This window comes from Variovorax palleresanus (assembly GCF_051144945.1).
Lineage (GTDB): Bacteria > Pseudomonadota > Gammaproteobacteria > Burkholderiales > Burkholderiaceae_C > Variovorax > Variovorax paradoxus_S.
The window spans coordinates 1-55,163 of record NZ_JBJNVP010000001.1; the positions used below are offsets into that span (position 1 = coordinate 1).

Here is a 55,163-nt window from a genome sequence, read left to right on the forward strand (position 1 = left end):
GCGGCAAACCAGCAGCGCGGATCACGGACAGCGTGTCCGGAAGCAAGATCGTCAGCGGCTCGCGCACGGTGCTGATCGGCAGCCAGGGCGGCGTTGCATGCTCGGAATGCCCGGGCGGAGTCACGGTGGGCAATCCGGTCAGTCCGTCGCAGGGCGCCAAGGTGTTGATGGGGGAGCCGGAGCTCGATTTCGCCTTGCCCGGGGCAATGCCGCTGGTCTGGCAGCGCCAGTACAGCAGCTACGTGAACCTGGAGCACGGTGCGCCGTGCAGCCTGCTGGGCTATGGCTGGAGCCTGCCTGCCGAGATGCGCATCGAACTGAGGGACGAGGCCTGCATCCTGTTCACAGCCATGGGGCGGGCCATCACCTTCGACCCGCTGCCCGAAGGCGGCTCGATCTACAGCCCGAGCGAGGACATCTGGCTGCTGCGCGGCGGGCCGGATGCAACTTGGGGCCAATTGGAACGCTTTCGCCACATCCCACGCAATCTGGCCGGCGACCCGCAATGCATCATGGCCACCGATGGAGCGGCCGGAACGTTCTGGGTGCTGGGGCCGGGAGCAACGCCTTCCGAACAGACGCGGGACCCAGCAGCCCCCCCCGGCATGCCTTACGCGCTGCAGTGCATGTTCGATCGGTTCGGCCGGCGCCAGCGCTATGAGCGCGACGCTTGGGGCCGGGTCGTGGGCATCGTCGACGGCGTGGGCCGCCGCTACCGGCTGAACCTGCGGCAGCTGCACGCCGCCCGGGCCGCGCAGGGCCTCTGGCAGGCCGACAGCGGCTGGCGGCTGACGGGCGTCGACCTCGTCAGCGATCCCTGGGCGCCGGGCGCCAGCGAGCCGATCGCGCTCGTGCGCTACGGTTACTCGGACACGGGAGACCTTGTCACCGTGCACGACCGCGCCGGCCGGCTCGTGCGCGAATTCGCCTGGCAGGCCCACCTGATGACGGCGCACCGCCACCTGGGCGGGCCGCGCCACAGCTATCGCTACGAGAGCCTGGCGCCCGGTGCGCGGGTGGTCGAGCACGCCAACGAGGAAGGGCTGACCTACCGGTTCGAGTACGGCGTGTCGCCCAAAGACAAGACGACCCAGGTGACCGACAGTCTGCAGCGTGTCGACATCTACCGCTTCGAAGGCGAGGCGGGGCTGTCGCGCCTGGTCGAACACGTGCGCGCGGACGGCACCAGGGTGCGCTACGCCTACGACACGGCAGGTCGCATGGCGGAGGCCGTCGACCCCCTCGGACGCACCACTCGGCTGCGCTACGACGGCGAGGGCCGCCTGCTGGGCAAACAACAGCCGGACGGCACGCTGTGGAGCTACAGCCACGACCTCGCCACAGGGCGGTTGATCTCGGTGAGCGATGCTGCCGGCGGAGTCACGCGTTTTGCCTACGATGCCTTCGGCCGCATGACGGGCATTGTCCTGGCCGATGGCAGCACCGAGCGCAACGAGTACCCGGCGCCCGAAGATGCGCCGATGAGCTGCGACCTCCCCGTGCGCGTCGTCGATGCCAGGGGAGGTGTCCAGCAACTGGCATGGAACCATGCCGGCCAGTTGGTGCGCCACACCGATTGCTCGGGTCACGCCAGCGAAGCGCAATACGACCGCTGGGGACAGCGGATCAGGCACACGGATGCGCTGGGGCAAAGCGTGCGCTACGACTACGACATGGCCGGCAAGCTCAGCGCCCTGCATCAGCCTGACGGCAGCGTGACACGCTATCGCCGCGACACGGCCGGGCGCGTGGTGCAAGTGCTGGCGCCGGGCGATGCGGGCCCCACTCCCGGCATCGGCTTCGCCTACGACCTCTGGGGCCGTATCACCCAGCGCTGGAACCGGGGGCTTGCGCTGCACTTTGTCTACGACCTGGCCGGACGCATGGTTCGCTTGACCAACGAGAACGGCGCCCATGCGCACTTCGCCTGGGATGCGATGGACAGGCAGGTCAGCGAAGAAGGCTTCGACGGCCGGCTGCAGACCTACCGCTACGACGCCGCCGGCCAGCTCATCGAGGCCACGGACGGCACGGCCTCGGGCAGCCTGAGTACCCGCTATGCCTGGGATGCCATGAGCCGGCTGGCCGAAATCCACGTGCCGGCCACGGAGCACAGTCCGGCGCGCGTCGAGCGGCTGCAATGGAACCCGGCCGGCCAACTGATCGCTGCACGAAGCTACCTGCTCGGTCCGGGGCAACTGCAGCAACTGCACACTGAAGCCCTGACCGAGCGCGACGCGCTGGGACGCCCGACCGCCGAAACCCAACGCCTCTACAAGCTCGGCGAGCCTGGCGGCGCTGCCTCTCCAACCCCGCCCGATATCGAGTTCGAGCACACCATCTCCCACCGACTCGATGCCCTGGGCAATCGCCAGGCCAGCGAGCTGCAGGACCTGGGGCAGGTGGACTACCTGATGTACGGCTCCGGCCACCTGCACGGGCTGCTCTACAACGGCCAGGGCTTGCTGGACATCGAACGCGATGCACTGCACCGCGAGGTCCGGCGGCAACAGATCCTCCCCGCGAGCGCAGAGGTGCTCGTCACCCGGCGCCGATGGGACGCGCTGGGACGCCTGGAGGACGTGGACGTTGCGGGGCTGGACCGGTGGAATGCTTTGGAGGGCGGCGCACCGTCACACTTGGTCGAACAGCTTGCCCAGTCCCACTACCGCTACGACGCCGGAGGACAGCTCGCCGCCGTCGAGACCCATGGAGGCGGCAGGCACTATCGCTATGACACTCCGGGGCGCCTGATCGGCGCTCGAACGGCCGACGGTGAGCAGCGCTGGCATTTCGACCCAGCGGGCAACCGCCTGCCATCCTCTCCCGGACGCATCTCGCAGTTCTCGTCGTCGGTCCCCGAACAGGACGGTGACCACTGGGCCGCACAGGTTCGCAGCCAATGGCACGGAAGAGATTTTGATGTGCTGGGTCCACGCGAAGCGCCGCAACCGCTGTCGCCATCGTTGAAAGGAGTGACATGCTGGCACGACAACCGTATCGGTAGCAGCGACGACACGCTGTATCGTTACGACAGCCGAGGCAACCGAACAGAGGCCAGCCGCAGGGACGGGCACAGGTTGCTCATGCATTACGACGGCGCCAATCAACTCGTCGAAGTGCAGGTGTTCGACCAAACCGCAAGCCTCGTGTGCAACTATGCCTACGACGCCCATGGCCGGCGAGTGAGCAAGATCGTGAAAGAACAGGCCCACCCTCTGGCGGAGATCCGGGAAAGCCGTACCTGCCATGGATGGGATGGAGATCGGCTGGTGCGCACCGAGCACTGGCGCTCGGGCCGGCAGAAGCAGGTTACGCACACGGTGTACGAGCCAGGCAGCTTCACGCCTCTGGTGCAACTGAGTATCGAGGGCACCGCGCAGAAGAACGCACTGTCCGCGCTCGCGGCACAGGCCGCGAATCCGCAGGTGCAGCAAGCGTTGGAAGACGCATTCAGAGGCCTGCAACCGAACATCCGCCAGGACATGGCAAACCGCTTGCAGGCACTGTCTGGGGGCGCCCTCTCCTCGTCGATCACCGTGCGCCACTACCACTGCGATCCGCTGGGTACGCCACAGGCACTGACCAACGAGCGCGCAGAGCCTGTGTGGATGGCGCGATGCGACCCCTGGGGCAACCTGCAAGAGGAATACAACCCTCACGGCATCGACCAGTCGATCAGATTGCCCGGACAGCATCACGACGTGGAAACGGGGCTGCACTACAACCGCCATCGCTACTACGACCCGGGCTTGGGGACCTATGTCACCCAGGACCCGATCGGGCTGCAGGGTGGCCTCAATCTGCACCAGTACGCGGCCAACCCGCTGGAATGGATCGATCCCCTCGGATTGAATCCCGCGGGCTGCGCCATCGGGGCTGGCGCAGGCGTCTGGTTCGGCGGGGTGGGGGCCGCACCGGGATGCGCCATTGGCGCAGGTGTCGGAACGGTGCTTGTGCTCGGGGCGGTCGCGCTGGGCCTCTCGGGGGACACGCCACCGCAAAGCAACACGGCGGCGAAAACAGACCCCTGGGGCGTGCCGATCGACCCCAAGGCAGATACCCTGAGTCAGGCACACAAGAACGCCATCAGCCGGACAAGCCCCGGCTATGGTGGAAACTGCTCACCCGACAACTATGACAAGTTGCATGATGACTACAAGCAGAAATGCGGGCAGGCCGATGCGCTGGGCGCCTGCAAGTCGGGCATGAGTCCGTCCCAGCTTTCAGCACGAAGGCAGGCTTTCGGGCAGTGCGCCCGTGCGCGCGAGGAAATGATGAACCAGTGCTTCTCGGGCGGCGATTACAACCACAGAGAGCAAGCCGGCAATGTCTGGAATGCATACAAGAACTGCGCAGGCACTCCATGACCTACAAAGACTTGGATGAGCCGTACCTGCGCGGCAGGATATTGGAAGCCTTTCCCGAGGATAGACTTCCTCCCGATTGTTTTGCCGAAAGCGCCTCGATCGGCTTCGACGGCGAGGGGATCGCGCATATCAACGACCACCTGGGCGGCAAGCTCTGGACAGAGATCGATTGGCCGGCCCTGCTCAAAGTGCATATTGACGCTTGGCAGAGCATTTCCCAGCTGAAGAGCGAAGCGTACCAGTGCGTGTTCCCTTCGTTGCTGTTGTACATCGCGGGGGGCAACGAGGATTTCCTCTCTGAGCATTTCATTGAGATGCACCTGAACCTCGGCAATGTGTTCAAGGAGGAAGAGTCCAGGCTCCTAGAGTCTCTGGATGACAGGCAGGCAGAATGCGTTGCGCTTGTTCTCGTCGGTCGCATCAGGAAAAAAAGGCAGCGGCGTCTGTGCCAAGACGCGTTGGACTCCTATTGGGGACTATTCGTGCCCGAAGGCTATTAATTTGGACTAATGGGATGGACGCCCCCTTTTTCTACGAGGGCGTCGTGACCATCGACGTTCAAAGCTCAGAAATTATGCTGCCGTTCAGTGACTAGCTAAATCGTTTGCCGGTGTTCGCTTTGGGCCATTTGCCCGGCCGTCAACCGGCTACAGTCGGCCAAGAACAGACCTTCGCAACAACCTCAGGGTGCTCCAGCATCCGAACCAAGGTCGAGCACCCGTTCCGTGTGATCAAGCAGCAGTTCGGCTTCACCAAACTGCGCTATCGGGGCTGGCGAAGAACACGGCGCAAATGGTCCCGCTGTTCGCGCAGTCGAACCTGTGGATGGCGCGGCGGCGATTGATCGGGAATGAACACTTAGGAGATCAGAAAATCTGAATCGTCATTCACCATGGAGACGATATAACCCCAGCAGACGGCGGCAAGAATCTCTACGAGACCGAGAGGCTGCCAAACAATACCTCGTCTGCCGCGCAGGTCTTGAAGACCCAGTTCTCGCAATGCAAAGGCGTGACCGTGCATCGCAGCCTCTGTCAAGACCGCGTAGGAGCGACGCAGGTCGACTGAAACACCTTTGCCATGGGCTAATGAATAGCCAACACGAAACATCGATGGCAGATGTCGCCTTTCTGCACCCATCGCGTAGAAGCGATAGGCCTTCGCATGGTCGCCTGCTCTCGTCAACCAGCGACCGAAATAAAAGCAGCCCAATGGATGCCCATTAGCTGCCGCTCGTTCGTAGTAAACAGCGGCTCGACTTTCATCTTTCTGACAGCCGATCCCTTGCGTCAGCATCCAAGCAACATACACTTGGCTTTCAACATGCCCTTCATCAGCCAGCGCTTGATAGAGATCAAAGGCCAGATAAAGCAGACCGTCCGTGTATGCCTTTCGGGCGAGTACCAGTTTCTCCGCGCGATCTGCGTGCATGCGTTCAGGGCTTTGGATAGATTCCGGGAGGCGGCGCCGGGGGGTTGAATCCGCCAGGCCGGATTATTCCAGGAGGATTTCTGATCGGCAGCGGAGGGGCCGTAGGAGGAGCCACTCCATCATCCAACGCCCTCAACAGGCTGATGGCCCTCTTGCCTGCCCAACTGGCTTCCCGCCGAATGTGACTTGGCGTCAAGGTGGGACTTCGCCGCACGCTTACATTGATCGGGATCAAGGGATGAGTGCGTCTGCAGGGTTGGGCCTCCACACCCACTTGCGGCAGCCTCTTGCGATATACGGAGGCCTCAATCCAATCTCACCGAAATTCGGGAGCCCTTCGTGGGTAGAATGCTGTGCCGGGGCGGTAAGGTCGCCCTACTCGCGAAAGCGCAAGCACCTGAATCGCAAGCTCTTCGCTTGCATACCCCTCCGTGGCCAAAAGCGAGAATGGCCACTTGCTACCGGAGCTGGTATGTATTTATCCGTGCCCACTAAGGGCGCTCGCGTCGCGCAAACACGCTCAGTTGATCTTGTTTTACGGGAGGCTCGGCGTCTGCATCGCGCCGCGCAGTCCAATTCCCTTTCTACATCTTTGCCGGTTCTTCGTCGCGTAATTGCCGCAGCCGTCGTTCCAATCAACAATCTGCCTGAGCTGTTCCGCAACCGCACCACACTGCGTCGAAAGCACCTTCTCAGAACGCTTGCTCTTGAAGCTGGCTATTCCAGTTGGGAGATCTACAGGCCCGCTCTTGATCTCGTGCATTCGTCAGAATTGGAACACTTTGCAGTCATAGAGAAGGGCTGGGCGAACCTTAATCTATGGTTCTCCACCGAGTCCGATGCACAGGCGTACGCATCCGAGCACGGAGGGCGTGCGATGTGCGTCGGAAGCCAAGGTGTGGTTGTCTCGGACTTGGTGTGCAGGAGCGTCGCTAATGTCTGAAGTGGCTTTTTCATTGGCCGGGATTGCCAGTATCAGCGCATGGCTTGGATTGGGTGTAGCGGCTGCAGTAGCACCTGGGTTGGCCAGGACGCGGCTTTTGCTCATTTCAGGTCGCGTTGTGCCCGTGGGTCTATGCATCCTCTACGTTTATCTGCTTGTTGCGCACTGGGGGCCTGTGCCGGACGGCGGATTCTCGTCCCTCGCTGCAGTGCTGAAGTTGTTCTCTGTGCCCGGAAAGATGCTCACCGGTTGGATCCATTTCTTGGCCTTTGATCTGATGGTGGGAAGATGGCTCGTGGACCACGCCCTCTCGCATCAGCACGCTCGCTGGCCCCTATTGTTGGGCCTTCCCGTCACGTTCATGTACGGGCCTCTCGGCGTGCTGTCGTACTGCGCTGGTCAGTTTGTCGCCTCGCGCTTCGCCGAGCGCAGCGGCGTTGAGGCCTAACCCTTCAATCTAGGCGGGGCCCAACGGCAGCACACCAGGCCCGGGCTGGTGGTACGTGTTAGCTCTCAACGACGTCACACATATGTACGCGCTCAAACAAAAGATGCTCGCTGCTTTGGCGGCCGCACTTGGTCTTGCTATCGCAACGATCCTATATGTCGCCTATACCTTCCCTAGCGAGGTAACGTGTCTGTTCATTAAATCGATGGCGCTTGAACCTCTTGCTGATGGAACACTCGTCGAACCGGGCAGTTCTGAGTTGGAACGTGCCATCTTTCTCGATCTCCAATCGCAAGCCAGAGTACGAATAGAAAAGACCTTTGGCACTCCGCGCTCGAGGCCTGTCGTCGCGTTCTTTCGAGATTCGCAAACCTTTTGGCCTTTGAAAGTAAACAATTACGGCAGCGCAGGCTCAATCGGAAACGCCTGCGTCATCATTGGCCCGAAAGGTCAAACTGTCGATGTTGTGGCACACGAACTCATGCATCAAGAACTACGCGAACGGGTCGGCTCTTGGGGTCTGTTCGCTGAGATTCCAATCTGGTTCAACGAAGGCGTCGCCATGCAAGTTGATTTTCGGCCACAGTACACGCTTCCGAAGGAAGCGCGGATACGGCAAGAAATAGCTGCAGTTCGAGGCCTCAAGTCGGTTAGTCAGTTCAATCATGGCAGCGACGAACAACTAACGCAGCACTACGCGTTCGCCAAGGCTGAGGTTGAGCAATGGCTGGGCAATGTAGGGCACCATGATCTATACCCCCGTTTAGAGCGCGTTCGTGCTGGAGATAGTTTCGATGCGGTTCTGGTCAAGTGAGCTGAGAGCTAACCCTGCATTCGAGAGAGACGCCGTAAAAGTGCGGCGTAAGCGCGCGGTGATCCCGTCTTGACGACGGTCGATCAGCGCACTGCGGTTGGCTGGGCAGCGCTGCGGCAGCAACTCTCCGACTCGACCGGCCGGGTGAGTAGGCAGCCGCTCAAGAATGTCGCTGAGGTACGCGTGCGGCTCGTGCCCCGTTGAGCTTGGCCGACTCGACTTAATTGCTCTGAAAACCGCAGGCCAGACTACGCCAGTCGGCGAACAGTCGTACGGCTAGTGGGAGTGTTTTTCAATGAGGCGCTGGGTTGAGGCGGAGGTAGTCGACCATCGCCAGAAACCACTCATTGAAGCCAGGACAGGTTCAATGAGCCCCCCTGCGAACCACAGCACTTAGCCGGGTGTCTCGGTGTGGGAACGGGCAACAAGCATCGCGATGTCGTTGGTGGACACGATGTAGTTCTTGAAGGCGCGCCATCCTCAGCGTGAAGCAAAAACTCTCGGAGCTGCGGGTCGAGACCATAGCCCATTGGTCCTCGGACGCTGCCACTTCGGGCAGTGTGTGCTCCCAGACGCCATCAACGTCCTCCTCGGAAATCTTCTGCTTGGCGAGGTGGGCTGTCGCCAGTTCGCGCTTCTAGTCCAATTGAGGCTCCTTCTACAGACGACATGTCGGCAAGCACCCGATGCCATTTTGCGCGACTATGCGGGGGTTGAACGGTTGAACGGCGGCTATCGAGCGCTGCCAACTTCTGCTTCGGGCCCATTGCCGTCCTCGAGTCAGCAAGGCACTGATGCCAAACTTGTGCTCGACGGAGCGTCGTAGACCACAGCGATGCGCACACTACGTGTCGCAATTCGCTCTTTAGGCGGCCCCCACGAACTTGCAAATCTCGCTCGAATACTCTCGCAGAAACGCTTGCTTGTTGGGAAGTGGCTCCGTGGTGTGCGGCGGTGGAACGTCCATGAACGAGAAATGGCCAGCCCCTTCGGTGATGCGGACATCCACAACATTCCAATCGTGCATGGCACGTGCAAGCCATTCTGTTTGGGCCGGCGGGGTGATGCTGTCGGCCGACCCCACCCACGCCAAAACCGGAATTCGCACGGCATCGAGTGCGGCCGGAGCTTGAAAAAAACCGGTTGGTGGTGCCAAAAGGGCGAGACGAGCCAAGCGACGGTCCGGTGCGATGCTGACGCGCCGACCTGGCCCCAACCACATTTGTCCCCCGGCCATAGCGACAAGGGTAGCCGCACCAATCGAATGCCCCACGCCTATTGCTCTTGCGGAGGGCTCAACGAATGCGTCCAGTGCAAGGGTGAGTCGTCTTGCCCGGAGGGTCAGTTCCTCCTCTGTGGGGGTAGTCGAAGCAAGGCGCTCGAAATGTGGTGCAACAACCGTGCAACCAGATTCAGTCAAGGCGTCCAGAAGCGTAGAGAGTCGCTCCGGCTGACCGCCCGATCCAACTGAAAAAAGAACGACCGAAGAACCTGTGGCGGTTTTGCGCACTGAGACCTCAAATGAATCATTCCCGTCTTTCAGTGTCTGCGTCAGCATTGGAAATTGCTCCTCGTGGCAAGTGATTTGGATATGGGTTTGTGCATGTATTTTGCCCAGCCAGTCTGCTGTCGCTACATGGCGCGGAACAGATGCCCGAACGCACGGCTGACGTTGAGCGATCGCTGGAGGCCCCGCACGGACAGGCTGTAGCGCCCGTTCTCTTCGCGGGTGGCGCTCACGATGCAGTGGGTGTTGACGAGCACGCCGCGATGCACCTGCGTGAAGTCGGCGGCGTCGATCCGCGACACCAGATCACGCAGGCTCATGCGTACCAGCGCCTCGCCATGGGCCGTGACGACATTGACGTACTTCTCGGCGGCTTCCAGACAGATCACCTCCGAGACCGGGATCATCCGCACGGTATTGCCAACGCCGGCGCGGATGACCTTGATCTTCTCAGGCGCGTCGGCCGCATCCGTGATCGACTGAACGCGCTGCATCAGGGCCGCCATGCCACCGGCAGCCGGTGTCCGGGCGCGCTCGTGCAGCCTTTGCTTCAGGCGTTGCACGCAGACCTGCAAGCGTTCGAGCGTCGCCGGCTTGAGCATGTAGTCCATCGCCGCATGCTCGAATGCCGAGATCGCGAAATTGTCGTACGCGGTGATGAAGACGAAGAGCGGCTCGGCCTGATCGTCGGGCCACTCGTCAGCGACGGCCTCGGCGACCTCCAGGCCTGTTTTGCCCGGCATCTTGATGTCCAGGAACATCACATCGGGCGCCAGGGTCTGGGCCAGTTCGATCGCCCTCAGACCGTCGTCGGCGACGCCCGCGATCTTCAGCTCGGGCCAGGCTTCGAGCAACAACCGCTGCAGTGTTCTCGACAGCACCGGTTCATCTTCGGCAATCACGGCGCGCAACGCGTTCACGATGGAATCCTCACGACCGCGCGAACGCCGCACGGGGATCGAGCTTGCAGAGTCAGGGACGCACGCAGGCCATAGAGGGTCTGGAGGCGATCACGCACATTCTCCAGTCCGGAGCCGCAAACCTCGCCGGCATCGTCGCCACTCGAAGCGGGCTGGTGCGGCGACAATCCCAGACCGGAATCGTCTACCGCGACTTCAATGCCCCCTTCGATCGACCGTGCCAGCACTTCGATGCTTCCTGCGCCCAACTTCGGTTCCAGGCCGTGCTTGATGGCATTCTCGACCAGCGGCTGCAGCAGCATCGGCGGGACGGCGATTCGCTCCAGTTCGGCGGGCAATTCGAGCCGGTAGGCCAGCCTGGGACCCATGCGCAAGGACATGATGTCGAGGTACGCCCTCAGCTGGGAGAACTCCGACTGCAGCGTCGTCACTTCGTCGCGTGACGCTGCATGCGTGCTGCGCAGGTAGACGATCAGCTGGTCGATCATGCGCTCGGCCTGTCGCGGGTCTTCGTCGACGAGCGAGCGCAGATTCGCCAGCGTGTTGAACAACATGTGGGGCTCGAGTTGCGCGCGCAGCAGCCGCAATTCCGATTCGGTGGCGAGGCGCTGGGCTTCGGATCGAGCCATCGCCTCTTTGGCAAGCTGGTCACGCGTCGCAGCGGCGTAAAGGACGAACGCGGCCAGCACCAGACCGAATGCGAACGCCACCATGTAGTCGCTTCCATGACCCACAACGCGGCTGATCGGTTCGTCCAGGATCAGGAGCGCGACCAGGTGACCGCCGAAGTACCCCGTCGGGATGGCGATCGCGCCGGTGAGAAGCCAACGGGGCAGCGGCCGCATTCGCAGCAGCGGTCTTGAGCGGCCAAGCACCGCGATACACGCGATGAACACCATGCCGACACATTCGATGAAGACGAACAGGCGAGCCAGCGTCCCGAGCCCAGGAGCGGCCCAGAAGAGCAGCCCGGCCGCGAGTGCGCACAGCAGGAACGAGCCGGCTGTCAGCCGCGCTGCGCCAAGCCAGCGGGCCGGAATGGATGAATCAACGCTGATCACTGGCGGAAGTTGGCTGCATCGCGGAACTGTAGAGGTTGGCACGCCATGCCGCTACTGATCAAGGGCCCTTGGGGGCGAATTTGTCCTCAAGCCGTCGGTTTGGTTGACCGAACGGCAACCGCTCGATGCCGCCTCACGACCGTTGGCACCCTCGGCCGGGCGTTTGGGCGCCAAACCAGATGCGCTCCTGGCAGCGGCCGCCGAAAGTGCGGACCTCACCACCCAGGAGTCCCCGTGCAACGATCTTCTCTTTCAAACACGCTGCTTTGCGCCGCGGCCGCCGTCTGTGCAGCCATGGTCACGACGAACGCACAGGCCTTCGACGGCATCGTGGAAAAGCAGGTGTTCACCCTGCCCGCCTACACGACCGTGAACGGCCAGGTCGTCAAGGGAGTGCGCATCGGCTATGAAACCTATGGCCGTCTGAATGCTGCGCGAGACAACGTGATCCTCATCAATCACTTCATCACCGGCACCTCGCACGCCGCCGGCCGGTATGCGGCGAGCGACGCCGCGCCGGGTTACTGGGACACGATCATCGGCGCCGGCCTGCCGATCGACACCGAGCGGTTCTTCGTCATCGCGACCGACGCGTTGGCCAACCCCAATCGCGCATCGGCCACCGTCGTCAGCACCGGCCCAGCCAGCATCGACGCCGCCACCGGCAAACCGTATGGCATGCGCTTCCCGGTGCTGGCTGCGCGGGACACGGTGGAGGTGCAGAAGGCCCTGCTCGATTCGTTGGGCATTCGAACCATCTACGCCGTGGCTGGCGCTTCGGCTGGCGCCTGGATGTCGGTGGAATGGGCCTCGGCCTACCCGGACCGCGTGCAGCGCCTGTTGTCCGTCGTGGGACCTGGCGTCGACAGCCCGGCCTACGCCATCGCCAAGATGAGCTCGTGGGGCGCGGCCGTGAGGCTGGACCCGAACTGGGCCAACGGCGACTACCACGGCAAGGCCGAGCCGCTGGCAGGCATGACGCAGGCCATGCGGCAGGTCACACTCGACGCGCTCAGCTTCGCTTGGGCCGACAAGGCTTTCGGTCAGAAGTGGGCCGACCCGGGCAAAAACCCCGGCGAAGCGACTGCGAATCAATTTGCAGTCGATGCCACCCTCGAGAAGATCGGCGAAGCGCGTGCCAAGGGCATGGACGCCAACAGTTGGCTGTACACGCTGAAGGCCTTGCAGTTGCCCAGCGCCAAACCAGACCGCATCAAGGCCAAGTCGCTGTTCGTGGGTATCAGCTCGGATCAGATCTTTCCGCCGCTCTTGTCAAAACGCGCAGTAGAGGTCCTCAAGGCGCAAGGCACCCCGGCAGAGTATGTCGAGTTGAACAGTCCCAATGGTCATGCCGATGCACTGGGTGCCACAGTCGGTCAAGCCGGGCCGGCGATTGCGTCACTCCTGGCAAAGTAGGCACGCGCGAACATCATTGCGTCTGCGCGGCGGCCGATACCGCGGCACGCAGACCGAGCAGGTAGCTGTCGACGCCAAATCCGCAAATCTGTCCTTTCACAATCTCCGCGAACACCGAGTGGTGGCGGAATTTCTCGCGCGCATGGATGTTCGACATGTGCAGTTCGACGACCGGTACCGTAAGGATCGCCAGCGCGTCGCGGATGCCGTAGCTGTAGTGCGTCCATGCGCCGGCGTTGATGAGCACCGCGTCCACCCCCTCGGCGAAGCCGCGGTGGATGCGCTCGCACATCTCGCCTTCGTTGTTGGTCTGGAAGCTCTGGATCTCCGTGCCCAGTTCCTTGCCGAGTGCTTGCAATCGGGCATCGATCTCGGCCAGCGTCACCGTGCCGTATTGCTTCGGGTCGCGCTTGCCGAACATGTTGTGGTTGATGCCGTGCAGCATGAGGATCTTCATGGGGGTGCCTGCGTTGCGTCAGACCAAGGGGATGGTCATTCGGTCGATGACGCCGCACGTATCGGGCCGCACGCCGCGCCACCACAAGAAAGCTTCCGCGGCCTGTTCCACGAGCATGCCGACGCCGTCGGCCAGCTTCGGCACGCCGGCGTGCTGCGCCAGGCGCAGGAAGGGCGTAAGACCCTTGCCATAGGCGAGCTCGTAGGCCAGCTTCGCACCCTGAAGCGTCTCGGCGGGCAGGGGTGGCAGTTCGCCCTTGAGGCTGGCCGAGGTGCCGTTGATGACGATGTCGAATCGCTCTCCTGCCAGATCGCCGTAGCCGCAGCCTTGCACGTGGCCGTGCCCGGCGAACTGCTTTGCAAGGTCGATGGCCTTTGCCTCTGTGCGGTTCGCCAATACGACTACGTTCGGTTGTTGCGCGAGAAAGGGCAGCAGCGCACCACGCACCGCACCGCCAGCGCCGATCACCAGCATGCGCGCACCCTTGAGCGGGAAGCCCAGGTTGCGCTGGATGTCATTGGTCAGGCCCACGCCGTCGAAGTTGTCGGCAATGATGCGGTCGCCCTCGAACTTGAGCGCATTGGTGGCGCCGGCGAGTTCGGCGCGTTCGAGCCGTTCGGTGGCCAGCGCGTAGGCCTGCAGCTTGAAGGGAGCGGTGACGTTCATTCCTCGCCCGCCTGCCTTGCGAAATGCGTGCACGTCGTCGGCGAAGCGGTCGAGCGAGCCCTCGATCGCCCGGTAGTCGATGTCCTGGCCGGTCGCTTCGGCGAAGCTGCCGTGGATCATCGGCGACTTGGTGTGGCCTATCGGATTGCCGATCACGGCGTACTTGTCGGTCATCACTGTCTCCTTACTTGCTGTAGAGCACGCCATCGGCCTGCATGTCGGCAATCTGTGCCGCGTCGAAACCGAGGCTGGCTGCAATTTCCGCGTTGTGCTCGCCCAGTTCGGGCGCTACCTGCGTGATCGAGGTGTCGCACCCCGACATGCGGAAGGGGAGGTTCGGCAGGCGGATCTTGCCGAGCACCGGGTGGTCCTGCTCGACCACCATGCCGCGCGCACGGATCTGCGGATCGGCCAGCACTTCGTCAATGCGTTGAACCTTGGCCGCAGGCACATCAATGCCGTCCAGCAGCTTCAGCACCTGGGCGACCGGCTGCGCCGCAACCCACGGCTTCACCACTTCGAGGATCTCCGCGCGATGGGCATTGCGCCCGGCGGAAGCGTGCAGCCGCGTGTCGTTGCCGAACCCCGCAGGGCCGCCATTCTTTTCGACCAGCGCAGCAAAGCGCTTCCATGCGTCGTCCACCTGCGCGGCGATCACGAGGTCACCATCCTGCGCGCGGAACACGCCGTAGAGCGTGGAATTGGGCATGTCGTGCCCGGTCTGCACCGGCACTTCCTGTCCGTTGGAAAGCGTGTAGCACTGCACCGCGTACTCGTGCATCGACACCAGCGTGTCGTACAGCGCCATGTCGATGTGCTGCCCGCGGCCGGATTTCACGCGTCCCAGCAGCGCGGCATTGATCGCGGCGACCGCATGGATGCCGGTGTACATGTCGCCAAGCGAGATGCGCAGCAGCGGCGGCGCCTCGCCAGGGTTGCCGACCATCTGCATGATGCCGCTCTTGGCTTCGGCGATGAGGCCGAAGCCGGCGCGGTGCGAGTCGGGGCCGGTGTGGCCGTAGGCCGAGATCGAGCAGTAGACCAGGCCGGGATTGGTTTCGGCGAGTTCGGCATAGCCCAGGCCGAGCTTGTCGAGCGCGCCGGGGCGGTAGTTCTCGACGAACACGTCGGCACTGTCGACCAGCTTCTTCATCAACGCCCGCCCGCGCGGATCTTTCGTGTTCACGCTGAGCCCTTTCTTGCCCATGTTCTGCTGCAGGAAGTAGCCGCTGTGGTCGCCGACGAACCACGCATGCTGACGCCCGGCATCGCCCGTGCCGGGGCGCTCGACCTTGATGACCTCCGCACCGAGCGCGGCGAGGCAGCGCCCGACATAGGGCCCGGCCAGAAAGTGGCTGTAGTCGATGACGCGAAAGCCGGCCAGCGGCAGCGCTTGTTGTGGCGCGGCGCTCATCCCGGCTTCCTCGGCACCATCACGCGGTGCTCGCCCTTTTGCACGACCTCGTCGCGCTGGTTGATGAGTTCGGACGGCAACACGAGGATGCCCCAGCCCGGCTTGCTCTTCGATTCGCGCTTGCTGCCGACGTGGAATTTCACGCGCACCGTATCGCCGAGCTTGATGGGGCCGACGAAGCTCCATTCCCAGCCGAGGGACATGCCCGGCATGAAGCGCATGTCGCTCTTCGTCTTGAGCCCGTCGGCCACCGAGAGGCCGAACAGTCCGTGCGCCACGCGGGTGCCGAACGGCGTGGTGCGCGCATAGGCTTCGTCGGTGTGAACGGGGGTGTGGTCGCCGGTGAGGTCGGCATACGCCATCACGCGGGCCTCTGTCACCTCGTAGGGCGGGCTGATGCATTCCTGGCCGACGACGGCGTCGTCCCAGTACTTGTCTTCGATGGTCAAGGTGGTCATGGTGCGTGTCTCTCTCTATGTATGTCGGGTGACGGTTCTTCAGGCGCGTGGATCGATGGCGAGAGCGCGCGCCACGGCGCCAGCGCTGGCCTGGATGAATTCGACGGCCAGGCCGTCCGGCAGGCGCAGCCAGTTGCGGCCCTGCGGCATTTCGGTCACGCCGAAGGCCTGTGCGGCGGCGAGTGCGGCCTCGAGGTCTTCGCACATCACGCCAAGATGGCCGAGGCGGCCTTCAGGCCCTGCGTAGTCCGGCTTGGCCATGAACTGCATGCCGCCGAGGGTCCAGTACTGGACCGGCTCTTCGAGCGTGCCCTGTACTTCGCGCATCGTCATGCCGCAGACGTCGTGGAAGAACTTGATGTGCCAATGGATGTCTTTCACCCAGATGGCGACGTGTTCCACATAGGCGCGCGGCGTGCTCATTTCGCCTCCAGCCGGCGTTCGATGCCCTTGATGGCGGCAACCAGCGTCTGGTTCACCGGCGTCGGCACGTTGTGCTTGAGCCCGGCGCGCACCACCGAGCCGTTGATGAAATCGATCTCGGTGATGGAGCCTTTTTCCAGGCTCTGCAGCATGGAGGTCTTGAATTCGTAGGGCAGGCCTTCGGCGGCCATCACCCATGCATCGCGCGGGGCCTTGATCGACAGCTTCACGCCGATGGCCTGCGCGACGGTCATCGCCTCGGTCACGGCCGCGATGGCCGTCGCCTCGATCTCGGGCACCGCGTAGAGGCTGCCGTACACCTGGCCCGTGATGCCGCTCAGAGCGCCGGTCGAGACGTTGATGAGCAGCTTGTCCCACATCACGCCCATGATGTTGTCGCTGACCTCGCAAGGCAGCCCGGCGCGCTCGAACTCGGCCGCGATGGCCTTGGCGCGTTCGCTCACGTTGCCGGCGAGCTCGCCGATCACCGTGCGCTTGCCACGCGTGCCGGCAATGATGTGGCCCGGGCCGAGCAGAACGCCGCCGACGTAGGTCTTGCCGGCCAGCACATGCGCGCGGCCGGCAACGTCGGCCAGGATCTCTTCATGGCCCATGCCGTTCTGCAGCGACATCAGCGCGGTGTCGGGCCCGATGATCGACAGCGCACCTTCGATGGCGGAGCGCGTGTGGAAGGACTTGACCAGCACGATCACCAGGTCGGCTGGCGCCAAGCCCTCGACGCTTGTCGATGCGCGCACCTTGACGCGGCGTTCCGAGTCGCCCTCCTTCATGAGGAGACCGTCGCGATGGATGGCGTCGACGTGCGCCTGGAACGGATCGATGAGCGTGACGTCCGACCCGCCGGCCGCAAGCGTGCCGCCGATGGCACAGCCGAGGGCGCCTGCGCCGAGGAAGTAGATTTTCATACGTGTCTCTCGAAGGAATGTCTCGAAGGGTGTCTCGAAGGAATGCCTTGAAGATAGGTTTGTATGAACATTTCGTCCATGACATGGGATGAATGGTCTACATTCCGTTTTGAAATGAACGCGGACGACGACAACCTCGATGCGAGCACGGGCTTGCTCAGCCTCAAGCTGCTGCGCCTGTTCGACCTGATCTACACCACGCAGAGCGTGACGCGCGCGGCCGACCAGCTCGGCCAAAGCCAGCCGACGGTGAGCAACTGGCTGGGCCGGCTGCGCAGGCATCTGGGCGATGAACTGTTCGTGCGCACCGCGGCAGGCATGCAGCCGACGCCACGCGCAGAAGAGCTGATCGTTCCGGCGCGCGAAGCACTGGCGGCGCTGCGCCGTGTGGCCGCGCCACCGGAAGCGTTCGATCCGTCGAGCTCAAGGCGGCGCTTCCGTATCTGCATGACGGATGCCAGCCACATCACGCTGCTGCCGCAACTGCTGGCGCACGTCCGCGCCGTGGGCCCCGGCATCCGCCTGGAGGCTGCGCGCATCGATGAAGAAACCGGACAGGCGCTGCAGTCCGGCCAGGCCGACCTTGCGATCGGACTGGTGCCATGGCTCGAATCAGGCTTCTATCAACAGGTGCTGTATCCGCAAGACTGGGTGTGCCTGGTCAATGCCCGACACCCGCGGATCACCGCAAAAGGCATGGGCTTGCGCGACTTCAAGGCCGAAGCACACATCGGCATCGTCGGCGGTACAGGCGTTCAACTGCTGGAGGCAGCGCTATTGCGGCATCGGGTCGAACGACGCATCTTGCTGGAGCTACCCGGCTTCCTGGGACTGGCCGCCATGGTGTCGACCACCGACCTCGTGGCCACCGTGCCCCGCCAGATCGGCGAGACACTGGCCCGCACCAACGGGCTCGCTGTCTTTGATTGCCCGGTGCCCGTGCCACCCTTCACCGTCAAGCAGCACTGGCATGCGCGCTACAACCAGGACCCGGCGAATCGCTGGTTGCGCGGCTTGTGCGAGCGGCTTTTTGCCAGGAAATCGAACGCGCGCAAATAGAGGATCGAGCCTTTCGACGACGACCAGGTGGATGGGTGCGGCAATTCACGACATGTCAACATGCTTTCTTGACACGATAACGTGACATGATTATTCTGCCGTCATGAGCACGACCACGTCCACGTACGAGAGCCCGCTCCGCGCAGAACAGATGGAGCAGACGCGCCTTCGGATACTGGAGGCGACGGCAGATGTGTTGGCGGACGAGGAGGTCAACGAGGTCACCGTTCCGCTTGTCGCCGTGCGCGCCCGCGTGTCGGTCCGTACCGTCTACCGGCACTTCCCGACCAAGGAGGCGCTCTTCGATGCGTTCGGTGAGTGGGCGGAGGAGCACCTCCGGGTCGTCCTCCTTTCCTACCCGGACACGCTCGAGGGCGTCCGCGAGATGGCGCCTGCGCTCTATCGCATGTACGACGAGCGAGCGCCGCTGATCCGCGCCCTCCTGTCCAAGCGCGGACAGGAGATTCGGGCGCGCACGCGGCGCCGGCGACTGGCGACGTTCGAGAAGGCGATGCGGGAGGTCACCGGCGGTCTCGGCCCGGCCGAGCGCCAACGCGCCCTTGCGGTGATCTACCTGCTCGTGAGCGCGCCCGCCTGGCAGGCGATGCGCGACCAGTGGGACCTCAAGGGCGAGGAGGCCGGCAAGGCCGCCGCCTGGGCCGTGCGCGTGCTGACGGACGAGCTTCGCCGCAATCCGGCAAGCATGAAGGAGATTGATCATGATGACACTCGTCGCTGAGCAGACCTTCGCCCCACCCGGTCCGGGATCGTGGTTCCTCGACCCGACTCACTGGACGCGGCCAGTGACCCGCTTCCACGCGGAGATCTTTCCCGACGCGTTCCAGCGCGGCTTCGGCGAGAGCCTCCGCCGCTACGGATCGTTGCTCGAGTACCTGGAGGCGGGCTTCGTCAACGGTTTTCCGTACTACTGCGCACGCGTCGTCGGCGCGCCGAGGGAGGCGGTCGGTCACCCGCCGAAAGAGGCGTGGGACGAGCTCGCGCGCAGTCACCCAATGATTCAGCGCCGGCTCGAGACGAGCGCGACCGTGTTCGAGCGCAAGCTCTGGCGTGAGGACCTCGAGCGCTGGGACCGGGAGGTGAAGCCCGCGGCAATCCGGGCCCACCTCGCGCTGCTCGCGGTTGACCCGGCAATGCTCGACACGCCTGCGCTCCTCGTATACATCGATCGCTGCCGAGAGAACCAGATCCATGGCGGGTACATCCATCACCTCTTCAACGTGCCGGCGCTCCTGCCGGTGGGCGACTTCCTCGTGCACGCGCAAGAGTGGACAGGCCGCTCGCCGGCCCAGTTACTCGGTCTCCTCCAGGGCGCGAACCCGGACCCGCTCGGTGCAGACGAGGAGCTCGAGCGACTGATCGGCGCGCTCCGACTGGATACGACGGCCACGGCCTTGCTCACGTCGGCCGGAGAGCCGGGCGAGGTGATCGCCGCGCTTCGCTCGCTGTCCGGCGACACGGGCCGGCACGCTTGCGCATACGTCGATCGTGTCGCCTGGCGGCCGGTCAACGGCGAGGACGTGGGCGACCCGTCGGTGCACGAGCTTCCCGAGCTGATCGTCGGAGCGATCCGCACAGCATTCGACCGCCTCGAGACTCCACCGGCGAACGACCTGGACCGGAAGACCTCTGACTTGCGCGACGCAGTGCCCGCTCGGCATCGCGATGCCTTCGACGCGCTGCTCGAGGAGGCTCGGGCGACCTACCGGCTACGCGACGAGCGGGGCATTTACGCCGACCTCTGGGCGATCGGGATCATGCGGCGCGCGATCCTCGCGGCCGGCCGCCGGCTTACGACGGCCGGGCGGCTCGCCGATCCCGGCCATCTCGTCGAGGCTGGCTACGCGGAGCTGCGAAGCCTCGTCGAGTCCGGCGACGGCCCATCGGGCGATGAACTGGCCGAGCGCGCCCGCTACCGGATCAAGGCGCGCTACGCGGATGCGCCGGCGTTTCTCGGCGGCGAACCGGGCGATCCGCTGCCGCCCGAGTGGCTGCCGCCCGCGGCGGCAAGGCTGGAGCGCGCGATCGGTGCAGCCGTGCAGGCGATCTTCGCCGCGCCGAAGCCACGCACCGAGGACAGAAAGGTTCACGGTCTCGGCGTCAGCCCGGGCCTGTACGAGGGCACCGCACGGGTGATTCGCGGCACCGAGGAGTTTGGTCGCATCGAGCGGGGCGACATCCTCGTCACGAACTCCACGACGACGGCATTCAACATCGTGCTGCCGCTCCTCGGCGCGATCGTGACCGACCGGGGCGGGCTGCTCTCGCACGCCGCGATCGTCGCGCGCGAGTACGGGCTGCCAGCCGTCGTCGGGTGCACCGATGCAACCTCGGTGCTTCTGGACGGCGCGAGAGTCATCGTCGATGGCACCGCGGGCGAGGTCGAGCTCGTCGCATGACGGAAGCAGGCGACCATGAAACCGGCAGCGCTTACCGAGGAGCTCGAGGAGAGCCTGTTCGGCGGCAAGGCCGCGCAGCTGGCCGCCGCCACGCGTGCGGGCCTGCCCGTTCCCGCGGGTGTCGCGCTTCCGTACGGGTTCGTGGATGCAGTCGCTGCTGACGAAGGCGACGCGAAGCAGCGGCTGGCTGCAGTCTTTCGCACGCTCGGCGCCCCGCTCGTGGCGCGCTCGTCCGCAGTGGGTGAGGACTCCGAGCAAGCGAGCTTCGCAGGACAGCACCTGACGCAGCTGAACCTGCGCTCCGAGTCCGAGCTTGTTGACGCCGTGTCCGCCATCTGGCGCTCGGCGCACTCGCCTTCAGCGTTCGCGTACCGCGAGCGCCTCCGGCTGCCCCGCGAGCCGAGAATGGGCGTCGTCGTACAGGAGCTCGTCGATGCGGACTGCGCCGGTGTGCTCTTCAGCCGCAACCCCGTCAACGGGTCGGACGAGATCGTGATCGAGGCGGCCTGGGGGCTCGGGGAGTCGGTCGTGGCCGGTCTCGTCATCCCGGATCGGTTCCGCTTGAGGCGTGACGGTGCCGTCGTCGAGCGAATCGCGGGACTGAAGGACGTCGCCATACGCACCGACCCGGAAGGCGGCACAAGCAGCACACAGGTTTCCGAGGGGCTCGCCCGCGTGCTCTGCCTGGGCGATGCACAGCTCGCCGCGCTTCATGCGCTCGCGCTCCGCTGCGACGAGGTGTTCGGCGGGAGCCACGACATCGAGTGGGCGTTCGCCGGCGGCCGGCTCTACCTCCTGCAGCGGCGAGCGCTCACGGCGATCCCAAGTCCAGCTGCAGGCGACCACACGGACGAGCGGGTGCGCTTGCCGAACTAGCGGGCGCGATCGACTACGCGGGCGCCCTGCCCTTGACGGCCCAGGCCAGCGCCGCATACGAACGCGCGCCATCAGCTTCGCCGTCGAGATAGGCCGCCTGCACAGCCTCGCGCAGCCGCCCGCGCCCATCCGAATCCAGCGTGGCGACGTATTCCGCGCCAGGGCCGTCCTTGCCTTCGTAGGGCCCCCAATAGTCCGCGAACGACGAGAACTCCATCCGGATCGTGAGCGTCGTTTCTTCCACGCCCTTGAATCCGGCCTCGCGCCACGCCTTGCCCAGTTCGCCGGGCCGCGTCATGGGCCGCGTGTAGTTGCGGGCGCGTCGCGCGCCGGCCTCGGGGTCGAGCATGGCGGCGGTGTCGAAGAACATGCGGTTGGACACCCAGCCGCCCCTCACGTCCCACACCGCCGCAGCGACCACGGCGCCTGGCTTCGCGACGCGGCGCATCTCGGCAATGGCCTTGCCCGGCTCCGGAACGAAGTGCAGCACCAGCAGCGAGAGCACGCGGTCGAAGCTCTGCGCGGGGTACGGCAGCGCGCAGGCGTCGGCCACCTCGAAGGCGATGCGCGCATCCTCGTTGTGGCGCCTGGCATGTTCGATATAGGGCTGCGCGAGGTCCACGCCCCGCACTTCGCCGGCGCCCGTGCGTCGCGCCACGGCAAAGGCCAGGTGTCCGGTGCCGCATCCGACGTCGAGGATGCGGTCCCCGTCCGCAGTGCCGGTGAAGTCGAGAAAAGGCAGCGCGAGGAGGCGGCTCCAGCGGCCCATCAACCGTTCATAGCCCTCGCCGTCGGTGGCGACGAAGGTCGAAGAAGTGGTGCTCATGGCAATCCCTCCGCACGGCCGGGCGCATGGAAATTGCCGTGCAGGCAGATGCTATGCCTCGGCCGATGGCGGCGTCAACGCCGGTGCGCCGCAACAGGTCGGGTGCGTCCAATGCGAAGGCTTCTGACGAAGGTGCGACGGCAGGATCTGCTTGTAGCGACTCGCACAACCGCAGCCTGCTTCGTGCAAGACCCTCATTGCAGCATCGGCGCGAGTGGCACGCAGCCTAAACTTTTGGACATCCAAAGGCCCGACCTCAGTCCCCTCATGAGCACCCCACCGCACTACCAAGCATTCCGTGGCCACGCTTCTATGGATGGCAATGAACAACCCTGACTTCGTTTCCGAAAAGGCCGACGCCATGAACTCCTCCATCGTCGAACGCCTCCAGAGCGCTGGCCGTCTGGACCGCGTGTTCATCGACGGCGAATGGGTGCTGCCCCAAGGGCAAGCTCGCGCCTCTGTCATCGACCCGTCGACCGAGGAGCCTGTCGCGGAAATCGCGCTGGGAACTGCGCAAGACGTGGCTACGGCGGTGGTCGCCGCACGGCGCGCCTTCACCACTTGGTCCGTGAGCGCCGCCCAGAGCCGGGCCTTGCTGCTGGATCGCGTCCACGCCCTGATCCTGGAACGCGCCGAACTGTTCGCCCAGGCGATCTCGCTGGAGATGGGCGCCGCCATCGGCTTCGCGCGCCTCACGCAGGTGCCCTCCGCGGCGGAGCACATCCGCGTGGCCCGCGACAACGCCCGCAGCTACCCCTTCGTCACCCATCGGGGTGACATGGCCATCATGCGCGAGGCCATCGGCGTGTGCGGCCTGATCACACCCTGGAACTGGCCGCTCTACCAGATCACCGCCAAGGTCGGCGCCGCCCTGGCAGCGGGATGCACCGTCATTTTGAAGCCCAGCGAGCTGTCGCCCCTGAGCGCCCTGCTCTTTGCCGAAGTGATGCACGACGCCGGCATTCCACCGGGGGTGTTCAACCTGGTGAATGGCAGCGGGCCGGAGGTCGGCGCCGCCTTGGCGGAGCATCCGGACGTGGACATGATCTCGTTCACCGGCTCGACCCGGGCCGGCGTCCTGGTGGCCCAGGCGGCAGCCCCGACGGTGAAGCGCGTGGCCCAGGAACTCGGCGGCAAATCGCCCAACCTCATCCTGCCGGATGCGGACCTGTCTCTTGCCGTGCCCAAGGGCGTGGCGTCCGCCTTCCGCAACGTCGGCCAATCCTGCAGCGCACCGACACGCATGATCGTGCCCCGCGCGCACCTGCAGGAGGTGGAACGGCTCGCGCTCGAAGCGGCATCGGCTTTCGTCGTGGGCGATCCGCGTTCGCAGCAGACCACGCACGGGCCGGTGGCCAATCGCGCGCAGTTCAACCGGGTGCAGGAAATGATCGGCGTCGGCATCGCCGAAGGTGCGCAGCTGCTTTGTGGCGGCCTGGGACGGCCGGAGGGCTTGAGCCGCGGCTTCTACTGCCGCCCGACCATCTTCAGCGCGGTGCACTCTCAGATGCAGATCGCGCAGGAGGAGATCTTCGGGCCGGTGCTCGCGATCATTCCCTACGACAGCGTGGACGAGGCGGTGGATATTGCCAACGACACCATCTATGGCCTGGGCGCCCATGTGCAAGGCCAAGACCTTGGCGCGGCGCGCGCCGTTGCGGCACGCATCCGCTCCGGGCAGGTGCACATCAACTATCCGGCGTGGAACCCCCATGCCCCCTTTGGTGGCTACAAGCGCTCGGGCAATGGCCGCGAATACGGCATCGAAGGCCTCGAGGAATATCTGGAAACCAAAACCATCCTCGGCTTTCTGGATGCCTCGGCGCCCAGCAACAACTGACAGACTTTCAGTGAAGACATCGCGCATCGCGCAGGAGTAATCATGACCGTGGCCCTGGTACTGCATCGCGCCGATGGCGCGCCCGTTTCAACCGCTTTCCGCAGGGCGCCGTTCGGCAAGGACGATCCTTTTGCGCGGCATCGCGAGATCGCGTGGGAAGGACCGGGCGCGATGAGCGCGGGCCGCACCAGCTTCATCGGTGAGCTCGACGTCGCAAGCTATCCCCACATCGAAACCATCGTCGTTGTCGAGGGCGAGCTGACCCTGACGGCGGCCGGCGAGGCCCCGCTGGTGGTCGGTCCCCAGGCGGGTGCCGTCATCGGATGCGACACCTCGCTTCGCATCGAGGCCGCATCCCGCGTGCGCTTTGTGTTTTGCGCAGCCGCCTGCGACAAGCCGACGAAGCGCGGCCTTTTCCCCTTGCACGCCGACGCCAACTTCACGCCCACCGGCACGCTGCCCGCCGAAGTGCTGCTGGGCCCCGTGCCCGAGTGCCGCAGCGACAAGGTCTTCACCGATGACGCCGCGCAGTACCTTGCGGGCGCTTGGGACTCGACGCCCTATCACCGGATCGTTCGCGCGCATCGCATGAACGAGTTCATGCATCTCGTGGCGGGCAGCGTGCGCTTCGCAGCCCCTGATGGCAGCGTGCTGTCTGCGGGCACGGGTGATTCGCTTTTCGTGCCCCAGGGCGCGCCGATCGGATGGGAAAGCAGCGATCGCGTGGCGAAGTTCTACGTGTGCCAGACCGTCCCGGCTTGAACGAGCGAGCGAGATTCATCATGTCGCCTCCGCTGCGCCACATCCAAACTTCGCCCACGCTGCCGGCCTCGGCGGACGTCGTCGTGATCGGCGGCGGCATCATCGGCGTCTTCACCGCCTACTACCTGGCCAAGCGCGGCCTTTCGGTGGCGCTGGTGGAAAAGGGCAGCATCGGCGCCGAGCAGTCGAGCCGCAACTGGGGCTGGTGCCGGCAGCAGAATCGCGACGCCCGCGAACTGCCGTTGGCGAGCAAGAGCCTCGACCTGTGGGAACAATTTGCTGCCGAGAGCGGTGAAGACACGGGCTTCCATCGCTGCGGCCTGCTGTATCTCAGCAATGACGAGGCCGAGATTTCCCGCTGGGCCAGCTGGCGCGATTTTGCGAAGACCGCCGGCGTGACGACCCACATGCTGAGCAGCCGCGAGGCCGCCGAGCGCGGTCAGGCGACCGGCCGCGGCTGGAAGGGCGGCGTCTTCTCGCCCAGCGACGGCACCGCCGACCCCGCCAAAGCCGCACCGGCCGTGGCCGCTGCGCTCATCAAGCTCGGGGGCAGCGTCCACCAGAACTGCGCTGCCCGCGGCATCGAGACCGAAGGCGGTCGGGTCAGCGCAGTCGTGACCGAAGCCGGCGTCATCAAGACCCGGACGGTCGTGATGGCTGGTGGCGCCTGGGCCTCCTCGTTCTGCCGGCAGCTCGGCATCCGCTTTCCGCAGGCCTCGATCCGGCAATCCATCCTCAGTGTGTCCCCTGTGGAACATCGCTTGCCGGATGCCGTGGTGAGCGCGGGCGTGTCCGCCACGCGCCGCAACGACGGCCGCTACGCACTGGCCATCAGCGGCCGCGCGCGCGTGGATCCGACAGGGCAGTTTCTGCGCTTCGCGCCGCAGTTCGTGCCCATGTTCGCCAAGCGCTGGCGCAACCTTCGTCCGGGCGGCCTGGAAGCCATTCGGAGTGGCCATGAAACGCTGGCGCGGTGGCGCCTCGACGCGCCGACGCCGATGGAGCGCGTGCGCATCCTCGATCCGAAGCCCGATCCCGTGAGCATCAAGGACACCCATCGTCGCGCGATCGAACTGCTGCCCCAACTTCGCGATGCAAAGATCACGCACGCCTGGGCTGGCTATATCGACAGCACGCCAGACGGTGTTCCCGGCATCGGCGAGGTGCCGGGCCTGCCCGGATTCATTTTGGCCGCGGGCTTTTCCGGACACGGCTTTGGCATCGGGCCCGGCGCCGGCCACCTCATTGCGGACATTGCCAGCGGCGGCGAACCGATCGTGGATCCCGCACCGTATCGGCCGGCGCGGTTCAGCGGCTCGGCATGGGGCAAGGTCGCTGATTTCTAGCATCGATGTTCTCGAGCGATGTGATTGTGGTCGACGGGGGGTTCGGCCTGATACTCGCCCGCCACGGCCGAAGCTCCCGCCGCCCTCTGATGGCGGCCTGAGACCAGGTGTCATCGCGCGGTTCTTCGCCTCCAGGGTGGCGGCGCAAGAGATTGGCGCAGCATCGTCAGAAAGGCTGTTGCCCGCGCACTTCGCCCGAAGCGGGTGCCCAGCATGGCGACGACGTCGGCGGCGGGAACCTCCCAGCTCGCAAGCACCCGCTTGAGCCGACCGGCTGCCAGATCGGCAGCGACGTTCCATTCCGACCGCATCGCGACACCTTGCCCTGCCACCGCCCAGTCGCACACCACGGCGCCGTCATTGCTGCACATGGTGGGACGGATACGGACGGTCTGCGGCTCGCGCGAAGCGTGCACGAAGCGCCACAGCGTGACGTCCTCGTCGTTCTCTCTCACCACCAGGCACCGATGCCGCAGCAAGTCTGAAGGCGCCTGAATCGGCGGAGCACCAGCGAGATAGTCCGGGCTCGCGCAGAGGATGCGTCGGTTCGGTGCCAGCGTCGTGACGATCTGGTTCTGGGCGCCAGGCGGTCCGATGTGGACGATGACGTCGCTGCTCTCGACCAGGTGCGCACCGGGATGGTCGGCAAGGTCCAGGGTGACCGTCACGCCAGGATGCGTTTTTGCAAACGCATCGACCACGGGTGCGACATGCAGCCGGCCGAAGCCATGCGGAGCGGCTATGCGCAGATGCCCGCTGACGGCCTTCTTGCGATTGGCCAAGGCCTCGGACAGCGCCTCCATCGCGTCGGCCACGATCGTCCCGTGCGATGCGACCAGATCGCCTTCATCGGTGAGGACCATCCTGCGGCCCGAACGGTCGATCAGCCGGATGCCGATTCTTGCTTCCAGCGCTTGCAGGCGCTGGGTGACGGCCGGCGGCGTGACATCCATCTTCCGGGCCGCTTCAGCGAGCGACGCAGACCGGGCCAGCACGTTGAAGAAGCGCAGATCCTCAGAGCTGATCATTTAGTTGGGCCTTAACTCGCTATGCAGGTTCGATAAATTGTAGGTTCAATCGATCGGGCGCAACATCCGGCCATCTGACTTGGTCGGTGCCGGTCCGCATCCCGCAGGCCGCATGGGACAAGCACAACTCGGAGCACGACCTTGGGCCAGGCCACAGCCATGAAGCAGACGCAAGCCGAACAGATCGCAACGACGCCGGGAGAACTGGCAACGCCTTGCCTCGTCCTCGACCCTGCGCTGCCCGCCGGGGGCGCCGACGCGGTGCTGGTCCCGTTTGCCACGGAACACCTGGAAGGCGCCCTCCAGCTTTCGCAGGAGATGTCCTGGCCCTATCGGCTCGAGGACTGGGCCTTCGCGCTCGAGCTCGGCCAGGGCTTCGTGCTGCGCAACGGCGCCGGTACAGTGATCGCGACCGCGGCCTGGTGGGCCTACGGCGACGACCAAGCTTCATGCGGGATGATCATCGTCTCCAGGGCTACCCAAGGCCGTGGCCATGGTGCCCGGCTGATGGATGCGCTGCTGGCGGCGGCGCACTCGCGGACCATCACGCTGAACTCGACGGCCGAAGGTCTGGCGCTTTATGAACGGCGCGGCTTTGTCCGCATCGGCGTCATCCAGCAGCATCAAGGCGTTCCCGACCAGCGCCACCAGGCGCCACCGGCCAGCCTGGTCAGGGCGATGGCGCCATCGGATGTCGAGGCGGTTGCGCGTCTGGACCAGCAGGCCACGGGCTGGGCCAGGCGGCAGATGCTGGATCGGCTCATCCAGGCTGGCGACGGCCACGTGCTTATGCGTGGCGGCGAGCCGCGCGGCTATGCCGTTTCACGCCTGTTCGGCCGCGGGCACGTCATCGGTCCCGTGGTCGCCGAAAGCGCGGCCGATGCGCGCGCCTTGATCGAAGCCGCGCTCGCACGTCTCGGCCAGGTTTTCGTCCGCGTCGACACCGCGGCCACCTCGCAGCTCGGGGACTGGCTCGAAAGCATCGGCCTGCGCCAGGTCAGTGACGCCACCACCATGGTCAAGGGGCCGCACATCCCGCCGGCGGGGCCCGCACGCATGTTCGCGCTGGCCAACCAGTCGTTCAACTAGGAGACATCACGATGCTGAGCTCGAAGACGCCGGAAAGGCAGCCATGAAGCTGACCTCGTATTGGCTGGACACCTCGGAGCCCTTCCGCAGTGCCGCTGCAGGACCGGTGCAGGGTAGCTGCGACGTGGCGGTGATCGGCGGCGGCCTGACCGGCTGTTCGGCTGCGCTGGCGCTTGCCAAGAAGGGTGCGCGCGTCGTGCTCCTGGAAGCCGAGACCATCGGGCACGCCGCCTCGGGTCGCAACGGCGGCATGTGCAACAACGGCTTTGCGCAGGACTACGGGATGATGTCAGCCAAGCTCGGCAAGGAGGTTGCCGACAGGCTCTATCGGGCCTTCGACGCCGGAGTCGATACGGTCGAGCGCCTGGTGGCGGAAGAGAAGATCGACTGCAGCTTCGCGCGCGTCGGCAAGATCAAGCTGGCGGCCAAGCCCGAGCACTACGACAAGCTGGCGCGCAGCCAGGAACTGCTGGCGGCCAACGTCGACCCCGACACGGAGATGGTGAGCCGCGCCGACCTGGCCAGCGAGGTCGGGTCGGACCGCTTCCATGGCGGGCTGATCTACCGCAAAGGCGCCGGCATGCATGTCGGGCGCTTCGTGCGCGGCTTGGCGGAAGCGGCGGCGCGGCGTGGCGTGGAGATCCACGAGCATGCGCCGATGATGGGTCTGCGACCGGCACCCGGCGGAGGGCACCAGATCGAAACGCCGAAGGGTCGGCTCCACGCCAGGCAGGTTCTGCTGGCGAGCGGAACTTCGCAGACGGGACCACTGGGTTGGATTCGACGCCGCATCGTGCCGGTCGGCGCGTTCCTGATCGTCACCGAGCCGCTGCCGACAGAGACGCTCGACCGGCTGTTGCCGCGGCGCCGGATGGCGGTCGATACGAAGAACCTGGTCAACTACTTCCGAACGACGCCCGACAACCGGCTGCTCTTTGGTGGACGCGCCCGCTTCGCCGTCTCCAACCCGAACTCCGACGAGAAGAGCGGCGCAATCCTCAAGGCCGCGCTGCACGAGGTCTTCCCAGAGCTTCGCGCCGCACGCATCGACTATTGCTGGGGCGGTATGGTCGACATGACGCGTGACCGCCTGCCACGCGCCGGCGAGCGCAATGGCATTTACTACTCGATGGGCTACAGCGGCCACGGCACCCAGATGTCGACCCTGATGGGGACGATCATGGCGGAAGTCATGGACGGGCGCGCCGAACTCAATCCCTGGAAAGACTTCGACTGGCCCGCGATCCCGGGCCACGTCGGACCCCCATGGTTCCTGCCGCTGGTAGGGGCCTATTACCGGCTCAAGGACAAGCTCGCCTGAAGCCCGTCTCGCCACTCATCAATCGAGGAATCAACCATGAACGAGCACAAGAACCTCAACGGCCTGATCGGCGCCGAGGAAAGCACGCGCCTGATGGGTCAGCTGCAGCGCGGCGCCAGCCGCCGCGACGTGCTGGCGATGCTGATGGCCGGCGGCATGCAGGCCGCGCTGGCAGGCAGCGTCGCGGCGCTGGCCACCACGGCAAATGCGCAGACGCCGCGCAAGGGCGGCCGCATCCGGGTCGCGGGTACCTCTTCGGGCGTGAACGACACGCTCGACCCCGCCAGGCAGGCCAACGGCACCGACTACGCCCGCGGCTTCATGTTCTACAACGGCCTGACTTACCTGGACGGCAGCCTCGCCGCGCAGCCGCAGCTGGCCTAGGAGTTCACGACCAAGGACGCCAGGACATGGGTCTTCAAGCTGCGCCGCGGCGTGAGCTTTCACGACGGCAAGCCGCTGACGCCGGCCGACGTGGTGTTCTCGATGATGCGGCACAAGGACCCTGCGACCGCATCGAAGGCCAAGGTCCTGGCCGACCAGTTCGAGCAAGTGACCGCCACCGGCCCCAACGAGGTGACTTTCCGCCTGACCTCGCCCAATGCCGACCTGCCCGTGATCCTGGGCACCTACCACTTCCACATCGTCAAGGAAGGCACGACCGACTTCAGTGCCGGCATCGGCACCGGCCCCTACAAGGTCAAGGAGTTCAAGCCCGGCGTGCGCTCCATCGCCGTGCGCAACGAGAACTACTGGAAGCCGAACCGCCCGTATCTGGACGAGATCGAGTTCTTGGCCATCACCGATGAGTCGGCGCGCGTCAACGCGCTGCTGGGCGGCCAGCTGGACTTGATCAGCGCGGTCGACCCGCGCTCGGTCGAACGCGTGAAGGCCACCGGCCAGCACGCGATCTTCGAGTCCAAGGCGGTCTCGTACACGGACTTGATCATGCGCATCGATCGCAGCCCGGGCTCCAACCCGGATTTCGTGCTGGCCATGAAGCACCTGTTCAATCGCGAGCAGATGCTCAAGACCATCGCGCAGGGCTATGGCGTGGTGGCCAACGACCAACCCATCGGCCCGGCCAACCGCTTCCACTTCAAGGGCCTGCCGCAGCGCGCGCACGATCCCGAGAAGGCCAAGTGGCACCTTCAAAAGGCCAACCTGGGCAGCGCACCCGTGCCGGTGGTGGTCTCGCCCGCCGCGGCCAACTCGGTGGAAATGACGCTGCTGCTGCAGCAGGCGGCCCAGCAGATCGGACTGAATCTGGAAGTCAAGCGCATGCCTGCCGACGGCTACTGGTCGACGCACTGGATGAAGCACCCGGTAGGCTTCGGCAACGTCAACACGCGCCCCAGCGCCGACCTGGCGTTGACCTTGTTCTTCAAGTCCGATGCGCCCTGGAACGAAGCGGCCTGGAAGAACGAGAAGTTCGACCAGCTGCTGGTGGCCGCGCGCGGCGAAACCGACGCGGCCAAGCGCACCCAGATGTATGCGGACATGCAGGTGATGATCCACAACGAGGGCGGCATCGGGATCCCGATGTTCCTCTCCAGCATCGATGGGCACGCCAGCAAGCTCAAGGGCCTGTCGCAGATTCCACTCGGCGGGATGATGGGCTCCAGCTTCGCCGAACACGTCTGGCTGGAAGCATGACTTTCTCGCGCAGCGAGGTCCCCGCACTGGTCGGCCCTTGACGGGTGAATCGCAAGGTGGCCTGCAGCCTTTGGAAATCAGCCACCTTGCCGAAAACTAAGGCAACCTTAGTGTGAGCAGGTACGGGTTCTGGGCCACTGCCACCCCCGAACAGCACCACTCAAAAATGCCAGACCCCCTGCGGATTGACAAAGAAACTGCTTGGGTTCCGCTGCGATATGGCATCACCTGCAAAGGGGGCAGTCCTAGACTTGTTTCACCTCAACGCAGCAGGTCTACCATGATCTTCAACCCCAAATTCATCAGCTTCGACTGCTATGGCACGCTCATCAACTTCGAGATGGGCCCCACGGCAAAAGTCCTGTTCAAGGACCGCGTACCGGCCGAACGGATGCCGGCGTTCCTGGACAGTTTCCGAGCCTATCGCCTCGATGAGGTGCTGGGCGACTGGAAGCCTTTTTACGACGTGGTGGAGAACTCCATCCAACGTGCCTGCAAGGCGCACGGCATCGAATGCCTGGCATCGGATGCTGCCTCCCTGTATGGCGCCGTGCCGACCTGGCAGCCGCACCCGAACGTGGTCGAGGTGTTGGAGGCGATCGCGCCACACGTGCCGCTGGTGATCCTGTCGAACTCGATGGTCGACCTCATCCCTCACAGCGTCGCGCACCTCAAGGCTCCTTTTCACGCGGTCTACACCGCCGAGGAAGCGCGCGCGTACAAGCCGCGCATGCAAGCCTTCGAGCACATGTTCGACCGGCTCGGCTGCGGGCCCGATCAGATGATGCATGTCTCGTCGAGCTTCCGATACGACCTGATGACGGCGTCCGACCTGGGCTTCATGGCCAAGGCCTTCATCGACCGGGGTCACGAGCCCACGTCGACCGAATATGGCGTGAGCCGCCTGACCGACGTTCGTCAGCTTCCCGCATTGCTCGGACTCTGATGTTCAGCCCTGACCCCCACCCGGAACCTCAGAGGGCGATGCCTGACGAACGCCCGAGCGAGGTTGCCGCGCTGAGCACCGCGGCGCCCAACCTGGCGCCAGCCGAGGTGCAGGCACTGGTGGCGCGCCTCTACGGCATCGACGGCAGCGTGAAGGCGCTGGCCAGCGAGCGTGATCAGAACTGCGCCGTCGAGTCCGCTGACGGCACGCGCTACGTGTTCAAGATCAGCAACTCGTCAGAGCCGGTGTCGCTGGTCGATTTCCAGATCGCCGCACTTGAGCACATCGCCCGCGCATCGCCCAACCAGCCCGTCCCCCGCGTCGTGCGTACGCGGGACGGCCGCGCGCATGACACCGTGGCGCTCGCCGATGGGGCCAGGACCACCGTGCGCATGCTCACCTACCTGGAGGGCGTCCAGATCCGGGAGACACCGCGCACGGCCGCACAGCGCGCGGCGATGGGCAAGGGACTGGCCGAACTCAACCTCGCCCTGCAAGGCTTCGCGCACCCTGCGGCCACGCACGACCTGCTGTGGAACGTGTCGGCCGCGCACCGCCTGACCGCCCAGCTCGACAGCCTGGTCGAAGGACCACGACGCGCACTGGCCCAGTCGTTCATGACGCGCTTCACCGAGCATGTGCTGCCCCGCCTTGCATCGCTCCGGGCGCAGGTGATCCACAACGACTATCACCTCTACAACGTGCTGGTGGCGCCGGACGACCCGGCGCGCATCACCGGCATCATCGACTTCGGCGACATGCTCCATGCGCCACTGGTCGGCGAGGTGGCGACGGCTGCCGCCTTCCACATGACCGGCAGCGCCGACCCGTTCGAGGGAGCGGCGCAATTCGTCGGCGCCTACCAGGCCGTTCTGCCGCTGACCGAACCGGAGCAGGACATCGTCGCCGACCTCATGGCGACGCGCCACCTCATCACGGCGTTGATCTCGGAGTGGCGCGCCCTGCGCTATCCCGAAAACCGCGCCTACATCATGCGTCACAACCCCGCGGCATGGGAGGCGCTGTCGCAAATGGCAGACCTCTCCCGCCACGAAGCGCGCGACCGCTTGCTGACCCTCACACGAAATGGAAGCTCCTCATGAAAACCACCGCTGACTTCAACATGGTCAACGCCTACATCCCCGGCCGCGCCAACGTCGGCCCCGCCACTGAGGCAATGATCGCGCGGCGCAATGCGCTGCTCGGCCCGGCCTACCGGCTGATGTACGAACACCCCCTGCACATCGTGCGCGGCGACGGCGTGTGGCTGCTGGACCCGGAAGGCCGCCGCTACCTGGACGTCTACAACAACGTCACGTCGCTCGGGCACTGCCATCCCGCAGTGACCGAGGCGATCTGCCGCCAGGTGCAGACTCTGGCGACCAACACGCGATACCTGCACGACACCATTCTCGAGTTGGCCGAGCGTCTGATCGCCAGCGTGCCCGGGACGGACCTTGCCCACCTGATGCTGACCTGCACCGGCAGCGAGGCCAACGACCTGGCCTATCGCATCGCCAAGGTGCGCACCGGCGGTACGGGCGTGATCGTCACCGACACGGCGTACCACGGCATCACCGACACCGTGTCGCAGTTTTCGCCATCGCTGGGCGTGACCGTCGACCTCGGTCCGCACGTTCGCCTGGTGCCGGCGCCGCGGCAGTACCACGCCGAAGGCGCCGACCTTGGCGAGCGCTTCACGCGCGACGTCGAGACGGCCATCGCCGACCTGCAGCGCCACGGCATCAAGCCGGCGGCCTTGATCGTCGATTCGCTGTTCACGAGCGACGGCATCCTGCCCGAGCCTGCGGGCTTCCTGAAGGGAGCGGTCGAAGCGATCAAGCGCGCTGGCGGCCTGTTCATCGCCGACGAGGTGCAGCCCGGCTTCGGCCGCACCGGTGAGCACATGTGGGGCTTCCAGCGCCACGGCCTCGTTCCCGACATCGTCACTCTGGGCAAGCCGATGGGCAACGGCCAGCCGATCGCGGGCCTCCTCGCCACAGCCGACGCATTGGCAGAGTTCGGCAAGCACTCGCGCTACTTCAACACCTTCGCCGGCAACACGGTTTCATGCGCGGCGGCCCTGGCGGTGCTGGAGACCATCGAGCGGGAACGGTTGGTGCCGCACGCAGCCAAGATCGGCAAATTGCTGCTCGACGGCATCACCGGGCTCGCCGCAAAGCACGAGGCCATCGGCGACGTGCGGGGGGCGGGGCTCTTCGTGGGCGTCGAGCTCGTATCGAACCGGTCGACGCGGGCGCCGGACCGCGGCCTCACCAGCAAGGTCGTCAACCTGATGCGCGACAAGGGCGTGCTGCTCAGTGCCTGCGCCCAGGGGCACAACGTGCTCAAGATCCGTCCGCCGCTGGTGCTGTCGGCGGAGCAGGCGGGCATGGTGATCGAAGCGCTCGACGAATCGCTTGCCGAGGCGCAGCAGCACATGCCGCCGACTTGACCGTAGCATGGCGCCATGAGTTCGGCAGTTCCGTTCGACAGGTTTGACCTCAAGATCCTCGTGCATCTGCAGCGCGAGGGACGCTGCTCGAACGTCGATCTGGCGGCGTCGCTCGGCCTCAGCCCCAGCCCGTGTCTTCTGCGCACCAAGCGGCTGCAGGAGTGTGGGCTGATCCGCGGCTACGGCGCCGACATCGCGCTGGAAAAGCTGGGGGAGCACGTCACCGTGTTCTCGGAGGTCACCATCAGCAGCCACCGACCGCATGATTTCCGCAAGTTCGAGCAAGCCGCCTCGAAGTACGAGGAGATCGTCGAGTGGTACAACGTCAGCGGCGGCTACGACTACCTGTTGAAAATCGTGGCGCCCGGCGTCGGCTATTTTCAGGCGCTGATGGAAAAGATGCTGGAAGACGACATCGGCATCGAACGCTTCGCCAGCCGCATCGTCCTGCGCCAGTCGCTGGAACGCCGCGGGTATCCGCTGGGCATCATCGCGACTCAAAAACGTTGGGAGTGATGGAAGGCCCGCGGCACGACCAGCGCCGATCGATCGTTCAGGGCTGGAAGCCCGAGCGCCGCACCACCGGCTCCCACTGCTGGCGAAAGCTCTTGAGCATCTGCGCGGTCTCTGCCTGCGTGCTGACGATGGGCGTGATGTAGGCCGTATTGGCCGCCTTCTGCAGCGCCGGGTCCTGCATCACGTCGCGGATCGCGGTGGCCAGCTGCTGCACCTTGGCCGGCGGCATCGCGGCCGGGGCGAAGAAGGTGTTCCAGCCGTCGGCGTCGATCTTCATGCCGGCCTCGCGGAAGGTGGGAATGGCGGGCGCGAAGCTCACGCGCTTCTTGCCCGAGACGGCCAGGATGCGGATCTTGCCGGCCACGTGCTGCGCGTAGAGCGAATCGAGCGTGTCGATGGCGATCGGCAGGTTGCCGCCGGTCAGGTCGGCCGACAGCGGCGCCGATCCGCCGTAGCCCTTGATCTGCGGCTGCACGCTGAGCGCGTCGCCCACCATCAGGCCGAAGAAGTGAGGCAGGCTGCCGGTGGCGGGCACGCCGAAGACGGCCTCTTCCGGATGCGCCCAGAGCCGGCCCACGAGGAACATCGCGCGGTCGAGCTGCAGCTTGTTGCCCACGGCCAGCGCGAAATCGTAGCTGCTGACCTGCGACACCGGCACGAAGTCCTTGTCGGGGTCGTAGCCCAGATCCTTGAACACGAGCGGCGCCACCACCATGACCGCGGGGTTGCCGAGCATCAGCACGTTCTGTCCGGCAGGCGCGCGCTTGATCTCCTTGGCGGCCAGCCGGCCGCCTTCGCCCGGACGGTTTTCGACCGTCACCGCCACGCCGAGCCTCGGGCCGAGGCGCTCGGCCACGAGGCGCGCGATGCGGTCGGTGCTGCCGCCCGCGGTGTAGCCGACCACCAGCGTGAGCGGGCCATCGAAGATCGGCGTCTGGGCGTGGGCCAACGGCGCGGCGCACGCGGCGAGTGCGAGGCACCATGCGGTGAGCTTGCGCCGGGAAAAGAATGCGGTCATCGGATCTCCTGCTTGCGGTGGTGGCATCGACACGGGCGCGCGCAGGCCTTCGCGGCGACAATCGCCGGCCTGCGTTTGTTTCAGTCCGTGTAATTTGTTACCGTTTATACGCACGCCATAAACAGTTGATCTAATCCATCACTTGCCTGCCGAGGCGCGCCGGCCACACCCTTTTCACCGCTTCCGATTTCCTGACTTCCTATTTCCGATCGCCATGCACGGTCCGCAAGAAATGCCCGCTTTTCCCGACGCCAGCGCGGTGCTTGCGCCGCGCTCGCTCGACGATCTGCTCCTGTACCGGTTCTCGCGCGCGGTGCGCGCAAGCAACGGCATGGCCACGCGCCTGGTCGAAGGCGGCTTCGGCATCACGCGGCGCGAATGGGGAATGATCGCCACGCTCGCGCAGCAGGGCGAGATCCGCTCCTCGGCGCTGGCCGCGCACCTGCACCTGGACCGCGTGCGCACTTCGCGTGGCTTGCGCGGCCTGGTCGACAAGAAGCTGGTGGTGCGCCGCCAGGACGCCGAGGACCGGCGCGAAGTGCACGTGCGGCTGAGCCCCTCGGGCCGGCAGCTCTTCGACCGCGTGTTTCCGCGCATCGCGGAACTCAACGTCGACCTGCTCGAGGGCATCGCGCCCGCGCACCTCGACATCTTTTTGCAGTGCCTGCAACACCTCGAACAGCGCGGCAATGCCTTGAGCGCGCAGGGCGCGGTGGCCGAGAAAGCCGACCGGCGCGCGGGCGGCACGCGGCACCGGTGGCCGGAGTCGCGCCAGGTTTAGCGACGCGCGCTCAGCGCAGATCGAACAGCGCAGCCGCGTTGCCCCACGCAATGCGCCGCGCCACATCGGGCGGCAGGTCGCCAAGCCAAACGCGGTAGCCGCGCATGATCTCGTCGTAGGCGCTCCAGCGCTGGTTCACCCAGGTGTCGGAGCCGATCATGAAGCGCTCCGGATACTTGAGGATCAGCGCGCGCCAATCGGGGCACAGCCTGCCGCCTTCGCAGGTGAGCCCCGGCCGGTACGAGAGTTCGCCCATCAGCAGCGGATAGCGTTCCAGCAACGCCTGCACCCGCTCGATGGGTGCGCCGCCGATGCCGGTGTGCGCCCAGATGAGCCGGAGGTTCCGGCCCTTCGACGGTGCGTTGGCCATGAGCAGGTCGATCGCCACGTCGTCCACATGCGCGAGCACCGCGAGCTTCTGCCGCTCCGCCAGCGCGATCAGCTTCCTGGCCACCGGCCCGTTGGCATTGGCACTCTCGTACAGGTGGAACTCGCCGATCCCGCGGTAGGGCCCGCTCGCGGTGCCGCGCGCCAGCTCGGCCAGCACCATCTCGTGAATGCTCTCGTCGCGGAACCAGTTGCTGTAGTCGTCGCGGTTGCGGTACAGGCGCACGAAGGGCACCACGGTCACGCCCGCGGCGCGGGTTTCGCGCGCCGCAGCCAGCGTTTGCGTGCCGGCATTGGGCCGCGAGTTGGCCACGATCGCCGTCACGTTGTTGCGCTGCATGCGCGCGAGCGCCTCGGCGGGCGGATAAGGCCCGGTGTTGCCGTCCCAGGCTTCCTGGTTGTAGTGCAGGTGCGTGTCGAACAGCGGGCCGTCGTAGGCCTGCGGGCCTTGTGCGGCCTGGCCATGGGCAAGGGGCACCACGGCCAGGCAGGTGGCTGCCAATACAAAGGCCGCGAGGGGCGCGATGGCTCTCATGTGATTGCTGAAGATGAAACGCATGTCGATCGGTCGTCTCATTCTGGCCCAGTCCTCGATTCAACGCGAGCGCGTCTCCGAGCCTCGGTAGGTCAAAACGCCCAGTTCCCTTTTCAGCGGCCCGGCCGTGTAATAGAACCGCGCAACCGGCTCCCGCCTCCGCGCCATGGAACACGATATGGAACCCCTCATCCTCGCCCGCGTTCAGTTCGGCTTCACGATCTCGTTCCACATCATCTTTCCGGCGCTCACCATCGGGCTCGCGAGCTACCTGGCCGTGCTCGAAGGCCTGTGGCTGCGCACCGGCCGCAAGGTGTACATCGACCTGTACCAGTTCTGGATCAAGATCTTTGCCGTGGCCTTTGGCATGGGCGTGGTGTCGGGCCTGGTGATGGCCTATCAGTTCGGCACCAACTGGAGCAACTTCTCGCGCTTTGCCGGTGGCGTAACCGGGCCTCTGCTGGCGTACGAGGTGCTGACCGCGTTCTTTCTCGAAGCGGGTTTTCTCGGCGTGATGCTGTTCGGCCGCGAGCGCGTGGGGCCGGGCCTGCACTTCGTCTCGACGCTGGCCGTGGCCGTTGGCACGCTGGTCTCCGCCACCTGGATCCTCGCCTCGAACAGCTGGATGCAAACGCCGCAGGGCCACGAGATCATCGATGGGCGCGTGGTGCCGGTCGACTGGTTCAAGGTGATCTTCAATCCGTCCTTCCCCTACCGCCTGGCGCACACCGTCACGGCGGCCTACCTTGCAACGGCGCTGATGGTGGGCGGCGCGGCGGCCTGGCACCTGCTGCGCGGCAACGACAACACGCGCGTGCGCACCATGCTCTCGATGGCCTTGTGGATGCTGCTTGCGGCGGCGCCACTGCAGGCGCTCATCGGCGACCAGCACGGCCTCAACACGCTCGAGCACCAGCCCGCCAAGCTGGCCGCGATCGAAGGCCACTGGGAGCGCACGCCGGAGGGCGAAGGCGTGCCGCTGATCCTTTTCGGATGGCCGGACATGAAGGCCGAGGTCACGCGCTTCGCGATCGAGATTCCGCGCGCGGGCAGCCTGCTGCTTGCGCACAGCTGGGACGGGCAGATTCCGGCGCTCAAGGACTTCGCACCGGAAGACCGGCCGAACTCGGCCATCGTGTTCTGGACCTTCCGCGCCATGGTGGGCCTGGGCGTGCTGATGATCGCGCTGGCCTTCTGGGGGCTGTGGCTGCGCCGGGGGCAGCGGTTGTTTTCCCAGCGCGCGTTCCTGCGCCTGGCCGTGGCGCTCTCGCCCGCGGGCCTCGTGGCCATCCTGGCCGGCTGGTTCACCACCGAGATCGGCCGCCAGCCGTGGGTCGTCTACGGCCTGATGCGCACGGCCGATGCGGTCTCGCCGCAGCATTCGACCTCGCAGGTCGGGTTCACGCTCGCACTGTTCGTCATCGTGTACTTCGTGGTGTTCGGCGCAGGCACGGCCTACGGGCTGCGCCTGATCGCCAAGGGCCCCACGGGCGACCATGGCGATCCGCCCGTGCATGGAGGGCCCGGAGAACCGCGGCAGCCCATGCGCCCGCTTTCAGCGGCACCGGAGTCCGACGATGGGCATTGATCTTCCCCTGATCTGGGCCGTGATCATCCTGTTCGGCATCATGATGTACGTGGTGATGGACGGCTTCGATCTCGGCATCGGCATCCTCTTTCCGTTCTTGCCGGCCAAGGAAGACCGCGACGTCATGATGAACACCGTGGCGCCGGTGTGGGATGGCAACGAGACCTGGCTCGTGCTCGGCGGGGCCGGCCTGCTGGCGGCGTTTCCGCTGGCCTATGCGGTGATCCTCAGCGCGTTCTACCTGCCGCTGATCCTCATGCTCGTGGGGCTGGTGTTTCGCGGCGTTGCGTTCGAATTCCGCTTCAAGGCGCGGGAAGGCAAGCGGCGCTGGTGGGACGCGGCCTTCATCGGCGGCTCGTTCACCGCCACCTTTTTCCAGGGCGTGACGCTGGGCGCGTTTCTCAACGGCCTGAAGGTGGTGGACGGCAATTTTGCCGGCGGCTCGTTCGACTGGGTCTCGCCGTTCTCGCTCTTCACGGGCCTCGCGCTGGTTGCGGCTTACGCGCTGCTCGGCGCCACCTGGCTCGTGATGAAGACCGAAGGCCGTCTGCAGATGCGCATGCGCAGCCTGGCACGGCCCCTGGCGTGGCTCATGCTGGCCGTCATCATTGCAATCAGCATCTGGACGCCGCTCGCGCATGCCGCCATTGCGCAGCGCTGGTTCAGCCTGCCCAACCTGCTGTACTTCGCGCCGGTGCCGCTGCTCGTGGCGCTTGTGGTGTACAAGCTCTTGCAGGCGCTGCGCGGCGACGGGCACGCGTCACCTTTCGTTCTCACGCTGGCCCTGCTCTTTCTCGGCTACACGGGCCTGGGCATCAGCCTGTGGCCGAACGTCATTCCGCCCGACATTTCGATCTGGCAGGCGGCAGGGCCCGCGCAGAGCCTGGGCTTTGCGCTGGTGGGCGCGCTCCTGATCATTCCGATCATCCTGATGTACACGGCCTGGAGCTACTGGGTTTTTCGCGGCAAGGTGCGGCATGGCGATGGCTACCACTGACGACCCACGCCCAGGCAGGCGCAAGTGGTTGCGCCGCCTCGGCTGGCTCGCGGCCATCTGGCTCGCGAGCGTGCTTTCGCTTTACCTGCTTTCCCTGGTGCTTCGCTTTCTCATGAACGCGGTCGGCCTCGGCCGCTGAGCCGCGGCGATCCCCTGCCACCTACCCAAGGCGTCGGCGCCGTCCGACAGGAGGTGCCTCTTGCAGGCGCACGCTGGGAATATGCAGAAGTGCGCCACCATGATTTCCAGCCGGGTAGAACGCTGCGGTTCCAAACAAGCCAAGGACCATGAAAAACCGGACGGCTCATGACGCGACCGTCACCCTGAAGTTGCCCTCGAGCGTGAGCGGCCGCGTGCTGGTCCAGGCGCTTCGAAACGCCGGCATTCCTGTCGATGCGATTGGCAGCGTGACCTCGGGCTATCTCTTCGTGCGGACCACGGGCCGCTTCGGCAGGCGGGCAAATACCTTTCGATGGTTTGCCGCCGGCAGCAACGAGGAGTCGGTCGCCGCATTCGCCTTGCCGCTCGCCGAAGAGGACGCCGAGAACCATTCGGCCGCGAACGGCGGGCAAGCCCCCGCTCTTCCGGCCACGCAGCGGCGCGTGCCCACGGCCGTGACCTACCTGCGCGTATGGAAGGAACTGGAGCAACACGCACGCCGCGCGGAGTACGACCTGCATGCGAAACGAATCGCCTACTTTCGCGATCTCGGGCCGCCGCCCGATGCCGTCGACCGGGAGTTGGTGAATCGCGCGTGGGCCACTGCGAACCAGTGTCTCGCGGCCGCGACCGACGAGATGAGCTACCGGGCTTCCGAAACCGAATCGCCGGTAGGTCCCCTCGGGTTTTCGGCACGGGGTGTCGCTGCAACCGATAGCGATTCGCACTGACTCTCCGCCTATAGAACTTTTCATGTAAACACTCGCGCGTCCCGCGCGAGATCAACGGTTTTGCTGCAGGGATATCCCGCATGGAATGAGTCGGCTGCGACAATCCATCGAGGGTCTAATGAGTTCCACTGCTCAGTCCGAACAAACCGTATGGCATGAAAAAATCTCTCCTGAGGCTTGTCACGGCATGGGGCTTTGCAGCGCTCGCACCGGCGGCGCACGCCGAGCCCGTCGTGTTGTCGCTGGTGCACGCCGCCACCACCTCGCACCCGGCGCATGTGGCGGCACTTCAGTTCGCAAAGCGCGTCGAAGAGCGCACGCGCGGACAGGTCAGCGTCGAGATCTTTCCCGCGTCTCAACTCGGCAGCGAGAACGAACTGCTGCAGAAAGTCAGGCTCGGCGCGGTCGACATGGACGTGACCTCGATGAACTATCTCATCAAGTACGAGAAAACGTTCTCCGTTGTCATTCTTCCGTATCTCTTCGACAGCTATGCGCACGCACACCGCGTGCTCGATGGCCCGGCGATGAAGTGGCTCGCACCGCTTGCCGAGAAGCAGGGCTTCATCATTCTGTCCAACTGGGAATGGGGATTCCGCAATCTCACCAACAACAAGCGCCCGGTTAACGTGCCTGAAGACGTGCGAGGCCTCAAGGTGCGCGTTCCGCCCGTCGCCGAACTCGAGGCCACCATGGAAGCGCTGGGTGCCCAGGTCAGCAAGGTCGGCTTCAAGGAACTTCCCCTGGCGCTGTCCCAGGGCGTGGTCGACGGCCAGGAGAACCCGATCAACGTCATCTACTACAACAAGCTGTACGAGACCCAGAAGCACCTCGCCTTGACGCGCCACGTGTACTACAACACGCTCCACCTCATGAGCACCGCGAGTTGGGCCAAGCTCACGCCGGCGCAGCAAGCGATCGTGCGCGAAGAAAGCAAGGCGGCAGGCGACGGCATGCGCAAGAAGATCATCGCCGAGGAAGAGCAGCTCATCGCCAGGATGGCCTCCGCCGGAGTGAAGGTCACGCGGCCCGACCCCGCGCCGTTTCGCGCCGCCACGCAAAGCGCCCGCGCGGAGATTGCGCGCTTTGCCGGCGAAGAGAACGTGCGCACGTTTTTGAAGATGGTCGATGCAGAGCGAAAGCAGTGATGCACCTCGCCAGCGAAGATCCGCGGGTCGGCGGCCGCAATTGAGCGCATTCCTGGCCGGCTTCTCGTGGTGGAAAAGACCTCTCAGCCTGCGGGCGGAGATCGCCCTCGGCTTCGGCGTCGTCATTGCGCTGATGCTCGCACTGGGCGTTGCCTTCTATCTGAGCGAACAGCGGTCCTCGGCCGCCATCGACAAGTTGCTGAACAGCGACAACCGAATGGCGGACCTGAGCTTGCGCAGTTCGCTCGCGATGCACAAGGCACGCGAAGCCGAAAGCGAGCTCCTGCTGTCGGCGGATCGGCTCGGCGTGGCGGAGGCCAGCACGCGTTCGCTGCCGGCCATGCAAAACCATTTGCTGGATATGCGCGAGTACCTGGCCAGCCTGCGAATCGTCTCGACCGATCCGCGGTTCAGGGACCAGGTCGATCGGATCGAGGCTCAGACCCGGCAATACGAGAACGGGTTCCTCGCGTTCATCAAGCAGCATGGCAAGGAGGGCAATCTCGGCGCGGCACGCGCGTCCCGCCAAGGCTACGTCGATGCGGCGGTTGCCATCGAGTCCTCCGTGGAGGCGCTGCACACCGCGGCGAGCAAGCGAGCGCTTCAAACGCGAAGCGACGTCGCACGCGCAGCCAGTTTCTCGCGCTGGGCCGCCATCGCCATGATTGCGTTGGCGGCTGTCATGGGCGTCGTGATCGCACGGATCGTCTCGCTGCGCATCACAGGCTCCATCACGCAGCTCATCGCCTTCTCCCGGCGCGTTGCCTCGGGAGACTTCAGCGCAAGGGCGCAGCAGGGGCGCGACGATGAATTCGGCATCCTCGCAAGAGCCATGAACCAGATGGCCGAGTCGATCGAGAATTCCAACGTGCTGCTGGAGAGCAGCGCCGACACCCTGAAGCACCAGGCCACGCACGATGCATTGACGGGGCTCCCGAACCGCGCGCTGCTGGAAGATCGGCTCAAGCAGGCCATTTCGTACGCCGATCGATACGGGCGGCTGATGACGGTGGTGTTCATCAATCTCGATGGGTTCAAGCTGGTCAACGACAGCCTGGGCCGCAAGGCCGGCGACGATTTGCTGAAGGTCATGGCCGGACGCATGAGCCAGTGCCTTCGCAGCGTGGACACGGTGGTGCGAACGGGCGGCGACGAGTTCGTGATCGTGCTGTACGACCAGCCGGGAGACGGGGCAGAGATCGCTCCGGCACTGCGAAGGCTGCTCGAGGCCATTGCGTGGCCGATCCAGATCGGCGGCCAGGCGGTCCAGGTCACGGCCAGCATGGGCGTGGCCACCTATCCCGCGGATGGCGCCGACGCCGACGCCTTGGTCATGAATGCCGATGCCGCGATGTCCCGTGCCAAGGCCTCGGGGCGCAACACCTTCCGGTTCTATGCGTCCGAGATGAACGGCACGGTCCGCGACAAACTCGCAATGCGCGAAGGGTTGCGCAACGCCATCGCCCGGGGCGAGTTTCACCTCGTATACCAGCCGCAGCTGGAGATGAGTTCGGGCCAGGTGATCGGCGCGGAGGCATTGATCCGTTGGAACCACCCCGAGCGTGGCTTGATATCGCCGGCAGACTTCATCCCCCTGGCCGAAGAGACGGGGCTCATCGTTCCCATCGGCGAATGGGTGCTGCGCGCCGCCTGCTTCCAGAACAAGGCCTGGCAGCATGCGGGCCTGCCCGCCTTCGCCGTCTCGGTCAATGTGTCCGCGCGGCAGTTCAGGGAGAGGACCTTGATCGAGCAGGTCGCCCGGGCGCTCGCGGAAAGCGGGCTCGAAGCCCGGTTTCTCGAACTCGAGTTGACCGAAAGCCTGGTGATGGAAGATCTCGAAAGCGCCCTGCTGTCGATGAAGGCGCTGCAGGGAATGGGCGTGCAGCTCTCCATGGACGATTTTGGAACCGGCTATTCGAGCCTGAGCGCCATCAAGCGCTTTCCGATCGCGCGGCTGAAGATCGATCGGGCCTTCGTGCGTGACATTCCGGAAGACGAAGAAGACAAGGCGATCGCCAAGGCCATCATTTCGCTGGGGCACGAACTCAATCTGAAGGTCATTGCGGAAGGCGTCGAGACCGAAGAGCAGCTGCAGTTCCTGCTCGCCAACGGCTGTGACGAGATGCAGGGCTACCTCTTCAGCCCCCCTGTGTCACCCACCGAACTCGCAGCCTTGGTCAAAACATGCTCCGGCACTGCACACAGGCTGAGCGCGCTGCCTGCGTCGATGCGCGGCTAGCCGCCGAAGCGCGGCGGCGCTACAACCCGGACCGCCAGCTCCCGTGAAAACCGAACGGCACGCGGTGGGGCAAGCGGGCGACCGCAACGGGTCCCCCGGGCAGGTTCCTGGCATCGAACACCAGCAGGTCGCTGCGCTTTTCGCGTTCGCGCCAAGCCACGGCGAGCAGCCATCCATCGCCCTCGGCCGCATCCGCGGCGCGCGGAACGAACACCGGTTCGGACACGACGTCGCCGTGCGCAAGCGTGTGCATGCTGCGCTCGCCGGTATCGAAGTCGAAACGGGCCAGACTGTCGTAGAGCACGCTCTCCGAATCGTCCCTCGCGCGCGAGGTCGCATGGCAGGTGTAGAAGCCGTAGCGATTGCGCCGGCCGGTGTACCGCTCATCGATGCGAGGGAACTCGGCTGCCAGGTCGTCCAAATATTCGCGCTGGAACCCCGTGCCCTTGCCGGCCAGGTCGAAGGTCCAGCGGCACAGGCGCGCGGCCATGGCCTGGGGGTCGCCGGGGCGGCCTTCGGAATCGGGCAGCCCGGGCGCCGTGTCCGACTGCATCACATAGGCCACGATGGTGTCGCCCTCGTCCCAGGCATTCATCACGTGGAACACATGGCAGGCGTCGGTATCGAACCAGCGCAGGGTGTCGGCGGCGCTGCCGCGGCGCATCACGCCCACGTGCGTGCGCTTGGCGGCATCCCATGCGAGCAGCGGCTTGCCACGCATGGCGCGCTCCACGCTGAGCGTCAGCGGCGTGACTGGAAAGAGCGCATGTCCGCAGGTCACCATGAAGTCGTGCGCCATGCTGGCATGCGGCGCCTTGAACGACTGGAGTTGCGTGACCTCGCAGTGCTTGTCCATCACGCCATAGAGCATGGTCGGCGAACAGGGGCCGTCGGGTGAGTACGCGAAGAAATGCAGTTCGCCGCTCTCGGGGTCGAGCTTCGGGTGCGCGGTGCAGCGCGAGGTCACGCGGTCGCCAAAGCTCTGGTGTCCCTTGGAAGCCAGCGTGAGGGCATCGAGCTCGAAGGGCTGATGCGACTCTTCGAGAGCGAACAGACGGCCGCCGTGCCACAGCATGCTGGTGTTGGCCGTGCCGCCGTTCCGGCCCTGCGCCAGCGGGTCGCTGGTGGCGGGGTTGCCGAAGGTGCCAAACAGCGCGCGTCCGGCTTCATGCTCGAGCTGCCACTTCGGCGTGCGCACCCAGCGGTTGCTGTACGACACCTTGCCCAGGCCGATGTGGAAGGCATGCACCATGCCGTCGCCGGAGAACCAGTGGTAGTTGTCGTCGCGCGGTGCGTATTGCGGGCTCGGGCCGACGCGGTACAGGCTGCCCGATAGCCCCTGCGGCAGTGTGCCTTCGATGTCGAGCGCCGCGATGTCGTGCTCCTCGGTCAGAGGCGCGTAGTTGCCGGTGAAGAAATGCGCGTTCGTCGGTGTTTCTGCGTTCACGTGGAGCCTTGGTTGATTCAGGAGGACGATGCGGCGTCCAGGTGCGCGACGGCCTGCCCGACATAGGTGGCCAACGCCTCGTCGATGCCCGAGCCGAGCCGCAGAGCGGCGTCCTGACGGAACGCTTGCTGCAGCTTCGCGTGCAACGCGGCATCGCCGCCAGCCTTGGCCAGCGACAGCGCCTGCCAACGCAGCGCCAGCGCGCGCATGGCCGCGCCGTGCGTGGGTGCGGCCTCCAGCATCTGCTGCCGAACGTCGGCGATGAGCGGGGGCCACGCGTCGGTTTGGGCAACGTAGTGCTGGCGCAGCGTGGCCATGTCGCCGGCGCTGCAGTACGGCGCATAGAGTTGCAGGCGCGCGAACGCCAACGCGTGCGAGATGAACCGGATGCCGCCGCGGTCCACGCCTGTCAGTGCGTGCAGCGATGGCTCGTTCCAGTGCATGGTGTAGAGCTTGATCAGCAGGCCTTCATCGCCACCGGCTTCTTCGAGCAGCATCGCAATCCAGCGCTGTGCCAGGGACTGCGCCTGCGGGCTCTCGGGCGATGCGCCGGCCGCGACCAGGCTGTGCAGCCACGCCGACAATTCGGCGCGCTCAGGCGCCATCGCGTCGGTGAATCCGTCACGCCGAGTGTTGAGCGTGCGCTGTTCGTCGTCGCTGAAGTACTTGGCGCCCGCGACCATGCTTTCGAGCGCCAGCAGCCAGTCGTCGATCTCCGGCTCTTCGCTGGCCTGCAACTGGCCCTGCACTGAAAGCAGATGGGTTCTCAGTGCCGATGCCTGCTGGATTTCGCGGTCGAGTTGTGCGACCTGTCGGGCCACGACTTCGGACATATCGCCGGCCGGGTTGTCCAAGAGGCCTTGTATGTCCGCCAGCGGCAGATCGAGCCGGCGCAGCGCCTGGATGCGGTAGAGCCGCGCCACGTCTTTGCGGCCGTACAGCCGGTAGCCGCCGCTGGATCTTTCGGAGGGCACCAGCAGCGCGATGTCGTCGTAGTGGCGCAATGCGCGCACTGTCAGCCCGGTGCGCCGGGCGAGTTCACCAATCTTCAGAAACATGCCTTCCCTCTCAAGTTGAAGGCATCCTAGACTCTGCCGCAACGAGAGGGTCAAGCCCTGCAGCAGGGAATTTGCAAGCAGGGTATGAAAATGGATTTCGTCAGGCCGGCGCGCGCTTGGCCAGCTCGAGCTTGGCGATGGCGTTGCGGTGCACTTCGTCGGGCCCGTCGACGATGCGCACGGTGCGCTGGTGCGCATAGGCTTCGGCGAGCCAGAAGTCCTGGCTCACGCCGGCCGCGCCATGCGCCTGGATCGCCCAGTCGAGCACCTTGCACGACATGTTGGGCGCCACCACCTTGATCATCGCGATCTCGGCGCGCGCTTCCTTGTTGCCCACGGTGTCCATCTTGTAGGCCGCATTGAGCGTGAGCAGGCGAGCCTGGTCCATCATGCAGCGCGACTCGGCGATGCGCTCGTGCCAGATCGATTGCTCCGCGAGCGGACGGCCGAAGGCCACGCGGCTGCGGAGACGCTCGCACATCAGCTCCAGCGCGCGCTCGGCCGCGCCGATGGAGCGCATGCAATGGTGAATGCGCCCCGGGCCGAGCCGACCCTGCGCGATCTCGAAACCGCGCCCTTCGCCCAGCAGAATGTTGGACGCGGGCACGCGCACGTCTTCCAGCAGCACTTCCATATGGCCGTGCGGGGCGTCGTCGTAGCCGAACACCGAGAGATGGCGCAGCACCGTGATGCCCTTGGTGTCGCGTGGCACCAGCACCATCGACTGCTGCGCATGGCGCGGCGCATCGGGGTCGGTCTTGCCCATCACGATGAAGATCTTGCAGCGCGGGCTGCCCGCGCCCGAAGAGAACCACTTGCGGCCGTTGATCACGTACTCGTCGCCTTCGCGGCGGATGGTGCACTGGATGTTGGTGGCGTCCGACGACGCGACGGCGGGCTCGGTCATCAGAAAGCCCGAGCGGATTTCGCCGGCCAGCAGCGGCGCCAGCCATTCGTCCTTGTGCGCCTCGGTGCCGTAGCGCTCGATGGTTTCCATGTTGCCGGTGTCGGGCGCCGAGCAGTTGAACACCTCGCCCGACCACGAGACGCGGCCCATCACCTCGCACAGCGGCGCATAGTCGAGATTGGAGATGGCCGGCACGTCGCGGTGCGGGTGGGGCAGGAACATGTTCCAGAGGCCGGCCGCACGCGCAGCGGGCTTCAGTTCCTCGATCAGCGGCGAGACCTGCCAGGCATTGCCCTGGCGGCGGAAGGCATCCATCTCGTGGTGGTAGCGCGCTTCGTTCGGATAGATGTGCTGGTCGAAGAACTTGTTCAGGCGTTCGAGCAGATCGCGGGTCTTGGCGGAGGGTTCGGCAAACATGAGGCGTCCTTTTTGCGGGGTTGGGCAATTCAAACACCGCGGACTGTTGCGAGCCGTCTCGAAAGTGACGCGCGCCGCACCCCCTTTTTCAATGCCCGGGCGCGTCCGGCGGCAGCAGCACGATCTTGCCGAGGGTGCTTCCGCTGTCGAGCAGTTCGTGCACGCGGCGCGCATCCGCGAGCGCAAAGCAGGTGGCCGGGGGTGCATGCACGCGGCCTTCGGCCATGAGGGCGATGGCGGCCTGCATGAGCCCGCGCCGCTGCGGCACGTCGTCGTCCACCGAATGGATCGAGAAGGTGCGCACGGCCAGGCTCCGGCTCAAGAGCTTGCGCAGCTCGCCGAACACATCGCCGGCCGGCGGGCCGTTCACGATGTTGTAGGAGACCACCATGCCGAACGGCGCCAGCGCGCGCAGGCAGGCGATGAAGAGCTCGCCGCCGAGATGATCGAAGGCCAGGTCGACGCCGCGTCCGTTGGTGAGCTGCATGACCTTCTCCGCCAAGCCGGGCACGTCGCTTTCGACGATCTCGTGCACGCCGTTGGCCAGCGCGAAGTCGCGCTTCTGCGGCGTGGAGGCGGTCCCGATCACGCGCAGGCCGCGGTCGCGCGCGACCTGTGCCAGGGCCGTGGCCACGCCGCCCGCTGCGCCGGGAACCAGGATCGACTGCGCGGGCAGGTTGCCGTTGCTCGACAGCATGGCCAGCGCCAGCTGGAAATTGCCGAGGCTCACCGCATCCTCGAAACGGATCGCGTCGGGAAGAACGAAAGGCGCGGCCTCGGGCACGCAGATGGCTTCGGCATAGCAGCCGCCGCGCTGCGTCAGTTCACGCGCGCTCACGAGCACGCGCTGCCCGATCTGCAGCGCCGTGACGCCGGGGCCGACGGCATCGACGACGCCGGCCATCTCGTTGCCGGGAATCGCCGGCATCGGCGGCATCCACTTGTAGGTGCCGTTGCGGATCAGCACGTCGGGGCCGCCGGCGCCGATGGCCATGGCCTTGACGCGCACCTCGCCTGTCTGCGGCTGCGGCAGCGGAAGTTCCACCTGTTGCAGAACATCAGGGCCGCCGGGTGCCTGGAGCTGGATCGCCTTCATCGTGGTGTGCGTCATCAGCGCTGCCCGTCGTGCACGGACACCTTGTCCTTGGTGAGCCCGCCCAGGCGCGCATGCACCCGTCCGCCCGTGCCCATGACCAGCGCGAACAGGATCTCGTTCGGCCGCGGCGCATCCTGAATGCCGATCTCCATCGAGTTGTAGTGGCTGCGCACGTACGCGGCGTGGATGTAGTGCAGCGGCACCATGAGCCGGTAGCCCGTGGCGGCCACCGCCTTGGCCGAGGGCACGATCGCCTTAGGCTCGCCGAGCACCTCGCGCATGGCCCAGCCTCCAGCTTCGTGCCAGACCGCGCCGTGCTCCATCTCTCCGTTCACGCCGACGATCGCGGCCTTGCTGTAGACCTCGACCTTGTCGCGTCCGAGCACCTCGACCAGCTCCGTGGCCAGCAGCGTGCCGAGCGAGCGCAGCTCGGCCATGAAGGGCATCAGGTCCGGCTCGTAGCGCCCCGCATAGGGGTTGTGGATGACCGCGCACGCGGCGGCCAGCCTGAGCGGCGTGGCGGCCGGCGGACCGCCCTCGTGGTAGATGGTTTCGATGGAAAGGCTGCGCTTGCGGATGTCGATCAGGGACATGGAGGGGTCCTCACTGTTTGGGTATGCGTGCATCGTTCACCACGGTGGTCCACCGCTTGAGCTCGGTGGCCACCATGGCGGTCATTTCTTCGGGTGTGCTGCTGCGCGCTTCGCCGCCCATTTCTTCGAGCCGCGCGCGCACGGCCGGCACCTGCAGGGCCTTGAGCGTCTCGGCATGCAGGCGGTCGACGATGGACCGCGGCGTGCCCGCGGGCGCCATGAAGCCGGCCCAGGAGCGCACGTCGTAGCCGGGCACGCCCTGCTCGGCCACGGTCGGCAGCTCGGGCATCTGGCTCCAGCGCTGCGCGCCGGTGGTCGCCAGCGCGCGGAGCTTGCCGGCCTTGATGTTGGCCAGCACGGCCGTCGGTGGCGCAATGATCATCGGCACTTCGCCGCCGAGCAGCGCCGCGACCGAGGCCGCATCGCCGCGGTACGGAACGTGCAGCAGTTCAACGTTGGCGCTCTTCACCAGCAGCTCGCCGGCGAGGTGGTGCGTGGAGCCGATGCCGGCCGATCCGTACGACACGCCGCGCGCATCGGCACGCGCAGCCGCCAACATCTCGGCCAGCCCGCGGTAGGGCGAGTCGGCCCGCACCACCAGCAAAAACGGAAAGTAGGTGATCGTCGAGACCATCTGGAAGTCCGACACGGTCTGGTAGTTGAGCTTGTTGTAGAGCGCGCCGGCCACTGCATGGCCGCCCGTGGCCAGCAGCAGCGTATAGCCATCGGGCTTGGCACGCGCCACCGTGCCCGAGGCGATGGTGCCACCGGCGCCGGTCTGCGCCTCGACCACGAAGGGCTGGCCCAGCCCCTTGGCCATCTCCGTGCTGACCACGCGCGCGATGGTGTCGGCATTGCCGCCGGCCGCAAAGCCCTGGTAGATCTTGATCGGCTTGTCCGGAAAGCCTTGGGCCAGGCCGTGAAGGGGTGCTGCGCAGGCCAGGGCCAGGCCTGCGGCGACGAGCAATCGTCTGTGCCACATGGTTTGTCTCCAATGATTGTGGAATGAAGGCCGCGGCTTGTGCCGTCGCGGTCCGGTTCCGCGCTGCTTCAGTCCTGCTGGACGATCGGGTTGCGCAGCACGCCGATGCCTTCGATCTCGACCTCGCACACGTCGCCCGGCTTCATGAAGCGCGGCGGCTTCTTGCTCCAGCCCACGCCGGCCGGCGTGCCGGTGGCAATGACGTCGCCGGGCGCGAGCGTGAAGATGGTCGACGAGTAGCTGATGAGCTTCGGAATGCTGAAGATCATGTGGCCCGTGTGGCTGCTCTGCACCACTTCGCCGTTGAGCCGGGTCTCGAGCTTGAGTTCGCGGCCGGGCGCGATCTCGTCGGCCGTCACCATCCAGGGACCGAAGCCGCCGGTCGATTCGAAGTTCTTGCCCGATGCGATCTGCTTGGCATGGAACTGCCATTCGCGCACGCTGCCGTCGTTGTAGCAGGAGTAGCCCGCCACGTGGTCGAAGGCATCCGCTTCCGCGATGTTGCGTCCGCCCTTGCCGATGATGACGGCGAGCTCGCCTTCCCAGTCCAATGATTCCGACACGTGCGGCCGCACGATGGGCTGGTTGTGCGCGCACTGCGAGCGCCACACGCGCAAAAATATCGGCGGCTGCTCCGACAGTTCGCGGTGCATGCCGGCGGCCAGCACCTCCTGGTGGTGGTCCATGTAGTTGCGCACCGCGCACACGATCTTCTCGGACTTCGGAATAGGCGGAAGAAAGGTGATGTCCGCAAGCTTGGCCGCTATCGGCAGTCCTTCGACATGCTGCGCCGCCTGCAGGTATTCGCCCGAGGCGATGTAGTCGACCAGGCCCGCATGCTGCGGACGCGCCTTGCCGAGATCGACCACGCCGTCGCCGACGACGGCGCCCCAGGATTCGCGGCCTTGATGGACATATGACAAAAGCTTCATGGGAACTCCGGTTGGGATGTGAGGGGTGGAAAAAATGGTGGCCGCGTCAGGCGGCAGGTGTCACTGGTGTCACTGGCGCGCGCGATTCGAACTGCGCCTGCCACTGCGCGAGCGGCATGAAAGTGGGATCCTTGCGGCAGGCCTCCTCGGTCTCGCGCATCAGCGTCTCGTCGTCCTTCGAGAGATCGAGCGGATCGCCATGCGGCTGCGCGATGTAGAACGGCGTGTCGACGTAGATCTCCACCGTGTTGCCTTCCGGATCGAGCATGTAGACCGAGAGCGCGTTGCCGTGGTTGAGGCCGCGGATGCTGGTGGCGCCGCGCGCCTCGGCCCGCGCCGAAATGTCGCGCAGGTGCTGGATGCTCGGCACCACGAAGGAGATCTGCATCACGGTGCTGAACTTCGCCTCCGGCGGCCGGCCCGACGCCAGCACCAGTTGGTGGTGCTGGTCTGGGCTGGCGCTGGTGAACACCAGCTGGTTCTTGAAGGTGCGGCCTTCGCCGCGATCGGTGATCGTGAGGTCGAAGGTCTCGGTGTAGAAGGCCACCATCCGGTCCAGGTCGGTGACGAAGATGCCGAAATGCGAAGGCGTGGGTCGGGCGACCTTGAGCATGCTGTCTCCAGGGTGAGGGGCGGGGCTGCGCGTCCCTAGGTTGGTGCGGCTTCGGCGGCCCTGAGCGCGGCCAGCACGTTGCGCTGCGTGCTCAGGATGTGTTCCTCGAGCAGCGCGCAGGCCGTGTCCGTGTCGCGGCGCAAAGTGGCGTCCATGATCTTGCGGTGCTCGTTCGATTTGCGGCGTGCGGTCTTCCTGTGGCGGGCGGAAAACCGCCGGTAGCGCTCGGCCTGGTCGAACAGGCTCGCGCCCCACACGCGCTGGCGCAGCGAGGGGCAGGCGGCCAGCAGCGAAAGATGAAAGGCGCGATGCAGCTGTGACCAGTCGTTGTCCAGAATGACGGGGCCGTCGCTCAGGCGCGACTCCACCTTCTCGAGCCGGTGGAACGCGGCCAGGATCGCGGCCTCCCAGGCGTCGTCGCCGTGGGCAATGGCCTCGCGCAGCGCAGGCACGTCGAGCATCACGCGCATGCGTGTGATGTCCGCCAGGTCGTCCTCGGAGATCGGCGCCACGCGAAAGCCGCGGCGCTCGTCGGCACGCACAAGGCCTTCTTGCGCCAGCCGGCTGAGCGCCTCGCGCAGCGGGCTGCTCGAGTAGCCGTAGGCGGTCTGGAGCTCATCGAGCTTGAGCTTGGCGCCGGCCTCGAAGGTGCCGGCCAGCACGTCCTGCCGCAAGCGGGTGAAGGCCTGCTCGACCAGCGGCGGTTCGTAGGCGGGGGAGATTTCTTGTTTATGCATGGAAATCATTTTATGCACCGCCTCTCATACCGGGCCGCCCGCTCGCCTGGCCCCGACGAGCACGAACAGCATCGTCGCGGGCTTGTCGCCGAGGTTGCGCCATGCATGCCGGTTGCCGTGCTGCACGGCGACGTCGTGCCGCCGCAGCAGCACCTGCACACCGTCGTCGAGTTCGAGCGTGATCTCGCCTTCGAGCACGATGTCGTAGTCGATGCTGTCGGTGGTGTGCATGCCGGGGTGGTCGGGCTCGAAGGTTTCGGCCAGGCCGGGAACGAGACGGCCGCACTCGGCGCCGAAGGCGGCCGCGTCGAAGTCGGCGCGCATCATGACCGCGTCGGGAGGGAAGCTGACCATCATGACGCGGGTGCCGCCCGCGGCCGGTGCGAACCCTGCCTCGCCCGTGCGGTCGCTTGCAGTGCCCGCGCCCACGGTGTCGGCGGCCTCCGTCGCCCACAACAGCGCCGCAGCATGGCCGGGCAAGGTCGTGAACTCCGCGCTGCGCGGCGCCGCGCCGTCCGAAAGAACCTGCGCCTTGCCGTTGGCGCCCGTACCCGCCACCACGCGTCTGATCTTCATGGCGTGCCTCAGGGGTTGATGACGAAGTTGCTGAAGCCGCCGTTGCGGCTCGCGATGCCCGAGATCGCCTCGTTGATGCGGTCGAGCGGATAGCACACGTGCTCGAACACCGAGAGGTCGAGCGTGCCGGCCTCGGCCATGTCGGCCATGTCTTGCCCCTCGCCGGCGGTGAACCAGGCCGAGCCCTCGATGCTCTGCTGCTCGTCCATCATGGTGTGCAGGTCCATGCCCACCATGCCCGCAATGGCACCGATGTTGAAGGCGCGGCCGCCGCGCTTCAATGCGCGCACGCCCTGTTGGAAGGTTTCGTGCGGCGCGCCGGGGCCCAGCGCATCGATGAAGGTGTCCACGCCCAGGCCGTCCGTGCGGGCCTTGGCCCATGCGTCGATCGCCTCGCCGTCGGCATTGGAAAAAACCTCGATGCGATCGGGGGCCAGCGCCTTGACGCGCTCCAGCAACTCGCGGTTGCGCCCGGTGCCCAGGATGCGCGTGGCGCCCATGGCCAGCCCGAAGAGCGCACCGCCGAGGCCCAGCGTGCCGCTGATGCCGTTGATGAGCACGCTGCGGCCGGGGCCGACCTTCGCCTTGCGCATCGCCGAGTACATGGTGCCCAGGTAGCCGAAGCGCGCCGCCTGGTTGAAGCTCACGTTGTCGGGCAGCTTCACCAGCGCGTACTGCGGAGCGATCATGTATTCGCACAGGCCGCCGTACGGATAGTTCTTGTACAGCTTGAGCGAGTTCTGCGAGAAGCCGAAGTAGCCGCTGAACGCGTAGTGCGTGCAGTTGATGAGATCGCCGTTGCGGCAGGCGCGGCAGCCGCCGCAATAA

The 55,163-nt window shown here is 65.6% G+C and carries 51 protein-coding genes and 3 pseudogenes (1 of these 54 running past the window's edge); 27 read left to right on the plus strand and 27 right to left on the minus strand.

Features of this window, described 5'->3' with window-relative positions; translation table 11 throughout:
- The first annotated feature begins 125 nt into the window (after positions 1 to 125).
- The 3 genes and pseudogenes from ACJ7Z0_RS00005 (at position 126) to ACJ7Z0_RS00015 (ending at position 5,249) form a co-directional block, all read left to right on the plus strand.
- Entirely contained in the window at positions 126 to 4,370 is a 4,245-nt protein-coding gene (locus ACJ7Z0_RS00005; protein ID WP_434788086.1) for an RHS repeat-associated core domain-containing protein, read from the plus strand.
- Positions 4,367 to 4,870 (plus strand): hypothetical protein, encoded by a 504-nt coding sequence (locus ACJ7Z0_RS00010; RefSeq protein WP_434788087.1) that lies wholly within the window; start codon positions 4,367 to 4,369, stop codon positions 4,868 to 4,870. The genes ACJ7Z0_RS00005 and ACJ7Z0_RS00010 overlap by 4 nt, the downstream gene beginning before the upstream one ends.
- Positions 4,871 to 4,980: 110 nt before the next feature.
- A pseudogene (locus ACJ7Z0_RS00015) lies at positions 4,981 to 5,249 on the plus strand (transposase).
- Here the strand turns inward: ACJ7Z0_RS00015 and ACJ7Z0_RS00020 are convergent.
- Both ACJ7Z0_RS00020 and ACJ7Z0_RS00025 read right to left on the minus strand, forming a co-directional pair.
- The gene (locus ACJ7Z0_RS00020; protein WP_434788088.1) at positions 5,229 to 5,801 is read right to left on the minus strand and encodes a tetratricopeptide repeat protein; all 573 of its coding nucleotides are present in this window, start codon (positions 5,799 to 5,801) and stop codon (positions 5,229 to 5,231) included. The pseudogene ACJ7Z0_RS00015 and the gene ACJ7Z0_RS00020 overlap by 21 nt on opposite strands.
- Positions 5,802 to 6,336: 535 nt before the next feature.
- The gene (locus ACJ7Z0_RS00025; RefSeq protein ID WP_434788089.1) at positions 6,337 to 6,564 is read right to left on the minus strand and encodes a hypothetical protein; all 228 of its coding nucleotides are present in this window, start codon (positions 6,562 to 6,564) and stop codon (positions 6,337 to 6,339) included.
- Positions 6,565 to 6,736: 172 nt separating this feature from the next.
- Here ACJ7Z0_RS00025 and ACJ7Z0_RS00030 point away from each other — a divergent pair, with 172 nt between their 5' ends.
- Both ACJ7Z0_RS00030 and ACJ7Z0_RS00035 read left to right on the plus strand, forming a co-directional pair.
- Entirely contained in the window at positions 6,737 to 7,192 is a 456-nt protein-coding gene (locus ACJ7Z0_RS00030; protein WP_434788090.1) for an ABA4-like family protein, read from the plus strand.
- An 82-nt stretch (positions 7,193 to 7,274) separates the two neighbouring features.
- A complete protein-coding gene (locus tag ACJ7Z0_RS00035) occupies positions 7,275 to 8,006 on the plus strand; it encodes a hypothetical protein (RefSeq protein ID WP_434788091.1) in 732 nt (243 codons plus the stop codon).
- A 114-nt stretch (positions 8,007 to 8,120) separates the two neighbouring features.
- Here ACJ7Z0_RS00035 and ACJ7Z0_RS00040 read toward each other — a convergent pair.
- The 4 genes and pseudogenes from ACJ7Z0_RS00040 to ACJ7Z0_RS00055 form a co-directional block, all read right to left on the minus strand.
- Positions 8,121 to 8,226: pseudogene (locus ACJ7Z0_RS00040) on the minus strand (transposase domain-containing protein); the annotation flags it as partial.
- Positions 8,227 to 8,871: 645 nt separating this feature from the next.
- The gene (locus ACJ7Z0_RS00045; protein ID WP_434788092.1) at positions 8,872 to 9,564 is read right to left on the minus strand and encodes an alpha/beta hydrolase; all 693 of its coding nucleotides are present in this window, start codon (positions 9,562 to 9,564) and stop codon (positions 8,872 to 8,874) included.
- Positions 9,565 to 9,638: 74 nt separating this feature from the next.
- Positions 9,639 to 10,433, minus strand: coding sequence for a LytR/AlgR family response regulator transcription factor (locus tag ACJ7Z0_RS00050; RefSeq protein WP_434788093.1), 795 nt, complete (start codon positions 10,431 to 10,433; stop codon positions 9,639 to 9,641).
- Entirely contained in the window at positions 10,430 to 11,494 is a 1,065-nt protein-coding gene (locus tag ACJ7Z0_RS00055; protein ID WP_434788094.1) for a sensor histidine kinase, read from the minus strand. The genes ACJ7Z0_RS00050 and ACJ7Z0_RS00055 overlap by 4 nt, the downstream gene beginning before the upstream one ends.
- Positions 11,495 to 11,728: 234 nt before the next feature.
- Between ACJ7Z0_RS00055 and ACJ7Z0_RS00060 the strand changes: the two genes are divergently transcribed.
- A complete protein-coding gene (locus ACJ7Z0_RS00060; RefSeq protein ID WP_434788095.1) occupies positions 11,729 to 12,910 on the plus strand; it encodes an alpha/beta fold hydrolase in 1,182 nt (393 codons plus the stop codon).
- A 13-nt stretch (positions 12,911 to 12,923) separates the two neighbouring features.
- Here the strand turns inward: ACJ7Z0_RS00060 and aroQ are convergent, their stop codons facing one another.
- Genes aroQ through ACJ7Z0_RS00090 form a run of 6 tightly spaced genes read right to left on the minus strand, consistent with a single transcriptional unit; the run spans position 12,924 to position 17,254 of the window.
- A complete protein-coding gene (gene aroQ / locus ACJ7Z0_RS00065) occupies positions 12,924 to 13,367 on the minus strand; it encodes a type II 3-dehydroquinate dehydratase (RefSeq protein WP_434788096.1) in 444 nt (147 codons plus the stop codon).
- An 18-nt stretch (positions 13,368 to 13,385) separates the two neighbouring features.
- Entirely contained in the window at positions 13,386 to 14,207 is an 822-nt protein-coding gene (aroE, locus tag ACJ7Z0_RS00070; protein ID WP_434788097.1) for a shikimate dehydrogenase, read from the minus strand.
- Between the two features lie 10 nt (positions 14,208 to 14,217).
- Positions 14,218 to 15,447: a CaiB/BaiF CoA transferase family protein gene (locus ACJ7Z0_RS00075; RefSeq protein WP_434788098.1), complete on the minus strand. Its 1,230-nt coding sequence runs from the start codon at positions 15,445 to 15,447 to the stop codon at positions 14,218 to 14,220.
- Entirely contained in the window at positions 15,444 to 15,905 is a 462-nt protein-coding gene (locus ACJ7Z0_RS00080) for a MaoC family dehydratase (protein WP_434788099.1), read from the minus strand. Before ACJ7Z0_RS00080 ends, ACJ7Z0_RS00075 begins: the two co-directional genes overlap by 4 nt.
- A gap of 39 nt (positions 15,906 to 15,944) precedes the next feature.
- Positions 15,945 to 16,328: a VOC family protein gene (locus ACJ7Z0_RS00085; RefSeq protein ID WP_093082719.1), complete on the minus strand. Its 384-nt coding sequence runs from the start codon at positions 16,326 to 16,328 to the stop codon at positions 15,945 to 15,947.
- Positions 16,325 to 17,254 carry a ketopantoate reductase family protein gene (locus ACJ7Z0_RS00090; RefSeq protein WP_434788100.1) on the minus strand — a complete coding sequence of 310 codons (930 nt, stop codon included), beginning with the start codon at positions 17,252 to 17,254 and terminating at the stop codon, positions 16,325 to 16,327. Before ACJ7Z0_RS00090 ends, ACJ7Z0_RS00085 begins: the two co-directional genes overlap by 4 nt.
- 114 nt (positions 17,255 to 17,368) lie before the next feature.
- Between ACJ7Z0_RS00090 and ACJ7Z0_RS00095 the strand changes: the two genes are divergently transcribed.
- The 4 genes from ACJ7Z0_RS00095 to ACJ7Z0_RS00110 all read left to right on the plus strand — a co-directional run bounded on the left by ACJ7Z0_RS00095 (position 17,369) and on the right by ACJ7Z0_RS00110 (position 21,606).
- A complete protein-coding gene (locus ACJ7Z0_RS00095) occupies positions 17,369 to 18,313 on the plus strand; it encodes a LysR family transcriptional regulator (RefSeq protein WP_434788101.1) in 945 nt (314 codons plus the stop codon).
- 103 nt (positions 18,314 to 18,416) lie between these two features.
- Positions 18,417 to 19,052: a TetR/AcrR family transcriptional regulator gene (locus tag ACJ7Z0_RS00100; protein WP_434788102.1), complete on the plus strand. Its 636-nt coding sequence runs from the start codon at positions 18,417 to 18,419 to the stop codon at positions 19,050 to 19,052.
- A complete protein-coding gene (locus tag ACJ7Z0_RS00105) occupies positions 19,033 to 20,730 on the plus strand; it encodes a PEP-utilizing enzyme (protein WP_434788103.1) in 1,698 nt (565 codons plus the stop codon). The genes ACJ7Z0_RS00100 and ACJ7Z0_RS00105 overlap by 20 nt, the downstream gene beginning before the upstream one ends.
- Before the next feature lie 15 nt (positions 20,731 to 20,745).
- On the plus strand, positions 20,746 to 21,606 hold the full coding sequence (locus ACJ7Z0_RS00110; RefSeq protein ID WP_434788104.1) for a PEP/pyruvate-binding domain-containing protein: 861 nt from the start codon (positions 20,746 to 20,748) through the stop codon (positions 21,604 to 21,606).
- Between the two features lie 13 nt (positions 21,607 to 21,619).
- Here ACJ7Z0_RS00110 and ACJ7Z0_RS00115 read toward each other — a convergent pair whose 3' ends face one another.
- Positions 21,620 to 22,432, minus strand: coding sequence for a class I SAM-dependent methyltransferase (locus ACJ7Z0_RS00115; protein ID WP_434788105.1), 813 nt, complete (start codon positions 22,430 to 22,432; stop codon positions 21,620 to 21,622).
- A gap of 361 nt (positions 22,433 to 22,793) precedes the next feature.
- On the opposite strand from ACJ7Z0_RS00115, the gene ACJ7Z0_RS00120 reads away from it, so the two are divergent.
- Genes ACJ7Z0_RS00120 through ACJ7Z0_RS00130 form a run of 3 tightly spaced genes read left to right on the plus strand, consistent with a single transcriptional unit; the run spans position 22,794 to position 26,383 of the window.
- Positions 22,794 to 24,275 carry an aldehyde dehydrogenase family protein gene (locus tag ACJ7Z0_RS00120; RefSeq protein ID WP_434788743.1) on the plus strand — a complete coding sequence of 494 codons (1,482 nt, stop codon included), beginning with the start codon at positions 22,794 to 22,796 and terminating at the stop codon, positions 24,273 to 24,275.
- 42 nt (positions 24,276 to 24,317) lie between these two features.
- Positions 24,318 to 25,037, plus strand: coding sequence for a cupin domain-containing protein (locus tag ACJ7Z0_RS00125; RefSeq protein ID WP_434788106.1), 720 nt, complete (start codon positions 24,318 to 24,320; stop codon positions 25,035 to 25,037).
- Between the two features lie 20 nt (positions 25,038 to 25,057).
- A complete protein-coding gene (locus ACJ7Z0_RS00130) occupies positions 25,058 to 26,383 on the plus strand; it encodes an NAD(P)/FAD-dependent oxidoreductase (RefSeq protein ID WP_434788107.1) in 1,326 nt (441 codons plus the stop codon).
- A gap of 110 nt (positions 26,384 to 26,493) precedes the next feature.
- On the opposite strand, the gene ACJ7Z0_RS00135 is transcribed toward ACJ7Z0_RS00130, so the two are convergent.
- A complete protein-coding gene (locus ACJ7Z0_RS00135) occupies positions 26,494 to 27,411 on the minus strand; it encodes a LysR family transcriptional regulator (protein ID WP_434788108.1) in 918 nt (305 codons plus the stop codon).
- A 159-nt stretch (positions 27,412 to 27,570) separates the two neighbouring features.
- Here ACJ7Z0_RS00135 and ACJ7Z0_RS00140 point away from each other — a divergent pair, with 159 nt between their 5' ends.
- The 7 genes and pseudogenes from ACJ7Z0_RS00140 to ACJ7Z0_RS00170 all read left to right on the plus strand — a co-directional run bounded on the left by ACJ7Z0_RS00140 (position 27,571) and on the right by ACJ7Z0_RS00170 (position 35,394).
- Positions 27,571 to 28,500, plus strand: coding sequence for a GNAT family N-acetyltransferase (locus ACJ7Z0_RS00140; protein WP_434788109.1), 930 nt, complete (start codon positions 27,571 to 27,573; stop codon positions 28,498 to 28,500).
- 43 nt (positions 28,501 to 28,543) lie between these two features.
- Complete coding sequence (locus ACJ7Z0_RS00145; protein WP_434788110.1) at positions 28,544 to 29,821, plus strand: NAD(P)/FAD-dependent oxidoreductase; 1,278 nt, start codon at positions 28,544 to 28,546, stop codon at positions 29,819 to 29,821.
- A gap of 36 nt (positions 29,822 to 29,857) precedes the next feature.
- A pseudogene (locus ACJ7Z0_RS00150) lies at positions 29,858 to 31,477 on the plus strand (ABC transporter substrate-binding protein).
- Between the two features lie 280 nt (positions 31,478 to 31,757).
- Positions 31,758 to 32,423, plus strand: a complete 666-nt coding sequence (locus ACJ7Z0_RS00155; protein WP_434788111.1) for a haloacid dehalogenase type II — start codon at positions 31,758 to 31,760, stop codon at positions 32,421 to 32,423.
- A gap of 38 nt (positions 32,424 to 32,461) precedes the next feature.
- On the plus strand, positions 32,462 to 33,526 hold the full coding sequence (locus tag ACJ7Z0_RS00160; protein ID WP_434788112.1) for a phosphotransferase: 1,065 nt from the start codon (positions 32,462 to 32,464) through the stop codon (positions 33,524 to 33,526).
- Complete coding sequence (locus ACJ7Z0_RS00165; RefSeq protein ID WP_434788113.1) at positions 33,523 to 34,878, plus strand: aspartate aminotransferase family protein; 1,356 nt, start codon at positions 33,523 to 33,525, stop codon at positions 34,876 to 34,878. The genes ACJ7Z0_RS00160 and ACJ7Z0_RS00165 overlap by 4 nt, the downstream gene beginning before the upstream one ends.
- 15 nt (positions 34,879 to 34,893) lie before the next feature.
- Positions 34,894 to 35,394, plus strand: coding sequence for an Lrp/AsnC family transcriptional regulator (locus tag ACJ7Z0_RS00170; RefSeq protein WP_434788114.1), 501 nt, complete (start codon positions 34,894 to 34,896; stop codon positions 35,392 to 35,394).
- Positions 35,395 to 35,431: 37 nt separating this feature from the next.
- Here ACJ7Z0_RS00170 and ACJ7Z0_RS00175 read toward each other — a convergent pair whose 3' ends face one another.
- A complete protein-coding gene (locus ACJ7Z0_RS00175; RefSeq protein WP_434788115.1) occupies positions 35,432 to 36,412 on the minus strand; it encodes a tripartite tricarboxylate transporter substrate-binding protein in 981 nt (326 codons plus the stop codon).
- A 232-nt stretch (positions 36,413 to 36,644) separates the two neighbouring features.
- Here ACJ7Z0_RS00175 and ACJ7Z0_RS00180 point away from each other — a divergent pair, with 232 nt between their 5' ends.
- Positions 36,645 to 37,193 (plus strand): MarR family winged helix-turn-helix transcriptional regulator, encoded by a 549-nt coding sequence (locus tag ACJ7Z0_RS00180; protein ID WP_434788116.1) that lies wholly within the window; start codon positions 36,645 to 36,647, stop codon positions 37,191 to 37,193.
- A gap of 10 nt (positions 37,194 to 37,203) precedes the next feature.
- Here ACJ7Z0_RS00180 and ACJ7Z0_RS00185 read toward each other — a convergent pair whose 3' ends face one another.
- Entirely contained in the window at positions 37,204 to 38,157 is a 954-nt protein-coding gene (locus ACJ7Z0_RS00185) for an amidohydrolase family protein (protein WP_434788117.1), read from the minus strand.
- A gap of 136 nt (positions 38,158 to 38,293) precedes the next feature.
- On the opposite strand from ACJ7Z0_RS00185, the gene ACJ7Z0_RS00190 reads away from it, so the two are divergent.
- The 6 genes from ACJ7Z0_RS00190 (at position 38,294) to ACJ7Z0_RS00215 (ending at position 44,977) form a co-directional block, all read left to right on the plus strand.
- The gene (locus ACJ7Z0_RS00190) at positions 38,294 to 39,703 is read left to right on the plus strand and encodes a cytochrome ubiquinol oxidase subunit I (protein WP_434788118.1); all 1,410 of its coding nucleotides are present in this window, start codon (positions 38,294 to 38,296) and stop codon (positions 39,701 to 39,703) included.
- A complete protein-coding gene (gene cydB, locus ACJ7Z0_RS00195) occupies positions 39,693 to 40,700 on the plus strand; it encodes a cytochrome d ubiquinol oxidase subunit II (RefSeq protein ID WP_434788119.1) in 1,008 nt (335 codons plus the stop codon). Before ACJ7Z0_RS00190 ends, cydB begins: the two co-directional genes overlap by 11 nt.
- The gene (locus ACJ7Z0_RS00200; protein WP_434788120.1) at positions 40,687 to 40,839 is read left to right on the plus strand and encodes a DUF2474 family protein; all 153 of its coding nucleotides are present in this window, start codon (positions 40,687 to 40,689) and stop codon (positions 40,837 to 40,839) included. Before cydB ends, ACJ7Z0_RS00200 begins: the two co-directional genes overlap by 14 nt.
- A 148-nt stretch (positions 40,840 to 40,987) precedes the next feature.
- Entirely contained in the window at positions 40,988 to 41,590 is a 603-nt protein-coding gene (locus ACJ7Z0_RS00205) for a hypothetical protein (protein ID WP_434788121.1), read from the plus strand.
- 155 nt (positions 41,591 to 41,745) lie between these two features.
- Positions 41,746 to 42,738 (plus strand): TRAP transporter substrate-binding protein, encoded by a 993-nt coding sequence (locus ACJ7Z0_RS00210; RefSeq protein WP_434788122.1) that lies wholly within the window; start codon positions 41,746 to 41,748, stop codon positions 42,736 to 42,738.
- A 40-nt stretch (positions 42,739 to 42,778) separates the two neighbouring features.
- A complete protein-coding gene (locus ACJ7Z0_RS00215; protein WP_434788123.1) occupies positions 42,779 to 44,977 on the plus strand; it encodes a putative bifunctional diguanylate cyclase/phosphodiesterase in 2,199 nt (732 codons plus the stop codon).
- A 19-nt stretch (positions 44,978 to 44,996) separates the two neighbouring features.
- Here the strand turns inward: ACJ7Z0_RS00215 and ACJ7Z0_RS00220 are convergent, their stop codons facing one another.
- The 11 genes from ACJ7Z0_RS00220 to ACJ7Z0_RS00270 all read right to left on the minus strand — a co-directional run.
- Positions 44,997 to 46,424 carry a carotenoid oxygenase family protein gene (locus ACJ7Z0_RS00220; RefSeq protein ID WP_434788124.1) on the minus strand — a complete coding sequence of 476 codons (1,428 nt, stop codon included), beginning with the start codon at positions 46,422 to 46,424 and terminating at the stop codon, positions 44,997 to 44,999.
- Between the two features lie 17 nt (positions 46,425 to 46,441).
- Positions 46,442 to 47,482 carry a MerR family transcriptional regulator gene (locus tag ACJ7Z0_RS00225; protein ID WP_434788125.1) on the minus strand — a complete coding sequence of 347 codons (1,041 nt, stop codon included), beginning with the start codon at positions 47,480 to 47,482 and terminating at the stop codon, positions 46,442 to 46,444.
- Positions 47,483 to 47,582: 100 nt separating this feature from the next.
- Positions 47,583 to 48,806 (minus strand): acyl-CoA dehydrogenase family protein, encoded by a 1,224-nt coding sequence (locus tag ACJ7Z0_RS00230; protein ID WP_434788126.1) that lies wholly within the window; start codon positions 48,804 to 48,806, stop codon positions 47,583 to 47,585.
- An 88-nt stretch (positions 48,807 to 48,894) separates the two neighbouring features.
- Positions 48,895 to 49,917 carry a zinc-dependent alcohol dehydrogenase family protein gene (locus tag ACJ7Z0_RS00235; RefSeq protein ID WP_434788127.1) on the minus strand — a complete coding sequence of 341 codons (1,023 nt, stop codon included), beginning with the start codon at positions 49,915 to 49,917 and terminating at the stop codon, positions 48,895 to 48,897.
- Positions 49,917 to 50,495: an amino acid synthesis family protein gene (locus tag ACJ7Z0_RS00240; RefSeq protein WP_434788128.1), complete on the minus strand. Its 579-nt coding sequence runs from the start codon at positions 50,493 to 50,495 to the stop codon at positions 49,917 to 49,919. The genes ACJ7Z0_RS00235 and ACJ7Z0_RS00240 overlap by 1 nt, the downstream gene beginning before the upstream one ends.
- A gap of 10 nt (positions 50,496 to 50,505) precedes the next feature.
- On the minus strand, positions 50,506 to 51,477 hold the full coding sequence (locus ACJ7Z0_RS00245; protein WP_434788129.1) for a tripartite tricarboxylate transporter substrate binding protein: 972 nt from the start codon (positions 51,475 to 51,477) through the stop codon (positions 50,506 to 50,508).
- 68 nt (positions 51,478 to 51,545) lie between these two features.
- Positions 51,546 to 52,409, minus strand: a complete 864-nt coding sequence (locus ACJ7Z0_RS00250) for a fumarylacetoacetate hydrolase family protein (protein WP_434788130.1) — start codon at positions 52,407 to 52,409, stop codon at positions 51,546 to 51,548.
- Between the two features lie 46 nt (positions 52,410 to 52,455).
- The gene (locus tag ACJ7Z0_RS00255) at positions 52,456 to 53,022 is read right to left on the minus strand and encodes a VOC family protein (protein WP_434788131.1); all 567 of its coding nucleotides are present in this window, start codon (positions 53,020 to 53,022) and stop codon (positions 52,456 to 52,458) included.
- Between the two features lie 35 nt (positions 53,023 to 53,057).
- The gene (locus ACJ7Z0_RS00260; RefSeq protein ID WP_434788132.1) at positions 53,058 to 53,759 is read right to left on the minus strand and encodes an FCD domain-containing protein; all 702 of its coding nucleotides are present in this window, start codon (positions 53,757 to 53,759) and stop codon (positions 53,058 to 53,060) included.
- Positions 53,760 to 53,783: 24 nt separating this feature from the next.
- Positions 53,784 to 54,335, minus strand: a complete 552-nt coding sequence (locus ACJ7Z0_RS00265) for a cupin domain-containing protein (protein WP_434788133.1) — start codon at positions 54,333 to 54,335, stop codon at positions 53,784 to 53,786.
- An 8-nt stretch (positions 54,336 to 54,343) separates the two neighbouring features.
- Positions 54,344 to 55,163: the 3' portion of an alcohol dehydrogenase catalytic domain-containing protein gene (locus ACJ7Z0_RS00270; protein WP_434788134.1), read on the minus strand. The gene runs 290 nt beyond the window's last position; 820 of the gene's 1,110 nt are visible here — the last part of the coding sequence; its start codon lies beyond the right edge, outside the window; the stop codon is at positions 54,344 to 54,346.

Excerpts from the sequence above, each read along its gene's own strand:
- ACJ7Z0_RS00265 (WP_434788133.1), bottom strand. The coding sequence starts at position 54,335 with ATGAAGATCAGACGCGTGGTGGCGGGTACGGGCGCCAACGGCAAGGCG.
- ACJ7Z0_RS00140 (WP_434788109.1), top strand. The coding sequence starts at position 27,571 with ATGAAGCAGACGCAAGCCGAACAGATCGCAACGACGCCGGGAGAACTG.
- ACJ7Z0_RS00250 (WP_434788130.1), bottom strand. The coding sequence starts at position 52,409 with ATGAAGCTTTTGTCATATGTCCATCAAGGCCGCGAATCCTGGGGCGCC.
- ACJ7Z0_RS00210 (WP_434788122.1), top strand. The coding sequence starts at position 41,746 with ATGAAAAAATCTCTCCTGAGGCTTGTCACGGCATGGGGCTTTGCAGCG.
- ACJ7Z0_RS00090 (WP_434788100.1), bottom strand. The coding sequence starts at position 17,254 with ATGAAAATCTACTTCCTCGGCGCAGGCGCCCTCGGCTGTGCCATCGGC.
- ACJ7Z0_RS00230 (WP_434788126.1), bottom strand. The coding sequence starts at position 48,806 with ATGTTTGCCGAACCCTCCGCCAAGACCCGCGATCTGCTCGAACGCCTG.
- ACJ7Z0_RS00120 (WP_434788743.1), top strand. The coding sequence starts at position 22,794 with ATGAACTCCTCCATCGTCGAACGCCTCCAGAGCGCTGGCCGTCTGGAC.
- ACJ7Z0_RS00155 (WP_434788111.1), top strand. The coding sequence starts at position 31,758 with ATGATCTTCAACCCCAAATTCATCAGCTTCGACTGCTATGGCACGCTC.
- ACJ7Z0_RS00110 (WP_434788104.1), top strand. The coding sequence starts at position 20,746 with ATGAAACCGGCAGCGCTTACCGAGGAGCTCGAGGAGAGCCTGTTCGGC.
- ACJ7Z0_RS00130 (WP_434788107.1), top strand. The coding sequence starts at position 25,058 with ATGTCGCCTCCGCTGCGCCACATCCAAACTTCGCCCACGCTGCCGGCC.
- ACJ7Z0_RS00045 (WP_434788092.1), bottom strand. The coding sequence starts at position 9,564 with ATGCTGACGCAGACACTGAAAGACGGGAATGATTCATTTGAGGTCTCA.
- ACJ7Z0_RS00085 (WP_093082719.1), bottom strand. The coding sequence starts at position 16,328 with ATGAGCACGCCGCGCGCCTATGTGGAACACGTCGCCATCTGGGTGAAA.
- ACJ7Z0_RS00125 (WP_434788106.1), top strand. The coding sequence starts at position 24,318 with ATGACCGTGGCCCTGGTACTGCATCGCGCCGATGGCGCGCCCGTTTCA.
- ACJ7Z0_RS00115 (WP_434788105.1), bottom strand. The coding sequence starts at position 22,432 with ATGAGCACCACTTCTTCGACCTTCGTCGCCACCGACGGCGAGGGCTAT.
- ACJ7Z0_RS00200 (WP_434788120.1), top strand. The coding sequence starts at position 40,687 with ATGGCTACCACTGACGACCCACGCCCAGGCAGGCGCAAGTGGTTGCGC.
- aroE (WP_434788097.1), bottom strand. The coding sequence starts at position 14,207 with ATGACCGACAAGTACGCCGTGATCGGCAATCCGATAGGCCACACCAAG.
- ACJ7Z0_RS00020 (WP_434788088.1), bottom strand. The coding sequence starts at position 5,801 with ATGCACGCAGATCGCGCGGAGAAACTGGTACTCGCCCGAAAGGCATAC.
- cydB (WP_434788119.1), top strand. The coding sequence starts at position 39,693 with ATGGGCATTGATCTTCCCCTGATCTGGGCCGTGATCATCCTGTTCGGC.
- ACJ7Z0_RS00260 (WP_434788132.1), bottom strand. The coding sequence starts at position 53,759 with ATGCATAAACAAGAAATCTCCCCCGCCTACGAACCGCCGCTGGTCGAG.
- ACJ7Z0_RS00145 (WP_434788110.1), top strand. The coding sequence starts at position 28,544 with ATGAAGCTGACCTCGTATTGGCTGGACACCTCGGAGCCCTTCCGCAGT.
- ACJ7Z0_RS00105 (WP_434788103.1), top strand. The coding sequence starts at position 19,033 with ATGATGACACTCGTCGCTGAGCAGACCTTCGCCCCACCCGGTCCGGGA.
- ACJ7Z0_RS00095 (WP_434788101.1), top strand. The coding sequence starts at position 17,369 with ATGAACGCGGACGACGACAACCTCGATGCGAGCACGGGCTTGCTCAGC.
- ACJ7Z0_RS00245 (WP_434788129.1), bottom strand. The coding sequence starts at position 51,477 with ATGTGGCACAGACGATTGCTCGTCGCCGCAGGCCTGGCCCTGGCCTGC.
- ACJ7Z0_RS00240 (WP_434788128.1), bottom strand. The coding sequence starts at position 50,495 with ATGTCCCTGATCGACATCCGCAAGCGCAGCCTTTCCATCGAAACCATC.
- ACJ7Z0_RS00080 (WP_434788099.1), bottom strand. The coding sequence starts at position 15,905 with ATGACCACCTTGACCATCGAAGACAAGTACTGGGACGACGCCGTCGTC.
- ACJ7Z0_RS00170 (WP_434788114.1), top strand. The coding sequence starts at position 34,894 with ATGAGTTCGGCAGTTCCGTTCGACAGGTTTGACCTCAAGATCCTCGTG.
- ACJ7Z0_RS00235 (WP_434788127.1), bottom strand. The coding sequence starts at position 49,917 with ATGACGCACACCACGATGAAGGCGATCCAGCTCCAGGCACCCGGCGGC.
- aroQ (WP_434788096.1), bottom strand. The coding sequence starts at position 13,367 with ATGAAGATCCTCATGCTGCACGGCATCAACCACAACATGTTCGGCAAG.
- ACJ7Z0_RS00010 (WP_434788087.1), top strand. The coding sequence starts at position 4,367 with ATGACCTACAAAGACTTGGATGAGCCGTACCTGCGCGGCAGGATATTG.
- ACJ7Z0_RS00190 (WP_434788118.1), top strand. The coding sequence starts at position 38,294 with ATGGAACCCCTCATCCTCGCCCGCGTTCAGTTCGGCTTCACGATCTCG.
- ACJ7Z0_RS00225 (WP_434788125.1), bottom strand. The coding sequence starts at position 47,482 with ATGTTTCTGAAGATTGGTGAACTCGCCCGGCGCACCGGGCTGACAGTG.
- ACJ7Z0_RS00100 (WP_434788102.1), top strand. The coding sequence starts at position 18,417 with ATGAGCACGACCACGTCCACGTACGAGAGCCCGCTCCGCGCAGAACAG.
- ACJ7Z0_RS00165 (WP_434788113.1), top strand. The coding sequence starts at position 33,523 with ATGAAAACCACCGCTGACTTCAACATGGTCAACGCCTACATCCCCGGC.
- ACJ7Z0_RS00175 (WP_434788115.1), bottom strand. The coding sequence starts at position 36,412 with ATGACCGCATTCTTTTCCCGGCGCAAGCTCACCGCATGGTGCCTCGCA.
- ACJ7Z0_RS00075 (WP_434788098.1), bottom strand. The coding sequence starts at position 15,447 with ATGAGCGCCGCGCCACAACAAGCGCTGCCGCTGGCCGGCTTTCGCGTC.
- ACJ7Z0_RS00185 (WP_434788117.1), bottom strand. The coding sequence starts at position 38,157 with ATGAGACGACCGATCGACATGCGTTTCATCTTCAGCAATCACATGAGA.
- ACJ7Z0_RS00255 (WP_434788131.1), bottom strand. The coding sequence starts at position 53,022 with ATGCTCAAGGTCGCCCGACCCACGCCTTCGCATTTCGGCATCTTCGTC.
- ACJ7Z0_RS00030 (WP_434788090.1), top strand. The coding sequence starts at position 6,737 with ATGTCTGAAGTGGCTTTTTCATTGGCCGGGATTGCCAGTATCAGCGCA.
- ACJ7Z0_RS00160 (WP_434788112.1), top strand. The coding sequence starts at position 32,462 with ATGCCTGACGAACGCCCGAGCGAGGTTGCCGCGCTGAGCACCGCGGCG.
- ACJ7Z0_RS00135 (WP_434788108.1), bottom strand. The coding sequence starts at position 27,411 with ATGATCAGCTCTGAGGATCTGCGCTTCTTCAACGTGCTGGCCCGGTCT.
- ACJ7Z0_RS00025 (WP_434788089.1), bottom strand. The coding sequence starts at position 6,564 with ATGCACGAGATCAAGAGCGGGCCTGTAGATCTCCCAACTGGAATAGCC.
- ACJ7Z0_RS00035 (WP_434788091.1), top strand. The coding sequence starts at position 7,275 with ATGTACGCGCTCAAACAAAAGATGCTCGCTGCTTTGGCGGCCGCACTT.
- ACJ7Z0_RS00180 (WP_434788116.1), top strand. The coding sequence starts at position 36,645 with ATGCCCGCTTTTCCCGACGCCAGCGCGGTGCTTGCGCCGCGCTCGCTC.
- ACJ7Z0_RS00205 (WP_434788121.1), top strand. The coding sequence starts at position 40,988 with ATGAAAAACCGGACGGCTCATGACGCGACCGTCACCCTGAAGTTGCCC.